This window comes from Christiangramia sp. (assembly GCF_029937855.1).
GTDB lineage: Bacteria > Bacteroidota > Bacteroidia > Flavobacteriales > Flavobacteriaceae > Christiangramia.
Genome location: NZ_JAPYPC010000009.1, coordinates 1 through 57671, shown reverse-complemented (window position 1 = coordinate 57671; position 57671 = coordinate 1). Strand labels below are relative to the sequence as shown.

The window sequence follows — 57671 nt, the reverse complement described above, 5'->3', positions numbered from 1 at the left end:
ACAGTTTTACGCCCAAAGAATAAATGAGGCCGAAGATCCAGAGGAGGAAATGCAGGTGGTTCTCGATGGTCTTAAAGCCAAAAGTGAAGAATACGGTATGGAGAACCTTCTTTTAATGATAGATGGGGAGGGAGATCTGGCCTCTACAGATGCTGTCGCCAGGAATCAGGCGGTAGAGGATCATAAAAAATGGGTAGATGCCGCAAATTATTTAGGCTGCCACTCTATAAGGGTTAACCTTTTTGGCGCTGAAGTTCCCGAAGATTGGAAAAACTCAGCGGCTGATGCCTTAAAAAAATTATCTGAATACGCTAAAGGAAAAAACGTGAATATTCTTGTAGAAAATCACGGCTACCTTTCTTCCAACATAGACCTTTTGGTTGAAGTTATGGAAATGGTAGATATGGAGAATTGCGGGACACTACCGGACTTCGGTAATTTCTGTTTAAAACGAGAAGGTGGTGAAAGATGGGAAGCTGCCTGTATAGAAGAATATCCAAAATACGAAGGTGTGGAGAAAATGATGCCTTATGCAAAAGCCGTAAGTGCTAAATCCTATACTTTTGATGAAGAAGGCCAGGAAGAAATTATCGATTATAAAAAAATGCTGAAAATCGTAAAAGATGCGGGATATACTGGTTATATAGGAGTGGAGTTTGAAGGAAATGAAGTTTCTCCAAAAGAGGGTATACTCGCCACAAAGAATTTACTTGTAAAAGCCGGAAAACAATTATAAACCAAAGCCTCTATTTAAAATGACAAAATTAGTTAGATTTCAACTTTCCCTGATGATGTTTCTGGAATTCTTTATTTGGGGAGGTTGGTTTGTGACCCTGGGAACTTTCCTGGGATACAATCTGGATGCCACAGATGTTCAAATTTCCACTGCCTTTTCTACTCAATCCTGGGGAGCCATTATCGCCCCGTTTATTATAGGATTAATTGCCGATCGCTTTTTTAATGCTGAAAGAATCCTGGGTTTCCTTCATTTATTTGGCGCTGTACTTTTATATATGATGTATCAAAGTACCGATTTCACCACCTTCTACCCTCTTGTTTTGGGCTACATGATCGCATACATGCCTACTCTGGCTCTGGTAAATTCGGTTAGTTTTAACCAGATGAAAGATCCTGCCAAAGAATTTGCGCTAATCAGGGTATTTGGAACTATAGGCTGGATTGTTGCCGGACTGGTAATCAGTTATTTATTCTTCTGGGATGCGCCGGAAGCCAGGCAGGAAGGTATGCTCAAATATACTTTTCTAATGGTAAGTATAGCTTCTGCATTTTTAGGTCTGTTTAGTTTTACTCTTCCTAAGACACCACCAACTGCCGATAAATCTAAAAAAGTAAGCATTGTAGAAACCCTGGGGCTCGACGCCTTGGGATTGCTGAAAGACCGTAATTTTCTCATGTTCTTTCTGGCATCAGTCTTAATCTGCATTCCTTTAGCCTTTTATTATCAGAACACGAACCCATTCCTTTCAGAAATTGGAGTGGATAATCCCACAGGGCTTATGACCATTGGTCAGGCTTCCGAAGTCTTATTTATGCTTTTATTGCCATTTTTCTTTAAGAGGTTTGGCTTTAAACTTACTATTATTGCAGGAATGCTGGCCTGGACGCTAAGATATCTTCTATTTGCTTACGGTGATTCGGGAGAACTTATTTTTATGCTATTAACGGGAATTGCCCTTCATGGGATTTGTTATGATTTCTTCTTTGTTTCAGGACAGATCTATACAGATTTTAAAGCAGGTGCAAAATATAAAAGTTCTGCCCAGGGATTAATTACCCTGGCCACTTATGGGGTGGGAATGCTCATAGGCTTTTATGTCGCGGGCCTTATAACGAATGCTTATCTTACGGGAGAAAAAATGCATGATTGGGAAACCATCTGGATCTATCCGGCAGGATTTGCATTTTTGGTAATGCTTCTTTTTGCATTATTCTTTAAAAACGAAAAGATCGATAAAAAAGATATAGAAATATAAATTATATTTTATGAGTAAAATAAGACTCGGAATTTTAGGTGGCGGAGAAGATTCTTTAATAGGAATCCTTCACCGGGTAGCCGCTAATATGTTTGACCAGTTTGAAATTGTTGGAGGAGTTTTTGACATAGCACATGCTAAAAGTTTAAAATTTGGAGAAAAACTTCAATTAGATAGCACAAGGGTTTATAAAGATCTGGATGAATTGATCGAGAAAGAATCCCAGCTTCCGGAAGATCAAAAGATCCAGGCAGTTTCAGTGCTTACCCCCAATTTTCTTCATTTTCCCATGGCAAAACGATTGCTGGAAAATGGTTTTCATGTGATTTGTGAAAAACCGCTCACTACCACTTATGAAGAGGCTAAAATTCTGAATGAAATTCAGCAGAAAAAAGATACCATATTTGCCGTGACCTATACCTATACAGGTTATCCTATGATTAGGCAAATGAAGACTATGATAGCTAATGGTGAAATAGGGAAAATCCAAAAGGTAGACATACAATATTATCAGGGTTGGATAAATCCGCTTATACACGATAAAGAAAAGCGAGCGGCCACCTGGAGGTTAGATCCTGAAAAATCTGGAATAAGCTGCTGCATTGGCGATATTGGAACCCATGCTTACAATATGGCTGAATATGTAACCGGAATGAAAGTTGATAAAATTTTGGCCGATCTTAACTATCTTTATGAAGATAATCCAATGGATATCGATGGAACTGTGCTGCTAAGGTTTCAGGAAAATATAAAAGGGGTACTAAGAGCCAGCCAGATTGCCACCGGAGAAGAAAATAATTTTACTGTCCAGATTTATGGGGATAATGGCGGATTAAAATGGGAACAGGAAAACCCAAATTATCTTTATTTATTGAAAGAAGGAATGGCGCTACAGGTCTTAAAACCCGGGCATGAATATAACAGTGAATTTTCCCTGGAAGGAACTAAACTTCCTCCGGGACATCCTGAAGGTATTTTTGACTCCATGGGCAATATTTATTACGGTGTTGCTATGGCTATTAAAGATAAAACCAAACACAAAGGAGCCTATCCAAAATTAGATGATGGCCTTAGAGGAATGAATTTTATTGAAAAAACAGTAGATTCCCATAAAAAAGGGAATATCTGGATAAATATAGAAGAATAAAAGAGTAACAAATGAAGACTATTAAAGGACCAGCTGTATTTCTAGCTCAGTTCATGGACGATAAGGAACCATTCAATTCTTTGGATGGATTATGTGAATGGGCTTCAAATTTAGGCTACAAAGGCATACAGATCCCAACCTGGGAGACCAGGCTTATCGATTTGGAAAAAGCTGCAGAAAGCAAAACCTACTGTGAGGAACTTAAAGGAAAGGTTGAATCTTACGGTTTAGAAATTACCGAACTAAGTTCCCATCTTCAGGGGCAATTGGTCGCGGTTCATCCGGCTTATGATATTATGTTCGATAATTTCGCGCCAGACGAATATAAAAACAATCCTGAAAAACGTACCAACTGGGCGATAGACCAACTTAAATTTGCCGCAAAAGCAAGTAGAAACCTGGGATTGGACGTACACGGCACCTTTAGTGGCGCATTATTGTGGCATACTGCACATCCATGGCCTCAACGTCCAGAGGGTCTTCTGGAATTAGGCTTTAGTGAACTTGCTAAACGATGGTTGCCTATCTTAAATGAATTTGACGAGCAGGGTGTGGATGTTTGTTATGAAATTCATCCCGGTGAAGACTTGCATGATGGGGTTACTTTTGAACGGTTTCTAGAAGCCACGAACAATCATAAAAGGGTGAATATACTTTACGATCCCAGTCATTTTGTATTGCAACAGCTAGATTATATTGAGTATATAGACCATTACCATGATTATATCAAAATGTTTCATGTAAAGGACGCTGAATTTAATCCAACTGGAAAAAAAGGAATGTTTGGTGGATATGGTGACTGGAAAGATCGGGCGGGTAGGTATCGCCATCCCGGAGACGGACAGGTAGATTTTAAAACCATATTTTCAAAATTAACGGAATACGGCTGCGATGTCTGGGCGGTTTTGGAATGGGAATGCTGTATTAAATCTCCAGATCAGGGGGCTAAAGAAGGATCTCCATTTATACAGAAACATATTATTGAAGCCACCCAGAAGAGATTTGACGATTTCTCAGGATCTGATATAGACAAAAATAAACTAAAACGAATTTTAGGAATTTAAACCAATCAACAATGAAGAGATTATTATTAATAGGATGTTCTGTACTGGCGCTAACTGCCTGTAAAAATGAAAAAAAGGAATCTGAGGAAACTAAAGTTGCTGAAAATACTGAAATGGAAAATTCAGAAGAAAAACAAGGAGAATGGCAGGAGCTTTTCAATGGTAAAAACCTGGAAGGATGGAAGGCATTTAATAGTGATTCCATTTCTAATCAATGGCAAGTGCAAGATGGAGCCATTGCTTTTAAACCTTCAGAAGGAGAAAGAAAAGGAACAGAGAATTTGATCACTAAAGAAGAATTTGAAAATTTTGAATTATCCCTGGAGTGGAAAATTTCAGAAGGTGGAAATAGCGGAATTATGTGGGCTGTCCAGGAAAGTGAAAAATATAATGAACCTTATTTAACAGGTCCGGAGATTCAGGTACTCGATAACGAGAAACACCCTGATGCGAAAAATGGCCTTAACCGAACTGCAGGAGCTTTATATGATATGGTGCCCCCTTCAGAAGATGCCACCAAACCTGCAGGAGAGTGGAACAAAGAAGTTATTCATATAGATCATCAGGAGAATATTGGTTGGGTAAAACTGAATGGCGTAAAAGTGACAGAATTTCCTGTGCATGGAGACGAATGGAAGAAAATGGTGAGCAAATCAAAATTCAGCGAATGGGAAGGTTTTGGCGCCAGTAGGAAAGGACATATTGCTTTGCAGGATCATAGCGACCCGGTATGGTACAGGAATATAAAAATTAAACAATTATAATTTCAGTTTCCTAAAAGAGGTTTTCTAGAAGTTCTTAGTTCGTCAGGTTGAACTTGTTTCAGCATCAAATTATTTGTGTATATCAATAATTTCAAAAGACGTTTTTAAGCTTTTTAGAAAGCCTCTTTTTATTGACTTATATTAGCCACTATCTGAAACATAAAAATTAATTATATGCAAAAGTTAGAGGTAAGTTTTAAAAACTCCAGTTCCAAAGTGCTCAAAGGAGTACTGGAATTACCCACCAATAAAAAACCCAAAAACTTCGTACTTTTTGCCCATTGTTTTACCTGCAACAAAAATTTTCATGCCCCTTCCAAAATAGGTAAAAGCCTGGCCTCTAAAGGCTACGGACTTTTACGCTTTGATTTTACAGGACTTGGGGATAGCGAAGGTGATTTTGAAGACACCAATTTCTCCAGTAATGTAGAGGATCTAATAGCCGCAGCTGAGTTTTTGAAAAAGGAGTATGTTGCTCCTACAATGATCGTTGGGCATTCTCTTGGTGGAGCCGCTGCCCTATTTGCATCCAAACAAATTGATTCCATCAAATGTATCGTCACCATTAATGCGCCGTCCAATTTGTCCCATGTTCAGAAGCATTTTGAAACCAGTGTAGACGAAATAGAACAGGCAGGATTTGCCAATATTAAAATTGGTGGTCGCAGCTTTAAAATAAAAAAACAATTCATTAAAGACCTCAAGTCTAACGAGGATGCTTCTGCATTAAAAGAGATAAAGAAATCACTTTTGATAATGCATTCTCCGCAAGATAAAATTGTTTCTATAAAACATGCAGAAGATCTATATAGAGCAGCCAGGCATCCTAAAAGTTTTGTTTCTCTGGATGGTTCAGATCATATGTTGAGCACAAAAGAAGATTCTGAATACGTGGGTTCTGTAATTTCAGCCTGGGCAGGAAAATATTTAAAAGAACCCAAAGCTCCGGAATTAGAAACCGATCACGAGGTTATGGCAAACCTGGGAGAAACGGGTTTTACTACTCAGATTATTGCCGGAAACCATCATTTTATTGCTGATGAACCTAAAAAAATGGGAGGAAGTGATCTCGGTCCTAATCCATATGAACTGGTATCCAGTGGACTTGCTGCCTGTACCTCTATGACCATACAAATGTATGCACGTAGAAAAAAATGGACGGTTGAGAATGTAGAAACCCATGTAAGTTATTCCAAAAAACATGCTACAGATTGTGCAGACTGTGAAAACAAAAAAGCTAAAATTGATAATTTCGAAAGGGAGATCTCTATAAAGGGAGATCTTGATAAAAAGCAGCTAAAAAGACTTATGGAAATAGCAGATAAATGTCCTGTTCATAAAACCCTTTCTGCACAGGCACAGATCACCTCCAAATTAACCGATTTATAGAGAAGATGATGCTTAACAATCCTTTGTTAAGCTATCCTTAAATCTTTGGTACTCCCTTTGAATAAATTTAATTTAGTTAATAATTAAATTTTAAACCAATCGAAATTATGAAACGTATCAGTTTATCTCTAATTCTTTGCGCAGGCCTGATTTTTACCGGCTGTAAGAATGAGAAAAAGGAAAATGAGAGGGATAACCAGTCAGAATCTAAAATGAATTCTGATATGGAAAACCAGAAAAAGAAGGAAGAAGCTAAGAAAGTAAAAGTTACGCTTCAATCGGTAAGCGATTCAGATCTAAGCGGAAATGTTGTTTTTACTGAAGAAGATGGAGAAGTATCTATGACCGCGGTTATTTCTGGTCTAGCTGAAGGTACTCATGCTATTCATATACATGAAAAAGGTGACTGCTCTGCACCCGATGGGAAATCTGCCGGCGGACATTGGAACCCTACAAATGAACAACATGGTGAATGGGGAAGCACTGATGGATATCACAAAGGAGACATTGGTAACTTTGAGGTAGATGCTAATGGAAATGGAACTGTTAATCTAAGCACAGATGAATGGTGTATTGGATGTGGTGACGCTAAAAAAGATATTTTAGGAAAAGCCGTGATTGTTCATGATGGAGTAGATGATTATACTTCTCAACCTTCCGGAGCTGCCGGAACACGTGTAGGTTGTGGGGTTATTCAAAAATAAATCAATTTATATTTTTTTATAAGAGCGGCTTTTGGGCCGCTTTTTTTATTTACTATTTAAAGTTATATTTATTTCCTCAAATAACATTTATGCAGCAAGACGGTTTAATCCTCGAATTACAAAATGGTAATCAGAGGGCCTTTGAAAGGATCTATGAATTATATTCTGAAAGTACCTACGGAATAATCTATAGTATTGTACATGATGAAAAAATCGCTGAAGAGATCCTTCAGGATGTTTTTCTGAAAATTTGGAATAATTCTTCCTCCTATAATTCTGACAAAGGAAGGTTTTTTACCTGGGTGCTTAATATTGCGCGAAATGCATCTATAGATCAAATACGATCCAAAAGCCATAAAAACTCGCGTAAAAACCTAACAACAGATAATTTCGTAGATATTTTGGAGAGCGGATCTAATTTCTCGGCGAAAGCAGATGCAATTGGTGTAAAAAAATATATAAATGTATTAAAGCCGATTTGCAAGAAATTAATAGACCTGTTATTCTTCAAAGGATTTACCCAAAAAGAAACTGCCGAAGAGCTTGATATGCCTTTAGGAACTGTAAAAACAAAGAACAGAGCCTGTATCAATAAACTTCGTGAAATGTTAGTAGAATAAAAAAATGGATATACAGGAATACATATCATCTGGAATACTTGAGCTGTACGTTTATGGTGCTTTAACAGAGGCTGAAAGCCGTGAAGTCACTAAAGTACTAAAGGAACATTCTGAAATTCGTAAAGAAGTTGAGGAAATTGAAGTAGCATTACAGAAATTATCTTCTGCTGTGGCTCCTACCTATAATGCTGAAGCCCTACTTGCCAGCATAAAACAAAAATTGAGCAATAAATCTGGATCTGGTGTAGTTCACATAGATCGCAAAAAAAGTACTCCCTGGGTTTCTTATATTGGATGGGCGGCCAGCCTGCTACTTTTAGTAGGGCTGTTTTTTCTATTAAATGATAATAACGAATTAAGGCAACAGCTAAATTCAGAAAAGGCGCGTTCGGCAAAAATGGAACAGCAAATTGCTGATGCAAGAGAAGATGCTGAAAAGACAGAAGAATTATTAGCTGTACTTAGAGATAAAGAAGTAACCAAAATTCCTTTACAGGGTCAAAATGTAGATCCGGGAGCTTTTGCAGCAGTATACTGGAACAAAAAAGAGAATACGGCATATATAGATGCTAAAGACTTACCTGAGCCTCCAAGAGGAAAGGTCTACCAGGTATGGTCATTAAAGCTCGATCCTTTAACTCCTACAAGCATTGGATTACTCGATGGATATACTATGGATGAGAATAAAATTTTCATGTTGGAAAATGCCAACGAATCTGAAGCATTTGGAATCACTTTGGAGCCTCAGGGTGGTAGTGAATCACCAACTATGGATCAATTATATGTACTGGGAGCCGTCGCTGCACCTTAAGAACATAGATTAAAATATTATAAACAATAAGCCCCGGAAATCCGGGGCTTATTTTTGTAAATACTTGAAGAATTCCAGGGGGAATTTGACCTCCAAGCATCTAACCAACCAAAAAAATCAAAAACTCAAATCAATATAATTCGACCAAAAATTATTCAAACAAATTTAGAGTTTATGTATTAAGATATACGGAAGAATATATAAGGTGGTTTTAAAAATGATTAATTTAACATTTAAGTATCAGTTGTTTAACCATGTTTTAAAGCCTTTAACCCTTTCCCTGCTTACAACAAGCTGAAATTCATTAAAATTTTCCAGCTTTATTTCCAACCTGGAATTGGTATAGGAAACAATATCGCTAATGGCACTGATATTCATTATGCATTTACGATTTATTCTATAGAATTTATCAGGATCCAGTTCTTCCTCAAGTTGTTCTAAAGAAACTTCTACCGGATAATTCCTGCCGGAATAGCAGTGCAGAAAAGTTGCCTTATTTTCCGAATAAAAACAGGTGATATCTGAAACGTCTACCAGTTTTAAATGCTGACCTACCTGCGCTGTGAACCGCGTTTTATAAGTTCTTTTTTCCGAAAGATTGAGTAAAGACCGTAGGTTATTAATATTTATATTTTCAGCAGACTGCTGAGTATTTTTAAACTTTTTAATTGCAGCTTTCAGTTCGTCTTCATCTATTGGCTTTAATAAATAATCTATACTGTTCAGCTTAAATGCCCTTAAGGCATATTCATCATAAGCAGTCGTAAAAATAATCGAGGAATCTGTTTTTACATGATCAAATATTTCGAAAGACAAACCATCACTTAACTGGATATCCAGAAATATTAGATCTGGGTGCTCATTATTCTTTAGCCATGCTATAGATTCTGCAACCGAATGTAGCATGGTTTGTACGTCTATATCAATTTTAGACAGCATTCGCTGCAATCTTCTCGCAGCAGGTTTTTCATCTTCAATAATTATAAGCTTTATCACGCCAGATTCTTTATTTTATAAAAATTATTTCCAGAGTTTCTTTTTATCTTTTTCCATCAATTCTTTTATTTTACGCTCCTCCCACTGCTTCCCGAAAATTAAAATTAGGTCCAAATACACTCGCCCAATGGGCGAAAACACCTATACCCCAAAAGAAGATTGTAGAATAGTTCGAGAGACGAGCTAACCCATTTATAAAACCTTCCTCTCGGGTCTGGAGCACAAATATTGCAATGTTGACGAAAAGGTAAACCGCAAAGTGGATGTAAAAACCTTTAATATCCTTTACCCTTTTTTGGGCTGCTTTATAACTGATGTCCTTTTTGTAGTTAGTTTCCATTACCTCCATGATTTTGTTTGTTGCTTATCTTTATCCATGATCTCCTGTATTTTTCGTTCTTCCCAGTCTGACCCATATCCGAATACGGAAAAACCGTGGATAGTGAGGCCTATTCCCCATCCAAAAAGAGGAAACCAAAACCACTGAAACTCCCAGTATGTATAGTAATTAACGAAAATTAGAAAAGGTATGACCACGCAATACGAAATAAGGTTGCCATAAAACTCTTTCATTTCCTTTACCTGTTGTTTTGCTTTGAAATAAGCATTTTCCTGACTATTATCTACTGATTCCATAATTGAAATTTGTTTGGTTAGTACAGGGAGTTTCACCCTGAAAACTTCCTCTGTTTGTTCTATTAACACTTTCCTATCTGTTACAACATGGTAGCGATTTATAATATTTTGAAGCCCCACTCCTTTACGGTCGCCTAATACCTCTTTTTTCTGAAAATCATTTTCGACTACCAGGTATCCTTCAGTTTCATAAATTTTAATCTTCAAGGGTTGAACTTCATTCACTATATTATGTTTGATAGTATTTTCTAGTAATAGCTGAAGGGAAAGCGGCACCACCTTAGCTTCTTCGTTCGAAAGATTTTCAGGTATTTCAAAATAAATACTATTCTCAAACCGCATCTTTAGCAGTTTCATATAAGTGCTGGCAAATTTTAATTCCTCTGTAAGGTTCACCAGATCCTTATCTTTCTGTTCCAAAACATACCGGTAAATTTTTGATAAACCTGTGGTAAATCCCTGTGCCTGTTCAGGATTTTCCTCTATTAGAGACGCCAGTACGTTTAAACTATTGAAAAGAAAATGAGGATCTAATTGATTCTTTAAGGCATCAAATTTGGCCGAGGCCGTTCCTGCAATGATCTTCTGCTCTTTCAGCCTCTTGTCCTGCAGTGCTTTATAGAAATAGACCAAGTGAAAGAACATAGATACTACAGCTGTAAATAGTAAGGGAAAGAAATAGTTCTTTATAGATTCATTACTCAGAAATTCTTTAATGGTTTTATCATTGATGATTGTTTCGTCTATCATTCTTACAAAGAAAAAACCGATTAGAGTTAAAACGATCGATCCGGCAGCCGCTCCAAAAACCCTTTTCAAACTTGCTCCCTCCCAGCCTATTTTCTCACTGAAATAATAAAAATAAAAACCATTAATACAGGTGAGAACAAAGGTGTACATAAAATACATTCCCCAAAGTTCAGGTTCCAAAAGTCTTTTCAAAGGCCTATCTGTGAAGGTGGTATCTATGAATACAACGATCAAACAAATAATCACCGTAATTCTCAATATTTTAAGGAATAATTTCATCAGCTTTGATTAGGCAGCAAAAATGTCATTTTACGGTTTAGAAATAAAATCTAAGATTCTGAATTGTAGAATTTCCATTCCGAATTGTCATTTTGGCAAATTTTGGCCTTTAGTTCTTAAAATTAAATATTCTTTAACATTTAATTGAATAACTTGAAAACAAATTCAAAAAATTAAATAATGACCATATTTGAAGCCTTAAGACAGGAACATGAAATACAGAGACACCTTATTGATAAATTAATTAAGACTGAAGGCAAAAGCGAAGACCGTAAAAAAATCTTTGAAAATTTAAAACATGAATTAAAGATCCATGAAGATGCAGAAGAGCGTCACTTCTATATTCCTTTAATGAAGAAAGACATGACGCAGGAAAAAGCTCGGCATAGTGTAGCCGAGCACCATGAAATGGATGAGCTTGTGGAACAAATGGAGGATACTAAAATGGATGCTTCTAACTGGCTAAAACTGGCAAAAGATCTGGAACATCAGTTAATTCACCATTTAGAGGAAGAAGAACACGAGGTGTTCCAGATGGCAGGGAAAGTCCTTACAGAAAATCAAAAAACAGATCTCGCCGATAGTTATAATAAAGAAATTCGTAAGAATAGATAACACTCATTTCCGGGCAAAGAAATTAGACCGCTTCGCTTTCAGATATAAGAAATTTAGACTTGAGATTAACTAATTGATAGAGAAGGTACTTTTGAAATTATGTTTTTTAAAGGATTCCCACATTCAGAAATTTGCAAAAGCAGGGTATGGATAGTAATAAAAAGCTTTGCCCTGTTGTAAATACTGGGTTCAGGTCTATTTTCTAAAGTTTTTATGGGACAACACTGAATAGATAACTCAAAAGCGGAATTTTAAAGTCTCTACGAACAAAGTGAGCTTACAGAGTGCTTCACTTTGTTCGCTATGGCAAAAAAGTTGCTTTTATAGACAGCTTAGTTTACACTTTATCCCTATCCATGCTCATCACATCCTCATGTCCCTTGTATGGACGAATAATTAATCGCGCTGCCTTATCAAAATTTATATAATTGTAGGTCCAGTTAAAGAAGGTTACGATACGATTTCTAAAACCAATTAAAAACCATAAATGAATAAACATCCATACAAACCAGGCAGAAAATCCTGAAAATTTCCATTTGTGAAGATCTACAACTGCCCTGTTTCTTCCCACAGTGGCCATCGTTCCTTTATCAAAATAGTCAAAAGCTTCCAGTTTCTCTCCTCTAATAAGATGTTTTAGATTTTTTGCTAAATGCTTGCCTTGTTGTATTGCAGGCTGGGCTACCATGGGATGTCCCTTTGGAAATTCTTCTGTTTGCATTAACGCGATATCTCCAATGGCAAAGATATTCTCATATCCGTTCACCTGGTTAAAGGCATTAACTTCATATCTATTTGCTTTTTCCACCATAGCAGAAGCATTCAAACCTTCTACGGGCGCTCCTGTGACTCCGGCAGACCAGATAAAAGTTTCTGTTTTTAGCGCAAGTTCGGTGTTTGTTTTAACCAAATGTCCGTCATAATTTTCCACCATGGTATTGAGGTGAATCTTCACACCAAGCTCTTCCAGCATTTCATGGGCTTTCTTAGAGGCATGTTCACTCATTGGTGGCAAAACCCGGTCTAAACCTTCCAAAAGATGAATATTCATTTCGTTAGGATCCAAATCTGGATAATCTTTGGGAACAATATGGTTTCGCAACTCTGCAATGGCACCACTCAATTCCACTCCTGTTGGCCCCGCACCCACTAAAACAAAGTTCAATAATGCTTTTCTTCGCTCTGGATCTTCGGTAATTGTAGCCTGTTCAAGGTTTTCAAGAATAAGACTCCTAATATTCAATGCCTGCGGAACGGTTTTCATCCACATTCCATGCTCTTCGATACTTTCATTTCCGAAGAAATTAGTTTTAGAGCCTGTCGCTATGACCAGATAATCATAAATAAGATCACCAATGCTGGTATGAACCGTATTCTTTTCTGCAGAAATAGATTTTACTTCAGCAAGGCGAAAAAAACACTTTTTACTGGATCGCGTAATCTTCCGAAGTGGATAGGCAATAGAATCAGGTTCAAGACCAGAAGTTGATACCTGATATAGTAATGGCTGAAAGGTATGATAGTTATGCCTGTCCAGCAGGACCATTTGCATATCTTCTTTTAATATTTTCCTGGCGAGTGCCATACCGGCGAAACCACCTCCTATAATTACTACTCTGGGTAAGTCAGTTTTTGGGATATTCATAAAATCGGCTGGTTTTACTCAAATTTACTATTTATAGAAGAGATGAAAGATGGATTAACTTTAAATTAAAGTTTTTTGTAACATAGCCTGTATTTTTACTACCTATCTATTGCCAACCAATTATTCGTGAACAAAGAATTAGAACATCAGTTTGTAACCAACCTGGAGAAAAACCAGAATATTGCGCACAAGATCTGCCGTATCTATACCAATGATAAAGATTCTCATAATGATCTTTTCCAGGAGATCACGATACAGTTATGGAAGGCCTATCCCAAATTCAGGGGAGATTCCAAATTTAGTACCTGGATGTACAGGGTTGCACTGAATACAGCGATCACCTTATACCGAAAGAAAAAGAGAAGCATTCCTACACAGGATTATGACAGCGTACATTTTAAGATTAAATCTGAAGAATATGATGATGAAGTGGAACAGCACCTTAAACTTATGTATGATGCCGTAAGGCAATTAAACGATATCGACAAAGCCCTTGTCTTTTTATATCTGGAAGATAAAAATTATGCTGAAATTTCCGATACCCTTGGAATCACTGAAGTAAATGCACGGGTAAAAATGAACAGGGTAAAAACCAAATTAAAGAACCTTATTAATCCTTGAGATATTATGGATGATTTAGATCTATTAAAAAAGGATTGGAAAAAGCAGGAGAAGAATCTGCCCCATCTTTCCTACGATGAACTTTATAAAATGATTTGGAAGCGATCTTCCTCGATCGTTAAATGGATTTTTGTAATTAGTATTATTGAATTTTTATTAGGCGTTGTACTAGGCATTTTTGTTATCGACGATGATTACTGGCAACAAATGGAGAAATTTAGCCTCACCGAGTTTACCATTATAACTTATGGGCTTAGCTATTTAATTACATTTTATTTTATATTCAGATTTTATAAGAATTACCAGCGTATTTCAACCACAGATAGTGCGCAGCTATTAATGAAAAATATTTTAAGAACAAGAAAAACGGTAAAGTACTATATATCCTTTATTTTGATTTCCAGTGGATTTTTATTTCTGGTAACTTTCTACATGATGATGCGCAACCATGCATTAACTGCAGAACCAACCACTAAAGACATGTCTTTCGATACTACTCAATGGTTTTTATTTATTGGTGGAACACTTTTGGTTCTTGCTGTTTTATTGGGAGCAATTTGGTTGATCTATAGAGTTGTATACGGAATACTCCTTAGAAGACTTCAAAAGAACTATAAAGAATTGAAAAAAATGGAGATGGAATAAGTGAGTTTATAGTCTAGAGTTTTAAGATGTTTGTTAAAATTCAAAATACCAGATTCGTACTTGAGATTTTATATTTCGTCCCTACTAATATCCAAAGCGGCGTTGTTCGTTTAAATCTTCCATGGCCTTTATTTCGTCGTTAGCGATCACCTTTAAAAAGGTAGGATGTTGCTCAATGGCATATTCCAGCTTTTCCACGATCTCTTCTATAGTCTCATTTTCGTAATCTATATCCAGGGGTTCTTTGATCTGAAAACTTTGCAGGATTCCTCGTTTTTTAATCCGGAGGCCTTTTTTATCAAAAGATCTTCTGAAACCATCAATAACAATGGGAATAACCACTGGCTTATGGTTTTTAATAATATGGGCTGTTCCTTTTCTAATTGGTTTAAAAGGCTTGGTTGTCCCCTGGGGAAATGTTATAACCCAACCATCCTTAAGGGCCATCCCTATATTTTCTGTATCATTGGGGTTTACTTCCCTCTTGACCTCCTGACCTTTTGCACGCCAGGTTCGTTCCACGGTTACTGCTCCGGCATAAGTCATGATCCTCGCCAGCAGGCCGGCTCTCATCGTTTCTTTAGCGGCGACATAATAGATATTCATTTTAGGTTGCCATATATAACCCACATTTTTAATGCTATCTACCCTACCGCTTAGGCTGGCATTAAAAACATGAAACATGGCCGTAACATCGGCAAAATAAGTTTGGTGATTAGATACAAAAAGAACATTGGTATCAGGGAGATTCTTAATGATTTCTGAACCTTCAATTTGAAGTTCATTAAAGCCCCTGTACCTTCTATGTGTAAGTATCCCAAAAATGCGTATCAACCACTTTTTCAAAATCAGATAATGCCCAAATGGATTCTTTTTAAATAATCCCATTGCTGATATACTTTTTAATTATCGGCCCTATACCCCGCTATTATTAAACCAGCGGCAAATATAAGAATTGGCCAAAGATTATATTTTCAATAATAATTCCCTTATTTCACTCAACATCATTCCCGTTGCACCCCAAACCACATGGCCGTTTAATTTATAAGCTGGAACTTCTATATTGTTTGCATAATAAGTACTCAAATTTTCGGTAATCATACTTTGATCATTTAAAAACTCACTCAATTTTACTTCCAGGATCGCTTCAACTTCGGTTTCCTGAGGTATCATTTTTGGCGTTTTATGAAGAATACCAAGATATGGCTGCACCCAAAAATTAGAAGGCGGAATATAGAGTTTGGTCAGTTTCTTTAAAACCTCGATGTCATTTCTATGAATCCCAACTTCCTCTTCAGTTTCCCTTAATGCGGTTTCTTCCAGGTCTTTATCTTCAACTTCTATTCTGCCACCAGGAAAACCAACCTGGTTGGAATGAACTCCCTTATAGGTCTTTCTTAGGATCAACACCAGCCTGGTTTGTTTATCTTCTCCTGGGTAGAAAATGGCCATCACGCCGGCTTGGGAAGGAGTTAGCTTAGACATATCCAGATTGTTCAATTCGTTAATCCGGATAAGCGGAGCTAGTTTTCTATGCGCATCTTCCCCGGGAAGCGCCATTTTTTTTAACTTTGGAATCCTATTTCTAAAAATTTCAAATTCCATGCTTAGAAATCTTTCTTTATTCTCAATTTTTTTAGTTCTCGTTTTCGCAAGTTGTGAAGATAAGGAAACTTCTTCAGAAAAAAATCAATCCAGGTCTGCAGAGCAATTGAAAACAAAGAGAAAAGAAGATTCTATCCAACGGGCAAGGGACAGTATTTTTGAATTGCGTAAGAAAGAACTCGCCCAGGAGGAAAAAAAGACAAAAATTGAAGAAAATCCAATGTTTCCTATTGTTCAGGAGGAGCTCATCCCTACCCTTACCGAATACGGAAAGAAGAACCGGGAAAACAGGATTAGGATCAAAACGAAATTTGGGAATATAGATGTACAGCTTTATATGGATACTCCCCTACATAGGGCAAATTTTATTATGCTGGTTAAAAATGACTATTTCAATAATACCTTTTTTCATCGGGTTGCTCCGGGATTCGTAATTCAGGGAGGAAATGCCGACAACCAGATCACTGCTAGCAGCCGTGGAGATGTTGGGAGTTATTTGATTCCAAGTGAGTTCGATGCAGGTCATAGCCATACTTACGGAGCTTTTTCAGCAGCAAAATATGCCGAACAAAATGTAAGCAAGGCTTCTTCTCCCTTTGAATTTTTTATCGTGATGGATAAAGGAGGTACACCTCATTTAAACAATGATCACACTGTTTTTGGCCGCGTGATAAGTGGAATGGAAGTGGCTGAAAAAATTGCCAGGGTGCAAACAGGCAATTCAGAATGGCCAATAGATAATGTAGAAATGGATATTGAGATCCTGGACTAATTACTGTCTCGTATAGTAATTATAATCCATGATAACCCGCTGAATAAATTCCATCGGTTTTTCCTCCAGTTTGACATCCATTAAATCTGAAACTTTTTTACTTAAGGCCAGGATAATATGATGTTGCCCCTCTACCCGCGCCTTATTAAACAGGTTCTTGATTTCCTGAATATCATGATCGCTCAAAACACTCACCTGTGAATATCTGGGCTGATAATTTTCAGGAAGATCTACCGCCAGGGTATTATGGATGCTGAGCCTTTCCTTTTCAGAGATAACCGTAGTTCCAGCTGCAAGATCGCCTAACCGCTGTCCTTTTCCATTTAGGAGTATACTTACAACGGCAACACCGCCGCTGGTAAGAGTTATATCAATAAAACGTAACAGCCACCGTACTAAATAATTAGAAAATTCGGGACGCGAACCGTCTTTTTTCACCACTCTTATTTGTAATACTGCCTTTCCCGGTGACCTGCCGTTCCAAAAAGTTTCCCATAGTAGAAAATATAAAAAAGGCGGCAACCCCAGTACCATATAGTACATTATTTCACTACCGCGATCCCCGCTTGTCCCGGTCATGATTAAGCCTGAAAATATCATATACATCACTATAATTGCCATATCTACAATGAATGCCAGTATCCTGTCCCCTATTCCCGCCACATTCTGTTCGATGCTGATATTTTGAGCGGTTTCAATTTGAAAATTATCCATTAAATATGTTACTTTGGGTTTTATTCAATAAAGATGCGCGAGGCTGCTTTTATCAGGCAAAATAAAGATAAATGGGTAAAGTACGAAAGCCTCCTGCGAAATAAAAGGAGCCTTTCTCCCGAACAACTTTCAGATATTTATATAGAACTAAGTGACGATCTTAGTTATTCCAAAACATTTTATCCTAAAAGCAATACCACCAGATATCTAAACGGATTAGCATCCGGGATACATCAAACGATCTATGGTTCCAAAAAAGAATCCGGTAACAGGTTTCTTACTTTTTTCACGAGAGAATTTCCGGCACAGTTTCATGAACATCAAAAGCTGCTTTTATTAAGTTTCCTGGTATTCGCTGTATTCAGCATCATCGGGGCATATAGTGCTGCGACAGATGCTGCTTTTGTTAGGTCTATCCTGGGAGACGCATATGTAAATATGACTTTGGAGAACATTGAAAACAGCGATCCTATGGCTGTCTATAAAAAAGCTTCTGAAACCGATATGTTCCTGGGGATCACCATCAATAACATAAGGGTGTCTCTTATGGCATTCTCCTTTGGAGTGCTCGCGGGTTTGGGAACTGTATTTCTCTTAATGCAGAATGCGGTCATGCTGGGAAGCTTTCAATATTTTTTCTATGATAAAGGATTGCTTTGGGAATCTGCCAGAACTATATGGATACATGGAACTATCGAAATTTCGGTTATTATTGTTGCAGGTTGTGCCGGGCTGGTGGTTGGAAAAAGCATTCTTTTTCCAGGTACTTTTTCCAGGCTGAAATCTTTTACCAGGGGAATTAAAGACGGATTAAAAATCGTGATTAGTACGATTCCGTTCTTTATAATTGCCGGTTTCCTGGAAGGTTTTGTAACCAGGATCACCAGCATGCCAGATTGGTTGGCTGTCATAATTATATCTACCTCTCTAGCATTAATTTTATTTTACTACGTTTACTACCCTTTACACCTATTAAAAAAATTAGATAAATGAACAAGGAATATATTGAATTTAAAAAGCAGCGCGAGCTGGGAGAAATCTTAAGTGTTATCTTTAAATTTATCAGGGAGAATTACAAACCGGCAGGAAAAATATTCCTTAAACTTGTGGGACCGGCTTTCATTCTTTTAATTGCTGCAGTATCTTATTATACATGGTCTACCCTGGGAGTTAGCTTTATCTCCAGCGGTGGTTTAAATACTTCAAATTTTCTAATTTCCGGCGGACTCCTTTTTCTCGCATATTTGCTTTATGTCACTTCTATGACGGGAACGGTATATCATATAATTCTTTCGTATATAAATAATAATGGGAAGATCATTGGTTCTGAAGTTTCTGCAGGGATGAAAAATGATTTTGGTAAAATCTTATTAACTACAGTGATTTCTTATATCCTTATTTTAGCCGGAACGATGCTTTTTATCATTCCGGGTATTTATGTAGCAATTCCGGTTAGCCTGGCTACAGCCATAGTTGTTTTCCGAAGGAACAGCGCTCTGGATAGTATCGCAGATTCATTTCAATTAATTAAGGACAATTGGTGGAACACCTTCGCAACACTCTTTTGTATAGGTTTGTTAGTATATTTTATAAGCCTTGTATTTCAATTACCCGCCATATTTTACTTTATGATCAGGACATTTATCTCTGCCAGTGAGGGTTCTGCATCTTCAAACGTCGAGGAAATGTTTGGGCCAGGTTATATTATCATCAATGCTATCACCTCCATTTTTCAATATCTTGTTTATAGCATCACTCCAATTGGAGCTGCCTTTGTTTATTTTAATCTGAACGAAAAACAGCATTTTACAGGCACTTACGAAACAATCCAGAATCTGGGAAATAATAAATAGTCTTGAAAAAGAGGTTTTTACTCATTCTTTTATTTTTTTGCTTCGGAATAGTTTATCCGCAGGAAAACGATTCCTTAAAGGAAGTGAAGCAGCTGAAATATGACGAGACCTCTTCGCTGGTTCCTGTAAAGCTGAATTCTAAAAAAATTGAAAATTATAAGTCTCAGGAAGAGTTCAATTATCTCACTACCGCTGAAAAGGATAACTGGTGGACGCGTTTTAAAAAATGGCTGAATGCAAAATACAATGCATTTATAAACTGGCTTTTTGGAGACTATAAAGCCAATAGTATTCTGGCCGCGATTATTGGGGTGCTCCCAATTTTATTAATCCTGGCTCTATTAGGCCTCATTGCGTGGTTATTTTCAAGGTTGAATCCCGGCGGAAAAATACTTCAAAAACCCAGGAACAGTGAAGTATTCCTTTCTGAAGAGGAAGAATTGATAAAGAACGAAGATCTCGCTTCTCTAATTAAAGAAGCAGTTAAAAATGGCCAATTCAGGCTAGCAATTCGGTATTATTATTTACAGGAATTACGAAAACTCGATGAGTTGGAATTGATAAATTATGAATATCAAAAAACCAATAAGGACTATTCAGAGGAAATAAACAATAGTGAAATAAAACAACAGTTTTCAACTATTTCTAAATTCTATGAATTTATCTGGTATGGAAGTTTCAAGGTAACCGAATCTGATTTCAGATTGGCGGAAAAAGGTTTTATAAGAATGACAGATGCCTTAAAAAAACTAAGCCATGAATAATACGTATAAAATTGCTTTTGGCCTGTTCCTTCTACTGGTAGTTTCCCTGGCCTGGCTGGAAAGTTCTGAACCCGAAAAAATAAACTGGAATTCGAGCTATACTGCCCAGGATAAAATTCCGCTAGGAGCGTATGTTTTCTATGAAACCTGGAATAACAAATCTGATGATAGTATTAAGCAAATCAATATTCCGCCCTACGAATATTTGAATAAGGAACCTGAAAAGGGAACTTATTTCTTTCTTAATAATTATATCGATTTTGATGATAATGAACTGGACGATCTATTGGATTGGGTATCACAAGGAAACGATTTATTCATTTCAGCTTATAGTTTTGGAGAAAAATTGTCAGATACCCTCAATATTGAAATTTCCACTTATATCGCTTCTGAAAACTTCCACTCCCGGCCTTCCCTAAATTTTGTAAATCCGGCACTTAAATTTGAGCAGGCTTTAGAATTCGATCAGGATCTACTGGCCACCTATTTTAGTGAAATTGATACTTTAAATGATGTTATTTTAGGAACAGCCAGCTTCGGAACCAAGAAAAAAGAGAAGAAAATTAATTTTATCAAAAGGGACTTTGGGGAAGGTAAAATCTACCTTCATTCTACTCCGCAGGCCTTAAGTAATTATTTTCTTTTAAAGGATAAAAATTACCGCTACAGCGAAGCCTTATTGGCTTACCTGGCCAACGATAACATTCTCTGGGATGCTTATTATAAATCAGGGAAAGGTTTTTTTACCTCTCCTTTATATATTCTTTTGAATAATCGTGCGCTTAAATGGGCGTATTATTTTGTAATCATAGCGGCGATCCTATTTATCCTTTTCGAAGGAAAACGTAAACAAAGAGCAATACCAGTGGTGGAACCTCCACAAAACAGATCCTTTGAATTTTCACAAACGATCTCCCAATTATACCTGGAACAAAAAAAATATCATGAACTGGGACTTAAAAAGATTTCCATGTTCATGGAAAATATTCGTAATAAATACCGGTTGGATCCTTCTAATATCAACGAAAACTTTTACCGGGATCTATCACGAAAAAGTGAAAATAATATAGAGGACACTAAAAGGCTATTCGAAATTATCTTTAATTTTCAGAAGAAACATGAATATGATAAAGATCGATTCTTCGAGTTGAGCAGAAGTATAAATACATTTAAAAAGCAGGATGGAAAATCAGGAAGTGAACCAAAATAAAGAAGAATTAAAGTTCGAAAACAGAATTCCTCTTGAAGGTCTTAAAGAATCTGTAGAAAGTTTAAAATCCCAACTTTCCAGGGTCATAGTTGGACAGCAGGATTTTGTGGAATTATTGATCGTGGGATTGTTGGCCAACGGTCACGTGCTCATAGAAGGTGTTCCAGGGGTGGCAAAAACCATCACTGCAAAACTATTCGCGAAATGTTTAAAGACTAATTTCAGCAGAATCCAGTTTACGCCAGACCTCATGCCCAGTGATGTATTGGGAACTTCTATTTTTAACACTAAAACTTCTGAATTCGAATTTAAAAAAGGTCCGGTATTTTCTAACATTATCCTTATTGATGAGATAAACCGTGCCCCTGCAAAAACACAGGCGGCCCTTTTTGAAGTGATGGAAGAAAGACAGGTCACCATGGATGGAAAATTGTATAAAATGGAGGCTCCTTTTATGGTTCTGGCTACCCAAAACCCTATAGAACAGGAAGGCACCTATGCCCTGCCCGAAGCACAATTAGATAGGTTCTTATTTAAAATTGAAGTTGGTTACCCGGAACTGGAAGACGAAGTAAAAATTCTTCAAACTCATCATGAACGAAAAGGTAAACTTCCAGAAACAGCTGTTGAACCTGTACTGGAACCCAAAAACATCGAAGAATTAAGGAATCAGATTCATGAAATCATCGTTGAAGAAAAATTGCTGAATTATATTGCGGAACTTATAAGCAAAACCAGAAATCATCCACATCTATATCTGGGGGCCAGTCCCAGGGCATCTATTGCAGTGATGAATGCTGCAAAAGCATTTGCAGCCGTAAATGGGCGTGATTTTGTAATTCCTGAAGATGTAAAAAATTCATTAAAACCGGTACTGGCGCATCGCTTAATTCTGTCTCCAGACCGGGAAATGGAAGGTATGACGGCGAGTACTGTGATAGATATGATCACCCAATCTGTAGAAATTCCCCGCTAGTGCTAAAATGCATCAAATCATTATATTTTGGAAAACGGGTATTCTATAGTCTGTTTAGTATTTCCCTGCTTTTCCTGCTTTCATTTTGGTTTGAATGGCTATACAGTATAACCTGGATTTTAGCGTCTATCCTGGTAATTTTAATTTTTACTGATATAGTTACACTCTACAGTAAATCTTCAATATCTGCCGATAGGATTTTAACCGGGAAATTCTCCAATTCAGATGAGAACAAGGTAGAAGTGAATATTCGAAATAATTATGGTTTTAAAGTCTATGCGGAAGTAATTGATGAAATTCCGGTACAGTTTCAAAAAAGAGATTTTCTTAAATCTGTAGTGCTTGAGGCTCATAAAAAAACAGGTTTTAACTATTTACTGAAACCTTTAACTAGAGGAGAATATATCTTCGGAAATCTGAATATCTACATTTCAAGTATTTTAAAACTCGCCAAAAGAAGATATGTTTTCAATAAAGACCAAACGGTTAAAGTCTATCCGTCCTTTATTCAGATGAAAAAATTAGATTTTATGGCGCTGGATCAAAAAATCAATCTTCACGGCATAAAATGTATCCGTAGAATTGGACATACGATGGAATTTGAGCAGATCAAAGAATATGTTCGCGGAGACGATGTAAGAACCATCAACTGGAAAGCGACTGCAAAAACCAGTCAATTGATGGTGAACCAGTTTCAGGATGAAAGATCACAACCCATTTATTCTGTTATAGATTGCGGAAGGGTGATGAAAATGCCATTTGAAGGTTTAAGTTTACTGGATTATGCCATAAATAGCTCTCTCGCCTTTTCTAATGTAGCTTTAAAAAAGAAAGATAAAGTTGGGATGCTGTCTTTCTCCAAAAAGATTGATAAATTACAAAAAGCCAGCTCAAAATTAAGTCAGCTAAACCGAATCATGGAAGCGCTTTATAAAGTAGATACTGGTTTTTATGATAGTGACTTCAGTCTTCTATATTCGCGTGTAAAAAAACATATCACTCACCGAAGTTTGTTAATGCTATATACAAATTTTGAGCATATGTCTGCGCTTCAGCGACAATTGCCATTTTTAAAAGCGATAGCAAAAAAACATCTGTTGGTGGTTATTTTCTTTGAGAATACCGAATTGTCCAAACTTACCAAAGTCACACCCCAAAACCTCAGCGAAAGTGCACATCAAACGGTTGCCGAACAATTTGTTCACGATAAGCTGCTCATGGCTAAAGAATTACAGAGACATGGCATTCAAACTATATTAACTCCGCCTAAAGAATTGAGTATCAACACTATTAATAAATACCTTGAAATAAAGGCCAGGGGACTTCTTTGATACAATTCGGTTTCGATATTCTACAGTTCGGTAAATAGATTTTCTGAAAACTGAACTTTGCGCCTAAGTTTGTTTCATCATCAAAAAATTATAATAATATGAAAACAATCGCTGTTTTAGTCGCCCTGTTCATAGGGTCACTGGTAAATGGACAAACCGAAGAAAAAGGAAGTATAACGGCCACTGTTCCCAATGTGACCGGAACTGAAGGGAATGTGAAATTTGGAATTTACACCGCCGAAACTTTTATGAAAGCCGAACCAGAATTTTCTGCAAAAGCGGAGATCGAAAAAGGAAAGGCTACCGCTACTTTTAAGGATATTCCTGAAGGTGTGTATGCAATTCTGGTAATGCATGATAAGAATGATAATAATCAGATGGATTTCGACACGAATGGTATGCCCCTGGAAAATTATGGATCCAGTGGAAATTCTATGAGCTATGGACCGCCCGTTTGGGAAGAATCAAAATTTACATTTGATGGTTCTATTACAGAAATGGAGATTCGGTTCTAAAAAATCATCCACCATAATTCATCAATCAAAAACCGAATTTTTATTTAAGAGGCTGTCTAAACAGCCTTTTCCTTATAGATAAAACAAAGTTAAATTCTGTTTTAAATAAGAAATACTTATACCTTTGTGGTTATAAAAAATTCTTATATGACCATTACTCAGCTCCATTACGTACTTGCAGTAGCCGAACATAAGAACTTTACCAAGGCCGCTCAAAAAGTATTTGTAACCCAACCTACCTTAAGTATGCAAATTCAAAAACTTGAGGAAGAACTGGAAGTCACAATTTTCGACAGGACAAAAAAACCTATTCAGCTTACAGAAGTTGGCCAGAAAATAGTTCAACAGGCGCGGAATATCGTGAATGAGAGCGATCGAATTCAGGATATAGTAGATCAGCAAAAGGGATTTATAGGAGGTATCTTCAGATTAGGTGTGATTCCCACGATTATGCCGACGCTCCTACCTATGTTTATTGGAAATTTTATAAAGAAATATCCAAAGGTCAAGTTGAAAATAGAAGAATTGCATACCGAGGCTATTATTGAAAAACTAAAAGAAGGTCATTTGGATGCTGCAATTGCGGCAACTCCGCTTGAAGTTGAAGGTATCAAAGAGAATGTATTGTATTATGAACCATTTGTACCTTATATTCCTAATAACGAAGAAAAAGCAAGTTCTGAAAAGATTGATATTGACGACCTGGAGATTAATAATATGTTGCTACTGGAAGATGGCCATTGTTTTAAAGATGGGATTATTAATCTTTGCAAAGCTTCCAGGGATTATGAGGGAGATCAGCTTCAACTTGAAAGCGGTAGTTTTGAAACGCTAATAAAGCTTGCCAACGAGGGAATGGGGATGACGCTGCTCCCCTATTTACATACTCTGGAATTGAAAGAAGCAGAGAAAAAAAATCTGAAGATGTTTAAAGATCCCGTTCCTGCAAGGGAAGTAAGTTTAATTTATAACCGAAGTGAATTAAAGATGCAGATCATTGAGGCTCTTCGTTCAACGATTGCCAGTGTGGTAAAAGGTGCAATTACTTTTCAGAATGTAAAGATTATAAGCCCTTTGAACAAAAAGAAAGAGTATCAGGTAAATAATTAAAAAAGCGGCCTTTTAAGCCGCTTTCTGTTAAGTATTCAAATAAATTAAACATTGATTTAGTTCAGGATTCTGCCTGGTTAAAGCTATGATCCATAATCGCAACTCCTCAATTTCGTGAGGAAGCAATCTCTGAATCGCTTTTTTTACTTCCTTGCAGAATAGACTGGCATCAAAACTCACTTTATCAAGTATAGTCTTGGTGTATTCAAACATCGCTCTCGCCATAATTTGAAATGATTTAAGTTAAAGTTAGGTTGACAAAAAAATGCGTAGAAGTTTACTATAGGTTTTAATTTTATGGTCGATTAAATATAGTAAATCTATTTTATTTTAACAATTGTTTTATCAATTTAATAGTTTAAAACCTGTTATCTCCACTTATAACATCTCCAATTCCGCCTAGAATACTACCTTCTCCCTTGTCTTTACCTCCGCCCTGGGGAGCCGCCTGATGGATTCTGCTGGCAAGTCTGCTAAAGGGTAAAGATTGAATATAAACAGTTCCTGGTCCGGTTAAGGTTGCGAAAAATAAGCCTTCTCCCCCAAAGAGCGTATTTCGAATACCTCCTACGAATTCAATATCATAATCTACGGTTTGCGTGAAACCAATGATACAACCTGTATCTACTTTTAGTTTTTCTCCGGGCTGCAGTTCTTTTTCAGCCATTGTCCCTCCTGAATGTACAAAAGCCATCCCATCACCTTCTACTTTTTGCATAATAAAACCTTCACCACCAAAAAAACCTCTTCCCAGTTTTCGACTGAATTCTATACCAATGGAAACTCCTTTGGCAGCACACAGAAAAGCATCTTTTTGGCAGATAAACTTGCCATTGAATCTTGTTAGATCAATAGGAATAACCTTACCGGGATAAGGAGAAGCAAAACTGATCTTTTTCTTTCCCTGAATTTCATTAGAAAAAATAGTCATAAAAAGACTCTCACCGGTAAGCAAGCGTTTACCTGCTCCAAGTACTTTTCCCAGGAAACCTTCATTTTGCTTAGACCCATCACCAAATATGGTATCCATTTTAATACCGTCATCCATCATCATAAAGTTACCGGCTTCTGCAATTACAGCTTCCTGTGGATCAAGCTCCAGTTCTACATATTGCATTTCCTCTCCGTAAATTCGATAGTCTATTTCGTGTGCATTCATTATTTTGATAGTTTTCGGCTCAAAGCTTTAAGCTCTAAGCAAGGTTAGTTAACTTCTCATGTATAAAAATTTAAGCTTAAAGCTTAGAGCTTTTCATTTTTATCGTCCATTCAAATTCAAAAATAGAGACTTCTATGCCCTCTTCATTTAATCCAACAGATTTCATCCAGAAGGTCTGCCCTTCTCCCGTTTCTATCGTATTCTTCAAAGCCTCGTTTACTTTTTTACCATCATAACAAGAAAATTTTATTTTTCCTGTAGCCTTTTTAGAGAAGCTTGCTTTGTTCTGTGCCACCAGCATGGAGATCTTTGCATTAGATTCCTGAATTTTATTCATTACCAGGGCTCCTGTACTTAACTCTGCCGCCATAGCCTGTACCGCAAAATACATGGAATTAAAAGGATTCTGATTGATCCACCGGTGTTTTACACCCACTTCACATTCAGTTTGATCTATATGTCTAACCCTTACGCCACATAACCAGGCACTTGGTAGTTTCAACATTAAGAAGGAATTCAATTTTGAGGGAGAGAGCTTCATTTAAAAGGCTTTTGATTGGTTTTTTATAAAAGTAGGAAATATGTTCCACTTGCTTATTCTTAAATATTTGTTAAATTTTAGTACTTTGTTTTGCATAATACCTTCTTTTAGACATATATTTGCATAAGAACCTAATAGGTTATATAATCATCAATCTAAATTATCATGAAAAAATCATCTCAAAATCAGGTTGTAGCGGTTCCAAAAAAAGACGCTGCATTAATTACAAGAACTCAAATATATTTGGCAACCGCCTTTATATATATCTACTTTCTAACTACAATATTCTTATAAATAGAATTTAAATCGCATCAATATGACCACTGAAAACGTCGATCAAAATAAAACCCTGGCTACCGTACTTCATCTGTCGGTATTCACAAAATATTTCATTCCACTTGGAAATTTCATATTTCCAATGCTGTTATGGCTCTCGCGCAAGCAGGATCCGTTTGTAGATCATCACGGAAGAAATGCTCTGAACTTTCAGATAAGCACTTTCCTCTACATGATATTCTTACTTGCTATTGGCGCTGCAACCTTTCTTTACTTTGGAATGAAATTTACCATTGGAGAACCCCTATTTTTCGAACAGGATTCATTCGTAATAGATAAGTTTTCTGATGCCTTGCCTTTCATCATTATAATAGCCATTTTAGGAATATTATTATTAGGTCTTTTTGTTCTGGAACTCTTCGCGGTGATTACTGCAAGTATTAAAGCGAACGACGGAGAACTTTACAATTATCCATTAACCATCAATTTTTTGAATTCGGAAAAACCGGATTTAACCAATCATCAAAATCAATCAAAAAATGAACAGTTTAATGACACCCAAAAACAAACACTATGAAGATTGAAAATACCAAAGCCCAAATGCGTAAGGGTGTATTGGAATACTGTATTCTTTCAGTTCTACGGGATGAAGATGCCTATGTAGCAGAGATTCTGGATACCTTAAAAGACGCAAAGTTGTTAGTTGTTGAGGGCACAATTTACCCTCTTCTAACCAGGCTTAAGAACGCAGGACTGCTCAATTATCGTTGGGAAGAGTCAACCAGTGGACCACCAAGAAAATATTATGGTCTTACTGAAACAGGAAAAATATTTCTTAGGGAACTTACCGTAACCTGGGATGAATTGCAAACAGCAGTTAACATCGTAACCAATCAAAAAAAGAAGAACCATGAATAAGACAGTAAATATAAATCTTGCCGGCATTTTCTTTCATATAGATGAGGATGCATATGCCAGACTACAGCGTTATCTGGAGGCTATAAAGCATTCCTTTTCGAATACACAGGGTCGTGATGAGATCATCTCAGATATCGAGGCTCGTATTGCTGAATTATTTAGCGAAAAAAGAAAGGATGACCGTCAGGTAATCAGCATAAAAGAAGTTGAAGAAGTTATCACCATTATGGGGCAACCTGAAGATTATATGGTAGATGAAGAGATCTTCGACGATGAACCTAGTAGAACAAAATCTACAAAAACGGTTGGAAAGCAATTATTTCGTGACACCGAAAACGGATTTGTAGGTGGTGTTTCTTCAGGACTTGGGCATTACCTGGGAATTGAAGCAATATGGGTACGATTACTATGGATCTTACTTACCATCTTTTCAAGTGGAGCGTTTGTACTAATCTATATCGCTTTCTGGATTTTCGTTCCGGAAGCAAAGACAACAGCCGATAAACTGGCTATGCGCGGAGAGGAGGTAACCGTCAGCAATATAGAAAGAAAGATACGTGAGGGTTTTCATGATGTTTCAGAGAGTGTAAAAAGTGTAGACTACGGTAAATATGGTAAGAAGGCAAGCGCCGGAGCCACCTCAGCCGCTACAACCCTTGGTGATATTATCAAGTTCTGTCTGAAACTATTCGTAAAATTCATAGGTATTCTATTATTGCTAATTGCGGGAACTACTTTGATAGGCCTTTTTGTAGGTCTCTTTGCGGTAGGAACTTTTGGAATCATTGACGCACCATGGACAGATTATATAGACATGGTAAATAGCGGAGCTCCAATATGGTTAATCTCTTTACTTGCATTTTTTGCTGTAGGAATTCCGTTCTTTTTCCTTTTTGTGTTAGGATTGAAGATCCTGGTTAAAAACCTGAAATCTATAGGTAGAGTTGCTTTATTAACTTTACTGGGAGTTTGGTTAATTTCCGTCATCGGGTTAACAGTAATAGGAATAGGTCAGGCTACTAACAGAGCATTTGACGGAGAAACGGCTACTACAGAAAAACTGAATATAAGCGCGAAGGATACGCTGTTTTTAAGGATGAGAAGTAATCCTGAATATTCCAGCAATTTATATAGAAGTTCAGATTTCAGAGTAGAATATGATGAAAATGATAATCGCATTGTCTACGGAAGAGATATTAGGTTGGTCGTAAAATCTACTAAAGATTCCGTAGCTTCTTTAAAAATCGAGAAGTTTGCTGAAGGTAAAAACTTTAAAGATGCTAAAGAAAGAGCTGAAAACATCAATTACTCTACTAGTTTAATAGGTAATGAACTATTACTGGATGGCTATCTCACATCAGACTCTAAATATGGTTATCGTGACCAGGAAGTACAGGTAACGCTATTTCTTCCTGAAGGTACGACACTCTATGCAGATGATAATACATATTCATTTCACAGCAACCAGGATTATTACGGAGACATTCTGAAAAACGGCCAGGAAGGTCATTTTTTACGAATCATAGATGGGGAAACCATCTGTGAAGACTGTCCTACAGATAGCTGGGATAGCGATGACGACACCTGGGATGAGGAAGAAGAAGACTGGGATACCTCTGATGACTTTAACGGAAGAATAAACGTGAATGGTGAAGAAATGAACATTCGAATAGATGATCAAGGTATAGAAGTGAACGATCAAAAAGTGAGGCGTGTTAAAATTGATAGCAACGGAATTGAAATAAACAACTAATCATGAGCACACTAATCAACCTTGTAATAAGTTTTATCATAGGCGTCTTATTTGGCCATCAGCTGGAAAATCCCAAAACAGCTCATACCGAATTTAAAAAACAGTCTATTGAGATTTTTCAACATCTCGAAGTAAGGCAAAAAATACTCGATAGCTAATCTACTTATAATTAGAGCCTCCAATCGGAGGCTTTTTCTATCTTTGGTAAAATTAAAATTTATAAATGATCAAGAAACTACCATTAATTTTGTTGGTTGTACTATTCTCCAGTAATGCACAGGATAAAGTAAAAGGCAGCAGAAACGTAAAAACCGAACAATATAATCTTACCTCATTCCATTCCATCCAGGCAAAGGGAGAATTTGAAATTGGTATTTTAAAGGGTTCCAGGCCTATGCTGGAGATCGAAGCAGATGACAATTTGCACGATCTTATTCAAACTGAGGTTATAGACGGCGTACTCCATATTAAACCAATAAAGGAATTTAGCAGAACAAAAAAGCAGGAATTAAGGATCACTTTCTCTGATACCTTAAAAAATATTAACGTGGCAGGAAAGGTAGAAATTTCTTCTCTTCAGGATCTTTATTTAGGTGATTTTCAATTAGAAACCAGGAAAGACGCCAAAGCATTTTTAACTTTAACTGCGAAGACTTTTACCCTTATCCAGGGTGATGATGCGGAATCTAAATTAAATGTCACTGCCTCGGAAGTTTCCTGCCAGTTAAACCAGTCTTCTAAAACTGAAGCACTGATAAACTCCCCTGTTTTCAATGTGGATATCTATGAAAAGGCTTCCGCCAGGATAGATGGGGATATTCAAGATTTTATAATTCGAGCAGATCAATCCTCAAAATTTGATGGTGAAAACCTTACTTCGATCAAAGCTAATGTTCTGGCACAGGGAGATTCAGAAGTAAAGATAAACACCACAGATTCTCTTGAAATCAGGGCTAACGGAAGTTCTGAAGTCCATATTTTTAATAATCCCCAAATCAACCTTATAGAACTGAAAGATGAGGCGGTTATTGCAAAAAAGGAATTCAGTAAAAGTATTTTTAAATAGTCTATTTCCCAAAATTTTCAAAATAAAGTCAGGATGATAAACCTATTGTATAGTTTTACTGCTGAATTTTAAATATTAGAAATTATGAAATATTTATTTAAAAGCAGTTTTCTTATACTTGTTTTGAGTCTCGTTTTTACTTCATGCAGAAATACCGACAATGAAGATGATAAAAAAACCGAAGTGGAAAGACTGATGGAAGATCCTAATAATAAAGTGGAAGTAAAAGACGGAGGAGATAAGGTGAAAATAGAAACTCCTGAAGGCGATGAGATCAAGATTAAAAAAGATGATGGGGAATATAAAAAGAAAATAGACAGAGCTGATGGCACCGAATCTAAAGTGAAAATTGATGATGGCGAGGTCAAAGTAAAAACCGATAATTAAAAATTCCTTTCATCCTATAAACATAAAATCCCGCAAGAGCGGGATTTTAGTTTTTTGTATACCAACACACTTACACCGTTTCCGGTCTGGTCTGTGGCTTTTGAATATCCTCTTCAGTTTCAATTTCAGCAAGGTAACGTTCAGCATCTAGTGCCGCCATACAACCTGTACCTGCAGCGGTCACGGCCTGGCGATAGATCTTATCCTGGACATCTCCTGAAGCAAATACTCCCGGAATATTGGTTTTGGTAGATTTTGGCTGAGTGATAACATAACCAGTTCCATCCATGTCTAACCAATCTTTGAAAATATCTGTATTTGGCTTGTGACCAATAGCAACAAAAAATCCGGTAATTGGAATTTCTTCTTTTTCTCCGGTTTGGTTATTCACCATACGCAAACCTTCCACAACCTGCTCACCTAGGATCTCGTCTACTTCAGTATTATATCTAAGATCGATATTCTTGGTATTTTCAACCCTATGCTGCATCGCTTTTGAGGCTTTCATATAATCCTTACGAACCAGCATAGTTACTTTATTACAGATATTGGCGAGATAAGTCGCTTCTTCTGCAGCAGTATCTCCACCACCCACAATAGCAACATCCTGACCTTTATAGAAGAAACCATCACAAACAGCGCAGGCGGAAACTCCTCCCCCTCTTAACCTTTGTTCACTAGGTAATCCAAGATATTTGGCAGTAGCTCCAGTAGAAATAATAACTGACTCTGCTTCTATCCATTTGGAATTATCTACACAGGCTTTATGAATTCCACCAACCTGTTTAGAGAAATCAACTTCGGTGATCATCCCTATCCTTACTTCAGTTCCAAACCTTTCAGCCTGTTCCTGAAGGTCCATCATCATCTTAGGACCATCGATCCCCTGAGGGTAACCAGGAAAATTATCAACTTCTGTAGTGGTAGTCAGTTGTCCTCCGGGTTCCATTCCGGTATACATCACCGGCTTAAGATCTGCCCGCGAAGCGTAAATTGCTGCAGTATATCCTGCAGGCCCTGAACCAATAATTAAACACTTTACTCTTTCTATAGTATCACTCATTGTACTTATTTTATACTGTATAAAAGTAGGTAGTTTGAAGCAAACCTTACAGCTATTGTTATTAAGATCGTTTATTTGTTGATAAACCTAAAAAAATAAAGACAGAAACCTGCCCGCCTTTAAACAAATTTAAAAGATAAAATTACCTTTGCCAAGTATGGAATTGAGTTTGTTTATTATTCTTGATATTCTGGGAACCATAGCATTCGCTATTTCCGGGGCACTCTCAGCGATGAACCGAAGGTTGGATCTTTTCGGTATTTTCATCATTGCTTTTGTGACAGCCATTGGCGGGGGAACCTTACGTGATATTTTAATAGGAAGCACTCCGGTTATGTGGATGGAAAATATTGTTTATATCTATCTCATTGGTGTGGTTACAGTTTTAGCAATTATCTTCAGAAATAAACTAAATTATCTCAAAAAATCCCTTTTCCTGTTTGATACCATCGGCCTTGGGGTATTCACCATTACCGGCGTGGAAACAGGAATTCAAAATAACCTGGATCCTATTGTTTCTGTTGCCCTTGGTGCTATGACGGGAACATTTGGCGGAGTTATTCGTGATATACTCTGTAATGAAATTCCTGTTATCTTTAGAAAAGAAATCTATGCGACGGCCTGTTTAATTGGTGCTTTCGCCTATGTCACTTTGTATGATATGGGTGTTAATGCCGATATAATTTATGTGGTGACCTCATCAATCGTAATTAGTATTAGGATAATTGTGGTTAAATATCATATTTCACTTCCTTCATTTTATCCAACTTCTCCAGGAAGTTCAAAATTGAGATAATATCATTTTTATTTACCTGATTATCAATACTTTCTGTATATTTATATAAAATAAATTGGATTACCGGAATTGTTGAGAATTATTCTTCAAAATTGTCAAGATCAATTATCTCCAGTCCTGTGACTTCACCTTATCTAAGTGAACCCCACCTACAATGCATATTTGGTTCAACTAAATTCTAATTTTTTAAAAACTATTATTATGCAAATCACTAAGAAAATTATCGGTATGCTGTTCTGTTTATGTCTTGCCTTGAGCATGTACGCACAGGAAGGAAAGAATCAGGCATTTTGGGTTCATGAAGATCAGGTAAAACCATCGATGAGGGCAGAATATGAAAAAGCTTCAAAGGATCTTGTTACGGCATGCAAACAAAATAATGTAAAAAACATGCAATGGTCTGTGGCCTCCATGAATGACGGGACTTATTTAGCGATCACTCCTATAGAGAGCCTGGCGGATATTCAGGATATGAATTTTGAAGATCTTAAAGAAAAAGTTGGTGAAGATTCATTCAATAAAATGTTTGAAAATTTTGATAAATGTTACAGTAAACACGGAGATTATGTTACAATATTAAACCCTTCGCTATCTTATATGCCAAATGGATTGAGCACCGATACTCCAGGGCAGGATTACCGAGTTTGGCATAGAATGGAAGTAGCACCGAGTAATATGGGTAAATTACAGACAAAGATGAGAGAACTAAAAGATCTTTTTGCAACCAAAAACTCCAAAATGCAATATCGCATTTATCAAAGTGGCTTCGGCAATGTAGGCAATTCTTTTGTGGCAGTAATTTCAGCAAAAGATGCTATGGATTACGATCGCATTTCTAGTGAAAATGATAAAGTTCTGGGAGAAGAGGGACAGAAATTATTCGATGAGATGTTTGAATATGTGGATGCCTACAAAGTGGTACGAGGTAGTATGAGACCAGATCTTGCTTACCAGGGAGCACAGGAAGAAACTAAGATTGTTAAAGAATAAAAAATATGAAAAAGCTACTTCTAATTTTATCTGTTTCTGTAATAGTAATATCCTGTAATAATGGAAACAAAGAGAAAGAAAACATAAGATACTCTCAGGATTCTAAGGAAATAAGCTCTTTAAAAGCTGTTATTCAAACTTATGAAGATGGCGATTGGCAGGCCTACGAAAAATATTATGCCGATACGGCTCAAATCTTCCACAATACTACAGAAGGTCTAAGCTATAAACAGGCCGCAGAAACCCATAAAAATAATGTTGCCGATCTATCTTCTTATGGCTTCGAAGATGAAGAAGATGATTTTGAGATGGTGGTTACAGATGATAACGAAACCTGGGTGAATTATTGGGGTACATGGAAGGGTACTATTGAAAGCAATGAGAAAGAAATTATCATTCCTGTTCATCTAACGGCACGTTTTATCGATGGTAAAATTGTTCGGGAATATGGTTACTGGGATAATTCTGAAATGATGATGGCGATGCAGGAAATGGATTCCATCATGGTAGACCAGGATTCTTTAAACAAACCAAAGAATTAAGAACAGGAATAACTTCTTTTGAACAATTTTAAAAATTTTAAAAATGAAAATATCAAAAATAACATTTTGTATCACTCTATCATTTCTGATATGGATACCAATTATATCTGCCCAGGATGCGGTAAAAATAGATCCTAAACATTATAAGGTGGAATTCGAAAATGAAAAAGTAAGGGTACTCCGCATTAATTATGCTCCTGGAGAAGAATCAATGATGCATAGCCACCCGGAAGGAGTTGCCATATTTATGACAGATTCCAAAGGAAAAATGAAAATGAAAGATGGAAACGATTTTGTAATGGATGAAAAAGCCGGAACTGTAATGTGGACCGATTATACAGAGCACCATCCCAGTAATGCAAGTGAAAAACCTTTTGAGGTGATCCAGGTGGAATTAAAGAACAACTCAAATTCGGCCAGCAAAAAAAGCCTTCATCTTTTTAAACTTCCAGAAGGTGTAAGTGAAATGCAACTAAACGACTTCCTTAAAAGTATGAATAAGGCTATTAGTACTGAAGGCTATCCCAATGCCGGTTATCATCTTTATAAGATCACTGATGATAATAATGAGTATTCATATTTTATGGAAGGTGTGTGGCCAGATTCAGCTACTTATGATAAGATCCATAAATCTGAAAAATGGAAAGCTGCGGCAGAAAAAGGCAAGGAAATGTTCGAAAAAATACAGGCACAGGAACTATACCTAAAGGCTGAAAAAGTAAACTGAAATTGGCGGATCAACTTACAAAATAAGAGGCTGCCTGAAAAGTCATTATTTCGTCAAGCTGAACTTGAATCAGCTTCTAACCGATTTTGATTTTCAATTAGTTAAGATCCTGAAATAAATTCAGGATGACGTCTTCTCGACTTTTTAGACAGCCTCTTTTTTATATTTCATATTAGTGAGGTAATTTCTCTCAATACTCCATAAATAAAAGTCCTCAGTAAAGCTGCCAGAAAAAGAATAATCACAGAAACATAACCGGCACCAATTAAAGTGTATATTGGGCCCGGGCATGCACCCGCGAGCGCCCAGCCCAGTCCAAAAATGATTCCGCCATACATATACCTGCTGAAGCTTTTATTTTTGGGCTCAAATTTAATCTCTTCACCGTGGATGTCTTTTGTTTTATTCTTTTTAATGAGCTGAATACCCAGAACTCCAATCACCAATGCTGAACCTATAATTCCGTACATATGAAAAGCCTGGAATTGAAACATCTCGTAAATTCTAAACCAGGAAGCTGCTTCAGATTTAAACATTATGATCCCGAAAAATATACCTATAACTAAATATCCTATTACTCTCATTTTTTAAAATATTAATGGAAAGATTAAATGGATCATTACCAAACCACCAATAAAAAATCCAATTACTGCGATTAACGACGGTATTTGTAAATTACTTAAGCCTGAAATTGCATGACCCTACGTACAACCTCCTGCCCATCTAGCTCCAAAGCCAAGTAGGAATCCACCAATAATGAGGATAGGTAAAGCCTTCCAATCTGTTAATGCTTCCAGACAGAATAATTCATCTGGAAGATAAGCTTCCCCAGCGCTTTGAAATCCAAGTCCTTGTAATATAGATACGGTCTCCGGATTAATAGCCACGGCAGGATCTTCAGTTAGAAAATTCATGGCGATAAAGCCACCAATAGCTGCACCTACGATGACCGTTAAATTCCATTTTTGTGCGCGCCAGTTAAAATCAAAAAAATTAGCTTTTTCATCAGCTCCGCACATGGTACAAATGGTTCTTAAGTTGGAGGACATTCCAAATTGCTTCCCCAGGAAAATGAGCAGAAACATATTAAAGCAATTAATGGTCCTGCAACATACCAGGGCAACGGCTGCAAAATTAAATCATATTTTCTGATTAAGCTGCAAAGTAAAGATAAGAAGAGTCGTCTAACACTAACAAAAGTTACATTCTATGCAGAAGTGACAAAATCCTGAATATTCTCAAGAACTTTTTTAGAAAGCCTTTCCAGGGTTTTCGTTGACCAGCCTGCACTGGTTTTCTGAGCGATAAGGTTCTCAATTTCCAATGTTTCTGAAGAAAGCTCCTTCTTTCCGTCTCCATCGAAAATGGCAAAATTATCTCCGTTTTGCATCCATTTCTGAAAAGCTTTTTTAGAAAAAGGTAAACCCAAAGAAGTGTTTACCAGGATTTTTCCGTTTCCTGTTCTATTAAAAAGCTTCTCCCCTATCAGTTCTGTATTTTTTGGAAGATGAAACGATATAACCTCGCATTTGCTCATCAATTCCTCAAGCTCGAGATAGGTTACACCCTTATCCTCATATTCAGGTTTTCTTGTTCTGCTGAAATAATAAAGATCGGTCCCAAAAGGTATAAGACAGTCGGCAAGTAATTGTCCGGTAACTCCCAGACCCACAATCCCGATCTTCAAATCTGTTAGTTCACGTCGCATTTTCTTCCATTGCTTCCCTTTGAAGCCGTTAAGTAATTGAATGAGTTCAGAAATAATAAATTCTGCTACTCCAGGATCTCCATAATCTCTAATTCCTTTTACCGTAATTCCTTTTTCTCTGGCAAATTTCACAGCTACATTGGCAGATTCATCATCATATAAACTACAGGCCATCCCGATATATTTCAGGCTTGAACAGGCCTCGATAATTTCTTCGCTAAGCTCAGTATGCCACGAAACGATCACTCCTTCTGCATCTCCAATCCTTTGGATTATCTCGTCACAAGATTCAGGATAATCTGTATGTACCTCAACTTCATCTACGCTCAGCTTCCGTAATTCAGAAATGGCTTCGTCATTCAGCTTAGTGTTATCTACACAGACTATTTTGTTGAATTTCATAGTATTAATAAATTTGATATGTCACTGCGAGAGAGTGTAACGATCGAAGCCGTCTCATGAAATTGATTGCAATTATCATGAGATTGCTTCGCCTTTTGGGCTCGCAATGACCGGAATTAAGGCACGAGTAGAACCACGTCACTGCGAGAGAGCTTGCGACCGACGTCTCCGCTAATTTACGACCTCAGTTGAGATCGCTTCATTTCATTCGCGATGACTTAATAAATTTACTGCGAAGAAGGAACGACTGAAGCAGTCCCATCATACTACAACGGAATATTCCCGTGTTTTCTATTAGGTCGCAGAACGTGTTTGTTTTCCAGTGCGCTAAAAGCTCTAATTAATTTTCTTCGGGTATCTTTTGGCATGATCACTTCATCAATAAAACCACGTTGCGCAGCTTCAAATGGAGTTGCAAATTTTTCAGCATACTCAGCTTCTTTCTCGGCTAATTTCTTTTCCGGATCTTCAGATTGAGCAATTTCTTTCCTAAAAATAATTTCAGAAGCTCCCTTCGCTCCCATAACAGCAATCTCTGCCGTTGGCCAGGCAAAATTAAAGTCGGCACCAATATGCTTAGAATTCATCACATCATAAGCACCACCGTAAGCTTTTCTGGTAATTACAGTCACTTTTGGTACTGTTGCTTCACTAAGTGCGTAAAGCAGCTTAGCACCATGTAAAATGATCCCGTTCCATTCCTGATCTGTCCCTGGAAGGAATCCCGGAACATCTACCAGTACTAAAAGCGGAATATTAAAGCAATCACAGAATCTGGTAAATCTTGCGGCTTTTTTAGAGGAATCTACATCCAGCACTCCGGCAAGGCTCATCGGCTGGTTAGCGATTACCCCAACGCTTCTTCCTCCAATTCTGGAAAAACCTACGATGATGTTATCTGCATAGTTCTTATGAACTTCAAAAAAAGAATCATCATCTATAATCCCTTTGATCACCTCGTGCATATCGTAAGGCTTGTTGGAACTATCGGGAACGATATTCTCCAGTACTTCACGATGCTCATCGCCAAGCTCATATTCCAGTTTTTCCGGAGCTTTTTGATTGTTCTGAGGCATATAACTTATTAACTGCTTGATATTCTCAAGACAGATAATATCATTTGCCGCTGTAAAATGAGTCACCCCAGATTTAGTAGAGTGTGTGCTCGCTCCACCGAGTTCTTCTGAAGTTACATTTTCATTAGTAACTGTTTTCACCACGTTTGGTCCCGTAACGAACATATAAGAAGTATCCTCCACCATCAAGGTAAAATCTGTCATTGCGGGAGAATACACGGCACCACCGGCACAAGGCCCCATAATTGCCGAAATTTGTGGAATTACCCCCGAAGCTTTTACATTTCTATGGAAGATATCTGCATATCCTCCAAGCGACTTTACACCTTCCTGGATACGTGCGCCACCAGAGTCGTTTAGACCAATCATTGGCGCACCAACCTTTACGGCCATATCCATTACTTTACAGATCTTTTCAGCATGAGTTTCTGAAAGCGACCCTCCAAAAACGGTGAAATCCTGGGCAAAAACATAGACCAGGCGACCATGAATAGTTCCATAGCCGGTAATCACTCCGTCACCATAGAATTTTTGCTTCTCCATCCCAAAATCTGTGGTACGGTGTGTTACTAAAATTCCTATTTCTTCAAATGAATTTTCATCCAGTAAATATTCTACTCTTTCACGAGCAGTTAATTTTTTCTTTTCGTGCTGTTTAGCTATTCGTTTTTCACCTCCACCTTTATGGGCTTCAGCGATCTTTTCTTTTAACTTATCGAGGTTCTGACTCATCTCTAAATTCTCAATTTTAGTTGTGTGGTAATCTAAGTTGCTCCTTGTCTATCATATATTGTTTCAATGCCATAAGAGCAGCCAGTTTTGCTTCTTCTTCGGTTTCTTCTTTTAATGCTTCCGGAGAATAATATTTTTTGACGAAATGTGTATCAAAATTTCCGCTTCTGAAAGCGCCATGCTGAAAGACAAATTTCCCGAAAGGAAGCGTAGTACTTACTCCTTCCACAATATATTTATCAATGGCCTTGATCATAACCTGGATTGCTTCTTCCCTCGTTTTTCCGTAAGTCACAAGCTTGGCAAGCATAGGATCGTAATAAATAGGTACTTCCATACCTTCTTCAAATCCGTTATCCAGTCTTATTCCTTCACCTAACGGCACTTCATATTTCTCCAGAGTTCCCGTGCTAGGCATAAAATCTTCTAATGGATCTTCAGCATATACCCGAAGTTCCATGGCGTGACCTTTGATCTTCAAATCATCCTGAGAAAACTGAAGCTTTTCCCCTCTCGCTACCAATATTTGTTGTTCTACAAGATCCACTCCGGTGATATATTCTGTAACCGGATGTTCTACCTGTAGTCTTGTATTCATTTCCAGGAAATAGAAATTCCGATTTTCGTCAAATAGAAATTCCACCGTTCCGGCACCAACATAGTCACAGGCTTTGGCAACTTTAACAGCAGCCTCACCCATTTCTTTTCTTAATGCTTCATCTAATACCATAGATGGAGCCTCTTCAACTACCTTTTGATGTCTACGCTGAATACTGCATTCCCTTTCAAACAGGTGAACGTAATTACCGTGTGTATCAGCCAATACCTGAATTTCAATATGTCGTGGTGAGGAAACATATTTTTCAATAAAAACAGATCCGTCACCAAAAGCAGATTCAGCTTCACTAATAGCACGCTTCATCTGGTCTTCCAGCTCTTTCTCTTTTTCCACCACACGCATTCCTTTACCTCCACCACCGGCAGAAGCTTTAATTAAAATAGGGAAGCCTATTTCTCTGGCAATTTTCTTAGCTTTTTCAGTATCGGTGATTGCTTCATCAATTCCTGGAACCATGGGGATATCGTACGCTTTTACCGCATCTTTAGCAGCAAGTTTACTTCCCATCACTTTTATCGCCTTAGAACCAGGTCCAATCCAGGTAATGCCATTTTTTTCTACAGATTCTGCAAAAGAAGCATTTTCACTTAGAAATCCGTATCCAGGATGAATCCCGTCTACATTTAATTTTTTCGCTACTTCTATAATTTTATCGCCTTTCAGGTAAGATTCGCTGGATGGTGCTTCTCCAATACAAACTGCTTCATCTGCAAACTTTACATGGGGTGCATTCCTGTCGGCTATAGAATATACCGCCACCGTATCAATTCCCATACGTTTGATGGTTTTCATCACTCTTAAAGCGATCTCTCCCCTGTTGGCTACTAATATTTTTTTCATGTTAATTTCTGCTAATTTCGTACTTCTAAATTCTGACTTCGAATTATTCCATTTCTATCAACAACTGATTCTTTTCCACCGTATCGCTTTTGGAAACAGTAACAGATTTTACCACCCCATCTCTTGGTGCAGTTAAGGTGTTTTCCATTTTCATCGCTTCCAAAACCAGAAGATAATCTCCCTCTTTTACTTCGTCTCCCTCCTTTACATTCACTTCCAGAATTAGGCCTGGCATAGGAGCTTTAATATCATTGACCTGTTGGGAAGTTCCCAAAGAAAGGCCCATATCTTCTATTAACTGATCCAGATCATTATTGATCTTGACTGAATAAATATTGGAATTGATCTTTATATCATAAGTCCTGTTTAAAAAATTAGACTTAAGGACCTCAGCCGAGTAAGAGCGGTTATCTTTTAAAAGATGATAATGTTTGTCTGAAGTTTTTTGTGTGTCCAGTGCTTTGACCTCTTCCTTTGAAAATTCAAATTCCAGAGTGTCGTTCACCTTAACCTTGTAATTCTTATCCATAAAAAGCTTTATGTATTATTATTTTTGACCATTGAGCGTAAATATAGAAAAATTAAGATGTTTGAAGTGTTGAAGAAATCTCAAAATATGGATAATTTCATTGTATTTAAGTTAAAAACGAGTTATGAATCCCGGACTGAATTTGGAATAACTAAAATTTGAGGATAAAGACTGAGATCGCTTCGTTTCTCTCGCGATGACTATTGAAAACTCAACAAGCTGAATTACTCTGTGGATTGTCACTGCGAAGGAGGTACGACTGAAGCAGTCTCAACTTTATGACGAAATCCAATAATTGAGATTGCTTCGCTTTGCTCGCAATGACGTACACTGAAGATCGTTTCGTTTCTCTCGCGATGACAACGCTCAAAATCAAAAAACCCGGAACAATATTCCGGGCTTTTTAAAAATAACTTCTATGCCGACTAGCTTAATTAAAATTCTTTATAGCCTCACTAAGATCATAAACTTTGGAATTCTTTAGTTTCATATCAAGAATACTACTCCCGGCCGCAGATCTATATCCTCCGGCGCAGTGCACTACTACCGGTTTGTCTGTTGGGATTTCATCAGATTTTTCTCTTAATTCATTCAACGGCACTGCGATGGCATCTTCAAATATTTTCCCTTCTGCAACCTCACTATTATTTCTAATATCCACAATAGTATAATTCTCTTTATTCCTTTTGAAATCTTCTACATCAAAATCATCAGACTTTTTCGCAGGCTTTGAGTCCAGCGTAATTAATCCCTTAATTTGTTTCTCGTAGCCTATCTTAGCTGTTCTTTCCAGTATTTCTTCCAAATTATCAACGGAATCGATCACAAGGTAAAATTCTTCCTCGGGCTGAATGATAGCGCCAAGCCAGGTTTCATATTTATCTTTTTCAGAGCGGGCCATGATATTGATACTTTTAGGGAGATGGCCTTTTTTGAATATTTCCTCATCCCTAGTATCTACAATGACCGCATCATTTTCAACCTCCTCTACATTTAAACGAAGTTTATTTGCCCATTTTGTTCTTTGAACATTCTCGGCACCAGATTTATTAATATCCACATTAAAGCCAAAATAATGCGGAATAAATGGCTGATCTTTTAAGATCTCTTCGACAAACTCATCTTCAGTCTGCTCCTTAAACGCCCAATTTCCCTGTCGCTCATTTCCCAAAGTGCTGGAAGAAGCATCGCTCATATTTTTTCCGCAGAGGGAACCGGCGCCATGTGCTGGATAGACCAAAGCATCATCAGGTAAACCTGTAAATTTATTTTTTATGGTATTAAACATTTGTTTAGCAAGATCTATCCTTTTTGCCTTCATGTTTCCCGCTTTCTCACGAAGATCTGGCCTCCCCACATTTCCTATAAAAAGCGTATCTCCCGTGAACAAAGCTGTTTCATCATTCTGTTTTGCTACAATCGTAATACTGTCTGGAGAATGTCCAGGTGTATTAATTGCTTTAAATTCTATATCTCCAAGGCTCAGGGAATCACCCTCATCAAAAGTAGTATGTGGATAATCGGCACCTACTTTTTCGCTTACATAAATTGTTGCACCTGTTTCTTTGTGAATTTGTAAATGACTGCTTACAAAATCTGCATGTGGATGTGTCTCAAAAACCGCCATTATTTTTGCGTTTTGCTCTTCAGCATATGAATAATAATCCATAGGATTACGCGACGGGTCTATTAAAGCCATTTTTCCCTTGCTCACTATCGCATAAGAAAAATGTGCCAGTGGACTATCTTTGAATTGTTTTATGGTCATTTTATTCGATTTTTAAATGTGGTTTGGTTTTACTTTTTCTTTCTTTCGAAAAGGATATAAAGTTTGATTTTTGAAATCTTCAGGGAAATCACTATCGCCGCTGAAGCCTAATTCTATTTTTTCACCATTCTTCGGAATATATGCTGTTCCGAAGAGATAATCCCAGATACTAAGACTCAATCCATAATTCATTCCGTAGGGTCTATCAACCGGCAATTCTTTTGAATGATGCCAGATATGCATCTTTGGGTTGTTGAAAATATATCCAAAAGGCCCATAACTCCAGCCAAGATTCGCATGATTTAAATGGCCTACAAACACTGCAAACATATGAACCAGAAAAAACTCCTGGATACCAAAGCCAATCATCGCCAATGGAATATACTGCACGGTCTTGTAAATAATGGTTTCCATAAAGTGAAATCTGAACTGCGCTGCAAAACCCATTTCCTTCACACTATGATGAATTTTATGAAATTCCCAAAGTAAGGGTCTTCTATGAAGTTGCCTATGAACATTCCATTGCACGAAATCAGCAATTACAAACATGATCAATAACTGAAACCAGGCGGGCAGGGTTTCTATTTGTATGGCAACAATATTCTCAATCCCAAAAATGCCAAGAAAATCATTGAATAACTCCACGCCCACATTGCTTATGGCATTGTAACCTATGAGTGAAAAAAGGAAAAAATTAAAGATTATATAAAAACTATCCAGCCAGAATCCTTTTCTGAAAACCTTTTGATCTTTTCTCCATGGAATAACGATCTCCAGAATCCATACCAGGAGAGACAGACCAATAAGCCAGTAGAAATAACTGGTCCAGGTTGGATTGGTTATCTCACTTACCAGATAATTAAAATACCCGATAAAGGATTCCTGAATAATGTTGATATACTTTTCCAAGATCTTTAAATTCTGAAACAAAAATATAAATATAGAAGCGTTATAGAAGTAACTTTTGTTACAGTTATGAAATTTCATTCAGCCTCAAGTACTGGTTACGTCCAAACGTGAGGAAATAAAATAGATATCCAAGAAAAATCATTAGCAGCGTAGCAAGAAAAATACTATTGTTATTGTATCTGAAATAGATTCCGAAATAAAGCAATGCGGCTACTAAAGCTACCGGTAAAAAATATGTAGAAAGAATAAAACCATTTATCTCAATCCTTTTAATCTCACCTTCCTTTATTTCTAATTTCAAAGGTTTACTCCCGCACCAATCTATTTTTGCTATTAATTGATATCTACCTTCGGGAATTTCAAAAGATAACACCTGTTTATCTTTAATTTCGGCAAATTTTATCCCATTTAAAAAAAGATCGAAAGATCTCATTTTATTGGCCCATTCCGAATTTCTCCTGATAATGAGTTTTGGCATTTTAAACTAATAACTGTCTATGTAACAAATGTTACTAAAATTATTTTATGAAAATAATATCTTGCAAATATGTGAAAACAACTTTTTTGCCCCCAATTCACTGTTTTTTCATAATTATTAACGCCGATCTTCCCTACAGGGATCGGCGTTTTATACATAAAAGTCACTAATTTGTGATAGTTCTTTTCTGCTAATATCTGGCACTAAAGCGTCTTCGGCAGCATAGCCCACCGGAAGCAACAGATAAGCTCTTTCATTTTTAGGTCTTTTTAGTAATGTTGCCAGGAAGTTCATTGGGCTTGGGGTATGGGTTAAAGTTACTAATCCGGCATTATGAATAGCAGAAATCAACATTCCGCAGGCAATTCCCACTGATTCATTTACGTAATAATTATTATGTTTTTCCCCTTTCGCATTCAATTCAAATACCTCTTTAAAAACCATAATTAACCAGGGGGCGATCTCCAGAAATTCCTTATTGGTATCTGTTCCCAGAGGTGCCAGGTCTTTTAACCAGCGTTCGCTCATTCTATTGTTATAATTTTCTTTCTCTTCTTTTTCTGCTGCTTCCCTTATTTTAGATTTTAATTCAGCATTAGATATTGCACAAAATTTCCAGGGTTGCTTATGTGCTCCTGAAGGGGCTGTTCCGGCAGATTTTATAATATTTTCAATAACTGCTTTAGGCACCGGTTTATCTGAAAAATGCCTAACGGATCGTCTATCATTTAAAGAATTATAAAACTCTTTGGTCTTTTCCAGCATTTCCTCTCCTGAAAAACTTTTAGGTTTATATGGAATGTGTTTAAAACCATTGATCATCTTTCCACTTTCGGTCATATCAAATTTGTTAGTATTTATGTCAGATTTATCAAAAAACTACTAAGGCTTTTGAGAGGAATATTAAACTTTAGTAATTTTCCCCATAAACCTAATAAGTTTTTTCTTTAGATCGGTAAAAGGAGGGTGAAGAAAATCTGAAACTGCAAAATTCTTCTGATGCATTACTGCCCGTTTTTTTGAAAAGGTTTTAAAACCATCAAATCCATGATAATGGCCTATTCCACTATCGCCAACACCACCAAAAGGTAAATTATGCTGGGCCAGATGATAGATGGTATCATTGATAGTCACCCCGCCAGATAAAGTATTTTTAAGTAGTCTATTGATCCTGCTTTTTTTATTATCAAAATAATATAATGCCAGGGGTTTTGGCTTATCATTTATATATTCTATGGCTTCTTCAACGCTTTCAAGATTTAAAACCGGTAAAATAGGCCCAAAGATCTCCTCCTGCATCAATTCCATCTCCATAGAAGCATTAAAAACCAGTTTTGGCGCCATGAAATCCGGCTTATTTACCTCAGCATTGCTCAGTTCAATAATCTTCGCACCTTTATTTTCGGCGTCTTTAAGCAGTCCCCTGAGTCTCTCCAGATGATCTGAATTTATGATCCTGCTATATTGCTTATTTTCAGAAATATCGGGATAAAATTTCTCCACAGCTTTTTGCACCTCTTCTTCAAATTCAGCATTCAATTCTGAAGACATGATGACGTAATCCGGGGCTACACAGGTTTGTCCGCAATTAAAGAGTTTACCAGCCATTATCCGTTTGGCGGCACGCTTTACAGAATAGGAATTATGAATAATCGCCGGTGACTTTCCTCCCAATTCCAGCGTGACCGGAGTTAGTTTCGGCGCTGCTGCAGCCATGATCTTCTTTCCAATTCGGGTAGAACCCGTAAAAAAAAGATGATCAAATGGAAGAGATGAAAAGTCCTGAGCTAATTCTGAATCACCTGTTACGCAATGAATATATTCTTCCGGAAAATTTGAATTGATCATTTTTTGAATTACTTCGGCCGAAGCAGGCGCGATTTCAGAAGGTTTTAAAATAGCGTGATTTCCTGCTGCCAGGGCATCTACCAAAGGACTAAGAGTTAATAAAACCTGATAATTCCAGGCGCCCATGATGCCTACAGAACCTAATGCCTGATATTGATAATATGCAGAACTAGGCAGCAAAAACCAGGCACCCTGTACGTATCTTCTCTTTGTCCAGGTACGAAGGTTTTTCATGGCGTGTCTAATCTCATCCTGTAGCGGAAATATCTCCAGGAACAAGGTTTCTTCCTTTGCACGTAGACCAAAATCATTGTTCACAGCTTCCATAAGCTCCTCTTTATATTGATCTACGAGATCTGAAAGTTTTTTTAAACTATCCAGCCGCATTTTAATATTTGGAGGATTCTTTTTAAAGGCAGATTTTTGCTTATGCAGCAGGGCAGTTAATTCCATTTTATTCAAGGTTGAACGAATTTGCATTATTTCTTCCTGAATAACCCAAAGGTGAAGTTTTGAACGGAATTCCAGGGGGTAGTATGATCCAGATTTTCCAGGCGGACTATATCAAAATCCTTTTCAAAAAGCTGTTGCATCTTTTTAGACGAATATTTTTTAATTTTTATTCCGCTGCATTTATCCGGTCCGTTTTCAGAAAAGGTACCGAGAATAAAATATCCGCCAGATTTTAATACATCCTTCAAATTGGAAATATAATCTTCTATCTGTGAACTTTCCGTAAGGAAATGAAAAGCAGCGCGATCGTGCCATACTTCAAATTCCCCTCTAAAATCGAATTTAGTGACATCACCTACCAGCCAATTCACTTTCTCAGCTTTTTCACCAAGCCGATTTTTTGCTTTTTCTATAGCTGTTCCTGAAATATCCAGTAGGCTTATATTTTCATATCCAAGCTCTAAAAGATGATCTATTAAATAACTATCTCCTCCACCGATATCTATCACCGGAGCATTTTTGGAAAGTCCCAGTGACTGGATAATATTTATAGAAACTTCAGGCTTTTCCTGAAACCAACTGGTCTCTTCGAACTTTTTATCCTTATAAATTTTCTCCCAGTGGGATTTAAGATCTTTCATGAAACTTTAATTAAATTCCGCACAATCACCGGACGGAACATTTACGCCTGCTGCCTGTTGGTAAACAAGTTCAGCACCGAGATGGCCAACATAAGCTAAGGTAGCTGAACCTGCCATCATAAGCAAGACCAGAATTATAGAAGTACTTTTAGTTTTTATAAGATCCACATACCTGCTTAGAAGCTCAAATAATAAAGCAATGGTAAATATCCAGGCAGTGGTATAAGCTAAATTCTCATGATCTTTGAGAATAGTGGGGTCACACAATTGGCGGGAAACGATACCATCTGCCAAATTTCCGGTATAAATGGAGATCCAAATCCCTATAACCCCTAGTAATAATAAAACCCTTCCTCCGTGATCCCAGGTAATTTTTGAAGACCCAAGAGTAATCAATTTAAAAAGCGTTGCCATGAGCAACAAAACGATTGGAAAATGAACGGACAGAGGATGAAACACCTCTGTCCGCCAAAATTCTGGTAATTCAACCATATTTATTCCATTATTTTAACCGAAAGTGGATCCAGTCTTTTCCCTTTTTTCTCAACTTCCACTTCTACTTTCTGGCCTTCTTTCAGTTCTGAAAATTCTACTTCAGAACCATTTCTGGTAAGGCTGGTATTTTCAGTAAAATAAAGTTCCAGGGTTTTATTATCGTCGGTAGAAACATAGATTTCAGTTTTATCAGCTTCTACTTCTTTGATGGTTCCCTGATAGGTTCCAGATTCTACCACATCGGTGCTTTCTCCACAGGCAATAAAAAGAAGTATAGCACTAAGAAAAAATCCTTTTTTAATAAATGATCTCATGATTTTCTAAATTTAAGTTAGTTTTGAATTTTGAAATTACCCAAAAATACAGGTATACCAAAGTTTAAGACCGGTTTTTATGTATTTTTTATTAAAGATAATTGATTTTCCTCTTATTAAATCTTCTGAGAATTCTTAAACATTATTGTTTTTCAGTAGAATTAGACGGATTAATCATATTAAAAGATTTCATTAAGTGGAATAAGCCAGGTAGAATAAATCCTCCTCCTATGATCAGCGAAATTGCCAAAACCTTTATAACTTCATCGGGTGCTACACCTTCCAGCATATTCACTTCAGAAGTTTGAGTAATGATAATATTTGGGAAATGAGTATTCACAGCGGCAAATATTACCAGTAAAATTTGTATTCCGGCAAAGATCCTGGTAAAGATGCTATGTTGTTTTCTAATCGCTCGCCAAAGTGGAATAAGTAATATTCCCGATAAGGCAATGGCGATGAGAGATAAACTATTCCGAAGAAAATCTTTTACAAAAACCATATCTGTAAGATATCCATATAGAAGTACCAGTGCGCCAATAATCACCAAAACAACGGTAAATACCGCCGATTTTCTACTATACATTCTTCTAACATCGCCGGTGGTCTCCCCTATTAATAAGGTGGAAGCCAGAAAGGCACATAGAGACGCATAAAATAAACCGGTTAAAAAGGTGAAAACATTCAACCATGGATGCATGAAAATCTCTGAAAAAGTAGTTTCAGAAAAATCATCAGTGATCATAATCTCTCCGCTTATTAATGCTCCAAATGACATTCCCAGAAATACAGGCGTTATTAAACTTGAAATTCTGAACATCCTGTTATACCAGTCCTGTGATTTATCTACAATCGCATCATAATGCCTGAAAATAAAAGCCACGCCACGCATGGTAATTCCCAGGAGCACGAGCGTTAAGGGAATATGCAGGTAAATTATAATGATGTTGAAATATTCAGGAAAAGCTATCCAAAGAATCACGATAAGAATGATCAACCAGATATGATTTGCTTCCCATACCGGCCCCATCACTTTATAAATGGTATCCCTATTCAGTTTTTTATTTTCCCTGGAAGAAAACAATTCCACAATACCGGCTCCAAAATCGGCACCGCCAAGCAGCACATATAAAAACAGGGAGAAGAAAGTAAAAAATAAAACTACATATAACATACTCAATCATTTGGATTATTAAGCACCTTAATTTGTCTTCTCATAAGCCAGGTAACCGTAATTGCGAGACTAATATATACCCCGAGATAAAGGAAAAAACTATATTTTAATCCAGGCATTGGCGTAACGGCTTCAGAAGTTCTCATAATATTATACACTATCCAGGGTTGTCGGCCAACTTCGGTTACCACCCACCCGGCTTCAACAGCTATAAAGCCTAACGGACTTAACAGCGCAAAAAGCCACCAATATTTTCGTTTTTCCATCCAGCTCTTTTTCTTCAGGCTAATAAAATAAACAACTGCGGCAAGCATCATTAATGAACCTATTCCCACCATGGTTTGGAAAGCATAATGTACAATCGAAACCGGCGGAAGGTTTTCTTCAGGAAAATCATTCAGGCCTTTTACTTCAGCATCAAAATCTCCAAAGGCCAGAAAGGAAAGCGCTTTTGGAATTTCAATTCTATTGGTCACTTCTTTATTTTCCTCGTCTACGATACCCCCAATAAATAGGGGCGCTCCGCGTTCTGTTTCATAATGAGCTTCCATTGCGGCTAGTTTTATGGGTTGACGTTCTGCCACATCTTTTGCTGAAATATCTCCGCTAATAGGTTGCAATAAAGCCGCTATTCCGCCAAAAAGAATAGCAATTTTAAATGCCGCTTTATGTAGTTCTGGTCTTTTATTTCTTAATATTTGAAAGGCATGAATCCCTGCCACGGCAAAGCCGGTTGCAGCAAAAGCAGCGAGGGTCATGTGCAGGGCTTGTGTAAACCAGGCCTCATTTAAGAATGCTTTTACAGGATCTATATTTACAAATTCCCCATTAATCACATCAAAACCTGTAGGAGCGTTCATCCAGGCATTTGCCGATACGACTAAAATTCCCGAAAGAACTCCTGACACACCAATTATAATACCGGTGATCCAGTGAAAAGTTTCGGGAAGTTTCTTCCAACCATATAAATAAAAACCTAATGCAATAGCTTCAACAAAAAAGGCAGCTCCTTCCAGGGAAAAGGGCATTCCAATCACGGGGCCGGCGTGTTTCATAAATTCGGGCCAAAGCATTCCAAGTTCAAAAGAAAGCGCAGTACCCGAAACCGCTCCAGTCACAAAAAAGATGGCTACTCCCTTGAGCCATGCTTTAGTGAGATCCAGATAAACAAGATTTCTGGTATTCAACCATTTTTTATGAGCCACCACCATAAAAAAAGGCATTACCATACCAATACAAGCAAAAATAATATGAAAGCCGAGGGTAAAAGCCATCTGAAGTCTGGCGTAGTCAAGGTTCTCCATCAAGGGAATTTTTAAGTGATTTTCAGAATATATAAGCCTAAAACCACCATATTTTCTGGCTCATAAATTTACAGAAAAATAGGAGTATGACCTCATAGTAAAAAGGCTAATTTCAACTTTTTTGAATAATCCGGAAGAGAAAGTTTGATTATTAAGTAAAGTAAAAATATCCGGATATCTAAGCAGTATAACCATTCTAAACAGAGCTGTAACCTAAAACTATTCTCAGCTCTAAGTTGAAGACAAAGTTTATAATTTGGATGCAAAATGGGGTTTGCATGTTTTTGTTCTCCCAAACCATAACTCCTGAAAAAAATTGCTCAGAAATCCGGATAAATTTTAATAAAAAATTTCAATTAAAAACACGACTTAAGAAACTTTCTGAAATTAGGATCAGAAAATGCAGTTTCATAAATCTTCAGGGGGGAGTATTGAAATAAAATTTTCGGCAACCACTAAAATAGCATAAAAACCTGAAATACAATCAATAAAGATAAAATATCTTGGATTAAGGATTTATATTTTTTTATGACTCATGTCCGGTTAAAGAAACTAGACCGCTTCGCTTTTAGATATAAGAAGTTAAACCTGGACTTAATTAACGATAAAGAAAGTAAGTTTAAAATGTGTTTTCAAAGAATGTCAAAATTCATTATTTGTAAAAACAGGATAGAGATCGTAGTAAAAGCTTTGATCTAATGAAAATACTGATTTCAGGTTCGCTCTTTAAAAATTTTTATCGCACACCGCTGATTTTTTTAGATTAAAATAGCTCATTCCAAATAATATAAATTCCCATTAGCAGCACAAACCAGCCAAATCCTTTCTTTAGTTTCTTTCCATTTATAAAATTATTCAGATATACTCCGAGCCAGATCCCACCTATAGATATACCGGTGAAGATTAAAAGAAAAGTCCAGTCAATATTCATATTCTCCACATCTCCAATAAAACCAATCAGGGATTTCACCGCAATAATAAGAAGAGAGGTCGCTACTGCTTTTTTCATAGGCAGTTTTGCAAAGATTACCAAAGCGGGGATAATAAGAAAGCCCCCTCCTGCACCCACAATACCTGTAAGAAGACCTACTACCAGACCTTCGACAATAATTAATATATAATTATATTGTACTTTTTCTTCATTAGTATTCCTTCCATTATTTTTCTCCTTAATCATAGAGATCGAAGCAATTATCATAATAATTGCAAAAAAGAGCATAATCCCGATATTCCTGGTGATCGTGAAATCAAAAACGGTGAATATCTCTTCTGGAATTGCCGGAACCAAAAACTTTCTTGTAAGATAAACAGCGATAAACGCCGGAACAGCAAATACGAAAGCAGTTCTAAAATCTATTAGATTTTTGGGAATATTTCTAACAGCTCCCACCAACGAAGAAGCCCCCACCACAAATAAAGAATAGGCTGTGGCTGTAACGGGATTGATTGCCATTAGATATACTAAGACCGGAACAGTTAATATAGAACCGCCACCTCCTATTAACCCTAAAACAACTCCTATTAATAATGCTCCTAAATACCCGAGAACTTCTAATATATCCATATCTAAATTTTCCTGGGACAAAAGTATCGAGTTGCTACAATGTCCGCAGTTACAAGTGTTACAAAGATTTTAAAGGTTCTTAAGTTTTATTTGATTTCGCTGAAGGGAGATCTTACCTTCATTTTCAAGCTTTTTCAGCAATCGTGATATTACCACCCGGGAAGTATGAAGATCGTACGCAATTTGCTGATGGGTGCTCTGAATAAAATCGTTAGCATTAACCATAGCCTTTTCCTGTAAATATCTCATCAACCTCTCATCCATTTTTAAAAATGCAATAGTATCTATAGTATCTAACATTTCAGAGAGCCGATTGTGGTAAGATTCAAAAACGAAATTTCGCCAGGACTTATACTTTCCTGTCCACTCTTCCATTTTAGCAATGGGAATCATGATAAAGGTAGTATCGTTCTCTGCTACTGCGCGAATTTCGCTTTTGGTTTGCCCTAAACAGCAATTAAGTGTCATGGCACAGGTATCACCACGTTCTAAAAAATAAAGAAGAAGTTCATCACCATCATTATCTTCTCGTAAAATTTTAATGGCACCCTCTAGCAGTAAAGGCATTCCGGTCACGTATTCACCAATTTCAATAATTCTGTTTCCGGCTGAAACTTTTTTAATGCTTCCGGTTTCTAATATTTCAGCTAAGAGTTCTTTTTCAAATTGAAATCCGTAGGCCTCTTCAAGTTCCTTCCACATAATTTATTTTTAGATAAATTAAAATTAGGAAGAATTATTCAGAATAAAACCTAGCGGAATTATAGGTTTATCGGAAATATTCTTTTAAAGTTTCAGATCAGATTTTATTAAAACTTTAATCGTAATCACCTGTTTTCAAACTTTGTTTAACATGCCATTATCAATAGGAAGCGTCTATTCTAATTATCTTTAATGGATTAAAAATTACAAAAAAAAAATTATGTCTGAAGAAAAATTATTGAAAACCATTAACCCTACAAACGGCAAAAACCTCAAGGAATATAAAATGATGACAGCGCAAGAAATGAATGATGCTGTAAAATCATGTCATGAAGCTTTTTTAAAATGGAAATCAAAATCTGCTGAAAAACGCGCCCAGATAATTGCCAATATTGGTAAAAAGCTGGACGAGCATAAAGATGAACTTGTAAAATTGATGACCGAAGAAATGGGAAAACTGCTAAAGCAGGGTGAGCAGGAAGTGGAACTATGTTCAGCAATATGCGATTATACCGCTAAGAATGGGCCAGATAGCCTTAAAGATGAAGAGCGTGATCTGCCTGAAGGCGGGAAAGGTTATATAACCTACTCCCCTATTGGAGTTATCTACGGAATTCAGCCATGGAATTTCCCAACATATCAAGTTGTTCGTTATTCTATTGCCAACCTTATGGCTGGAAACGGAGTTTTACTGAAACATGCTGAAAGTGTTACGGGAAGTGCCCTTTTACTTGAAAAAATCTATCAGGAAGCTGGATTGCCCGAAAATTTATTTAAGGTATTACTCATCTCCCATGATCAGAGTGATAAGGTGATAGAGCATGAATTGGTGCGGGGAGTTACTCTTACCGGCAGTCCTGACGCTGGAAAAATAATTGGAAAAAAAGCAGGTGAAAATCTTAAAAAGTCTGTTCTGGAACTTGGAAGTAATGATGCTTATATCGTTTTGGAAGATGCTGATATAGATCTGGCTGTAAAAACCTGTGTGCAGGGAAGAATTTATAATAATGGGGAAACCTGTGTAGCCGCAAAAAGATTTATCGTAGTAGATAAAGTTTATGATCAATTCAAGGATGCCTTTGTGGAACAGATGTCTAATATAAAAGCTGGAGATCCAACGAGTGAAGAAAGCGATATGGGCCCTATGGCCCGCAAAGATTTAAGAGAGCAATTACACGAACAGGTAGAAAAGAGTGTAGAGAAAGGAGCTGAAATTCTTTGTGGAGGAAAATTACCGGAGGGAGACGGATACTTTTATCCCGCGACCGTTTTGGATAATCTAAAACCCGGTATGCCCGCTTATGATGACGAGCTTTTTGGCCCCGTGGCTTCTTTAATTAAAGCTAAAGACGCAGATGATGCTATGAAAATTGCCAACAGCAGTAGATTTGGACTTGGTGGCGGTATTTTTTCTAAAGATGAAGAAAAAGCACGTGAACTAGCACAAAATCATTTTGATACGGGTATGGTTTTTATTAATTCCTTTGGATTGGCAAAACCAAATATGCCTTTTGGAGGAGTAAAAGATTCTGGCTATGGTAGAGAGCATGGCACTTTTGGTCTGCATGAATTTGTAAACGTCAAAGCGGTTATGTTAGCTTAATTTGAAATAAAAAATGTGCCTAAGAGGCTGTCTAGAAAGTTGTGAAAAACGTCATCCTGAATTTATAATTAGAAGCTGAATCAATACTGAAAGCTTTCGGGACAGCTTCACGAAATAAGAACTTTCTAGACAGTCTCTTTTTATTGATTAAAAATTTTCTAAAACCGACTATCCCCGAGATAAACCGCAGTAATTATTTATAAGATTTTATTCATTCTTTTAATAACTAAAAACAAATACCAGGTTTTTATTTTGTTGATTTTCAGTAACTTTAGGTTCCCTACTCGCTAACGGATTGATTTTTTAATTAATAATAGCAGTATCAATGGAATTTAATCTTGCTGAAAAACTTGCCATCGTAAAAGATATTGATAGGCTCATACTGGCCGATCATAAGGTTGCCAAGGGAGAACTGATCTATTTAGGCCAATTGATGAAACTGTTAAAGTTTAATTCTGATTTTGTTGAGGAAGCGCGTAAATTTAATATTCAGCAGGCAAATGGAATTTTAGAGAACATGAGTGAGGCCAAAAAACATTCACTCGCCATAATGCTGCATGAAATGGCGTATGCTGATGGAGACATGAGCCGAGAAGAAATTAAAATCTTATTTAGTGTCTTTAAAAATGTAGGTATTAAGATTGAAGATTCAGGCAAACCACCAGTTGTTTTTGATATTTCAGATATTTACTTTAAATCAAAAAAGTATATTATCCATGATAAAGAGCTGGACACTTCAATGTGCAAACTCGGTGAACCAAAAGCTATCAAGATAGAACCACAGATTGACGGTAAAAATGGTTTTACTGTGACTATTTTTAAGGTTACTGGGTTTACTCCTTTCTGGGGAAATAAAGTTGAATTAGCTCTAAGACATATGGATATAGTAGAGTTAAGCTTAGAGAAAAGTTTTCTGAGAGCTTGCAATCATAGCTTAGGAAAAGATTCCAGACCCTCAAAAAAATCTGATTACGGCCTGAGCATTTATCATCCAAACAACCAAATTGAAAGGATTATTCTACACAAATATCACAAAAATAAAGAGTTAGAATTCGTTAGCTAATTGCCTTCATCTAATCTATCACCATTCTTTCTTTTAAATATTTTAAACCACTCATGTCCGGGCAAAGAAACTAGACCGCTTCGATTTTAGATATAAGAAATTAGACTTGAGCTTACCTAATTGATAGACAAGGTACTTTTGAAATTATTTTTTTAAAGGATTCCCCCATTCGAAAATTTGCAAAAGCAGGGTATGGATAATAGGAAAAAGCTTTGTACTGTTGTAAATATTGGGTTCAGGTCTATTCTTTAAAGTTTTAATCGGACACCACTGATATTTAAACATTGATTTTCAAAGTCTTATGAAATTAATAATAACCTGAATTTATTTCTTAGCTGCACATTACCTATTGAATTTTGAGCTATATTTAATCCTTATTTTCTGAAAATGAAACAGATAAAATTATATGAATTCCATCATCATAATGTAGTTCAAATTGGAATAAATTTTCGGTATGATCGTAAACTGATTGAAGCTTTGAAAAATCTGGACGGTGTACAATGGACCAACACCTTCAGATGTTTTTATTTAAAAGCCACCAAGGAAAATTTAAATCGCGTGGTTAAGTATTTAAATGATTCAAATTACTATGTTGATTATTCGGCATTAAATATTTCTGAAATTCCTTATATAAAAAATATTGCAATTGAAACCGAAAGGATTGAAATAATAAGATTCAAAAACTATTTGGAAGGCCGCCGCTACAGCGTAAGCACCATTGATTCTTATACGAGCTTTGTTACAAAATTTCTTAAGTTTCATCTGTTTAAAGAATATTTTAATTTTAGTGACGTAGATAGATTTGTCGAAAAAGAGATTGCGGCGAAAAATTATTCCGTCAGTTCACACCGGCAGTGTATTAGTGCTTTAAAGCATTATTTTGAACTAACTGAGCAGGAGGAAATAGATCCTTCAAAACTCCAACGACCACACAAAAGCAAATTTTTGCCAGGCGTGTTGAGCAAAGAAGAGGTTATAGATCTACTTCGTGCTACACGAAATTTAAAACACCGGTGCATTCTGGCATTAATATATGCTTCGGGACTGCGAATTGGAGAATTAATAAATTTAAAACTGAACGATATTGATATAGATCGCAGGCAGATCCTGATAAGACAGGCGAAAGGCAGAAAAGACAGGTATGTTATGTTAGCCGAAAGTTTTCTTCCTATATTTTATAATTACCTCCAAACTTATGAGCCACAAATTTATTTTGCTGAAGGCTTTAATGCGGGGCAGTATACTGCGTCGGCTATTAGAAGTTTTTTAAAGGAATCCTGCCGAAGAGCGAGGATTAGAAAGCGGGTGACTCCGCATACTTTAAGGCATAGTTACGCAACTCATATGCTTGAGAATGGAATTGATTTAAGATATATTCAGGAATTGTTAGGACACTCCAGGCCAGAGACTACGATGATCTACACGCATGTAACTCAAAAAGATCTTTCAAAGATCCGCAGTCCGCTAGATGAGAGTATTAAGGAGATCATGGAGCGCAGTAAAGGCGACTCAAAACTACGTTTATCCCGGAACTTACTCGAATAAAACTGTATATTTGGTGGGATATAACACGTTGGCATTCATTGCTAAACAAGATTGTGGTTCTAATTTAAAAAAAATGAAAATCGATTTTCAGTCTATATAATAATTGCCATGTTCAAGTGATAAATGCAACTGGCCAAGTTGATTTTAATTTTTCTA

The 57671-nt window shown here is 36.9% G+C and carries 62 protein-coding genes and 1 pseudogene (1 of these 63 running past the window's edge); 34 read left to right on the top strand and 29 right to left on the bottom strand.

Annotated features, from left to right (window positions below; translation table 11 throughout):
* The 9 genes from Q1K34_RS07030 to Q1K34_RS06990 form a co-directional block, all read left to right on the top strand.
* Positions 1 to 736, top strand: partial view of a sugar phosphate isomerase/epimerase family protein gene (locus Q1K34_RS07030; protein ID WP_300436376.1) — the 3' portion only. 263 nt of this gene lie to the left of the window's left edge; only the last 736 of its 999 coding nucleotides appear in the window; the start codon falls outside the window, past its left edge; its stop codon occupies positions 734 to 736.
* Positions 737 to 755: 19 nt separating this feature from the next.
* On the top strand, positions 756 to 1994 hold the full coding sequence (locus Q1K34_RS07025) for a nucleoside permease (RefSeq protein WP_300436373.1): 1239 nt from the start codon (positions 756 to 758) through the stop codon (positions 1992 to 1994).
* A gap of 10 nt (positions 1995 to 2004) precedes the next feature.
* Positions 2005 to 3141, top strand: a complete 1137-nt coding sequence (locus tag Q1K34_RS07020; protein WP_300436370.1) for a Gfo/Idh/MocA family oxidoreductase — start codon at positions 2005 to 2007, stop codon at positions 3139 to 3141.
* An 11-nt stretch (positions 3142 to 3152) separates the two neighbouring features.
* Positions 3153 to 4205, top strand: a complete 1053-nt coding sequence (locus Q1K34_RS07015; protein WP_300436368.1) for a sugar phosphate isomerase/epimerase — start codon at positions 3153 to 3155, stop codon at positions 4203 to 4205.
* 11 nt (positions 4206 to 4216) lie between these two features.
* The gene (locus Q1K34_RS07010) at positions 4217 to 4969 is read left to right on the top strand and encodes a DUF1080 domain-containing protein (protein WP_300436365.1); all 753 of its coding nucleotides are present in this window, start codon (positions 4217 to 4219) and stop codon (positions 4967 to 4969) included.
* A gap of 174 nt (positions 4970 to 5143) precedes the next feature.
* Positions 5144 to 6358, top strand: coding sequence for a bifunctional alpha/beta hydrolase/OsmC family protein (locus tag Q1K34_RS07005; protein WP_300436362.1), 1215 nt, complete (start codon positions 5144 to 5146; stop codon positions 6356 to 6358).
* A gap of 107 nt (positions 6359 to 6465) precedes the next feature.
* Positions 6466 to 7062, top strand: a complete 597-nt coding sequence (locus Q1K34_RS07000) for a superoxide dismutase family protein (RefSeq protein ID WP_300436359.1) — start codon at positions 6466 to 6468, stop codon at positions 7060 to 7062.
* An 89-nt stretch (positions 7063 to 7151) separates the two neighbouring features.
* Positions 7152 to 7682, top strand: a complete 531-nt coding sequence (locus tag Q1K34_RS06995) for a sigma-70 family RNA polymerase sigma factor (RefSeq protein ID WP_300436356.1) — start codon at positions 7152 to 7154, stop codon at positions 7680 to 7682.
* A gap of 4 nt (positions 7683 to 7686) precedes the next feature.
* Positions 7687 to 8493 (top strand): anti-sigma factor, encoded by an 807-nt coding sequence (locus Q1K34_RS06990; protein ID WP_300436353.1) that lies wholly within the window; start codon positions 7687 to 7689, stop codon positions 8491 to 8493.
* 240 nt (positions 8494 to 8733) lie between these two features.
* On the opposite strand, the gene Q1K34_RS06985 is transcribed toward Q1K34_RS06990, so the two are convergent.
* From Q1K34_RS06985 to Q1K34_RS06975, 3 genes are all read right to left on the bottom strand, one after another.
* Complete coding sequence (locus tag Q1K34_RS06985; protein WP_300436504.1) at positions 8734 to 9486, bottom strand: LytTR family DNA-binding domain-containing protein; 753 nt, start codon at positions 9484 to 9486, stop codon at positions 8734 to 8736.
* A gap of 73 nt (positions 9487 to 9559) precedes the next feature.
* Positions 9560 to 9829, bottom strand: a complete 270-nt coding sequence (locus Q1K34_RS06980; RefSeq protein WP_300436350.1) for a 2TM domain-containing protein — start codon at positions 9827 to 9829, stop codon at positions 9560 to 9562.
* A complete protein-coding gene (locus tag Q1K34_RS06975; protein WP_300436347.1) occupies positions 9829 to 11154 on the bottom strand; it encodes a 2TM domain-containing protein in 1326 nt (441 codons plus the stop codon). Before Q1K34_RS06975 ends, Q1K34_RS06980 begins: the two co-directional genes overlap by 1 nt.
* 180 nt (positions 11155 to 11334) lie before the next feature.
* Between Q1K34_RS06975 and Q1K34_RS06970 the strand changes: the two genes are divergently transcribed.
* Entirely contained in the window at positions 11335 to 11769 is a 435-nt protein-coding gene (locus tag Q1K34_RS06970) for a hemerythrin domain-containing protein (RefSeq protein WP_300436344.1), read from the top strand.
* Positions 11770 to 12106: 337 nt separating this feature from the next.
* Here the strand turns inward: Q1K34_RS06970 and Q1K34_RS06965 are convergent, their stop codons facing one another.
* Positions 12107 to 13414, bottom strand: coding sequence for an NAD(P)/FAD-dependent oxidoreductase (locus Q1K34_RS06965; RefSeq protein ID WP_300436342.1), 1308 nt, complete (start codon positions 13412 to 13414; stop codon positions 12107 to 12109).
* Positions 13415 to 13540: 126 nt separating this feature from the next.
* Here Q1K34_RS06965 and Q1K34_RS06960 point away from each other — a divergent pair, with 126 nt between their 5' ends.
* Both Q1K34_RS06960 and Q1K34_RS06955 read left to right on the top strand, forming a co-directional pair.
* Positions 13541 to 14035, top strand: a complete 495-nt coding sequence (locus Q1K34_RS06960) for a sigma-70 family RNA polymerase sigma factor (RefSeq protein WP_300436339.1) — start codon at positions 13541 to 13543, stop codon at positions 14033 to 14035.
* 6 nt (positions 14036 to 14041) lie between these two features.
* A complete protein-coding gene (locus tag Q1K34_RS06955) occupies positions 14042 to 14680 on the top strand; it encodes a hypothetical protein (protein ID WP_300436337.1) in 639 nt (212 codons plus the stop codon).
* An 84-nt stretch (positions 14681 to 14764) separates the two neighbouring features.
* On the opposite strand, the gene Q1K34_RS06950 is transcribed toward Q1K34_RS06955, so the two are convergent.
* The gene (locus tag Q1K34_RS06950; protein WP_300436336.1) at positions 14765 to 15568 is read right to left on the bottom strand and encodes a lysophospholipid acyltransferase family protein; all 804 of its coding nucleotides are present in this window, start codon (positions 15566 to 15568) and stop codon (positions 14765 to 14767) included.
* A gap of 78 nt (positions 15569 to 15646) precedes the next feature.
* Positions 15647 to 16285, bottom strand: a complete 639-nt coding sequence (locus Q1K34_RS06945) for a CoA pyrophosphatase (RefSeq protein WP_300436333.1) — start codon at positions 16283 to 16285, stop codon at positions 15647 to 15649.
* Here Q1K34_RS06945 and Q1K34_RS06940 point away from each other — a divergent pair.
* Positions 16284 to 17057, top strand: coding sequence for a peptidylprolyl isomerase (locus Q1K34_RS06940; protein WP_300436330.1), 774 nt, complete (start codon positions 16284 to 16286; stop codon positions 17055 to 17057). The genes Q1K34_RS06945 and Q1K34_RS06940 overlap by 2 nt on opposite strands.
* Here the strand turns inward: Q1K34_RS06940 and Q1K34_RS06935 are convergent, their stop codons facing one another.
* Positions 17058 to 17771 carry an RDD family protein gene (locus tag Q1K34_RS06935; RefSeq protein WP_300436327.1) on the bottom strand — a complete coding sequence of 238 codons (714 nt, stop codon included), beginning with the start codon at positions 17769 to 17771 and terminating at the stop codon, positions 17058 to 17060. It lies immediately after the preceding gene.
* 33 nt (positions 17772 to 17804) lie between these two features.
* Here Q1K34_RS06935 and Q1K34_RS06930 point away from each other — a divergent pair, with 33 nt between their 5' ends.
* The 8 genes from Q1K34_RS06930 (at position 17805) to Q1K34_RS06895 (ending at position 25530) form a co-directional block, all read left to right on the top strand.
* Positions 17805 to 18764 (top strand): stage II sporulation protein M, encoded by a 960-nt coding sequence (locus tag Q1K34_RS06930; protein ID WP_300436324.1) that lies wholly within the window; start codon positions 17805 to 17807, stop codon positions 18762 to 18764.
* Positions 18761 to 19624 carry a hypothetical protein gene (locus Q1K34_RS06925; protein ID WP_300436321.1) on the top strand — a complete coding sequence of 288 codons (864 nt, stop codon included), beginning with the start codon at positions 18761 to 18763 and terminating at the stop codon, positions 19622 to 19624. Before Q1K34_RS06930 ends, Q1K34_RS06925 begins: the two co-directional genes overlap by 4 nt.
* A 2-nt stretch (positions 19625 to 19626) precedes the next feature.
* Complete coding sequence (locus Q1K34_RS06920) at positions 19627 to 20388, top strand: DUF4129 domain-containing protein (RefSeq protein WP_300436318.1); 762 nt, start codon at positions 19627 to 19629, stop codon at positions 20386 to 20388.
* Positions 20381 to 21598, top strand: a complete 1218-nt coding sequence (locus tag Q1K34_RS06915) for a DUF4350 domain-containing protein (RefSeq protein WP_300436314.1) — start codon at positions 20381 to 20383, stop codon at positions 21596 to 21598. The genes Q1K34_RS06920 and Q1K34_RS06915 overlap by 8 nt, the downstream gene beginning before the upstream one ends.
* Positions 21570 to 22574, top strand: coding sequence for a MoxR family ATPase (locus Q1K34_RS06910; RefSeq protein WP_300436311.1), 1005 nt, complete (start codon positions 21570 to 21572; stop codon positions 22572 to 22574). Before Q1K34_RS06915 ends, Q1K34_RS06910 begins: the two co-directional genes overlap by 29 nt.
* A complete protein-coding gene (locus Q1K34_RS06905) occupies positions 22574 to 23905 on the top strand; it encodes a DUF58 domain-containing protein (RefSeq protein WP_300436308.1) in 1332 nt (443 codons plus the stop codon). Before Q1K34_RS06910 ends, Q1K34_RS06905 begins: the two co-directional genes overlap by 1 nt.
* 98 nt (positions 23906 to 24003) lie before the next feature.
* Positions 24004 to 24420, top strand: a complete 417-nt coding sequence (locus Q1K34_RS06900) for a DUF2141 domain-containing protein (protein ID WP_300436306.1) — start codon at positions 24004 to 24006, stop codon at positions 24418 to 24420.
* Between the two features lie 147 nt (positions 24421 to 24567).
* Positions 24568 to 25530 carry a hydrogen peroxide-inducible genes activator gene (locus Q1K34_RS06895; protein ID WP_300436304.1) on the top strand — a complete coding sequence of 321 codons (963 nt, stop codon included), beginning with the start codon at positions 24568 to 24570 and terminating at the stop codon, positions 25528 to 25530.
* A 27-nt stretch (positions 25531 to 25557) separates the two neighbouring features.
* On the opposite strand, the gene Q1K34_RS06890 is transcribed toward Q1K34_RS06895, so the two are convergent.
* The 3 genes from Q1K34_RS06890 to Q1K34_RS06880 all read right to left on the bottom strand — a co-directional run bounded on the left by Q1K34_RS06890 (position 25558) and on the right by Q1K34_RS06880 (position 27230).
* Positions 25558 to 25755: a hypothetical protein gene (locus Q1K34_RS06890; RefSeq protein WP_300436301.1), complete on the bottom strand. Its 198-nt coding sequence runs from the start codon at positions 25753 to 25755 to the stop codon at positions 25558 to 25560.
* Between the two features lie 133 nt (positions 25756 to 25888).
* Positions 25889 to 26689, bottom strand: a complete 801-nt coding sequence (locus Q1K34_RS06885) for a TIGR00266 family protein (protein WP_300436298.1) — start codon at positions 26687 to 26689, stop codon at positions 25889 to 25891.
* A gap of 76 nt (positions 26690 to 26765) precedes the next feature.
* Positions 26766 to 27230 (bottom strand): DUF4442 domain-containing protein, encoded by a 465-nt coding sequence (locus tag Q1K34_RS06880; protein ID WP_300436295.1) that lies wholly within the window; start codon positions 27228 to 27230, stop codon positions 26766 to 26768.
* Positions 27231 to 27546: 316 nt separating this feature from the next.
* On the opposite strand from Q1K34_RS06880, the gene Q1K34_RS06875 reads away from it, so the two are divergent.
* From Q1K34_RS06875 to Q1K34_RS06850, 6 genes are all read left to right on the top strand, one after another.
* Positions 27547 to 28083, top strand: coding sequence for a DUF4870 domain-containing protein (locus Q1K34_RS06875; RefSeq protein ID WP_300436292.1), 537 nt, complete (start codon positions 27547 to 27549; stop codon positions 28081 to 28083).
* On the top strand, positions 28080 to 28424 hold the full coding sequence (locus tag Q1K34_RS06870) for a PadR family transcriptional regulator (RefSeq protein ID WP_300436289.1): 345 nt from the start codon (positions 28080 to 28082) through the stop codon (positions 28422 to 28424). Before Q1K34_RS06875 ends, Q1K34_RS06870 begins: the two co-directional genes overlap by 4 nt.
* On the top strand, positions 28417 to 30177 hold the full coding sequence (locus Q1K34_RS06865) for a PspC domain-containing protein (protein WP_300436287.1): 1761 nt from the start codon (positions 28417 to 28419) through the stop codon (positions 30175 to 30177). The genes Q1K34_RS06870 and Q1K34_RS06865 overlap by 8 nt, the downstream gene beginning before the upstream one ends.
* A gap of 2 nt (positions 30178 to 30179) precedes the next feature.
* Positions 30180 to 30335, top strand: a complete 156-nt coding sequence (locus Q1K34_RS06860; protein ID WP_300436285.1) for a hypothetical protein — start codon at positions 30180 to 30182, stop codon at positions 30333 to 30335.
* A 65-nt stretch (positions 30336 to 30400) separates the two neighbouring features.
* A complete protein-coding gene (locus Q1K34_RS06855; protein WP_300436283.1) occupies positions 30401 to 31243 on the top strand; it encodes a DUF2807 domain-containing protein in 843 nt (280 codons plus the stop codon).
* 84 nt (positions 31244 to 31327) lie between these two features.
* A complete protein-coding gene (locus Q1K34_RS06850; protein ID WP_300436281.1) occupies positions 31328 to 31630 on the top strand; it encodes a hypothetical protein in 303 nt (100 codons plus the stop codon).
* Between the two features lie 70 nt (positions 31631 to 31700).
* Here Q1K34_RS06850 and trxB read toward each other — a convergent pair whose 3' ends face one another.
* Positions 31701 to 32693, bottom strand: a complete 993-nt coding sequence (gene trxB, locus Q1K34_RS06845; RefSeq protein WP_300436279.1) for a thioredoxin-disulfide reductase — start codon at positions 32691 to 32693, stop codon at positions 31701 to 31703.
* Positions 32694 to 32850: 157 nt separating this feature from the next.
* On the opposite strand from trxB, the gene Q1K34_RS06840 reads away from it, so the two are divergent.
* The 4 genes from Q1K34_RS06840 (at position 32851) to Q1K34_RS06825 (ending at position 35748) form a co-directional block, all read left to right on the top strand.
* Positions 32851 to 33489, top strand: coding sequence for a trimeric intracellular cation channel family protein (locus Q1K34_RS06840; protein ID WP_300436277.1), 639 nt, complete (start codon positions 32851 to 32853; stop codon positions 33487 to 33489).
* Between the two features lie 201 nt (positions 33490 to 33690).
* Positions 33691 to 34479, top strand: a complete 789-nt coding sequence (locus Q1K34_RS06835; RefSeq protein WP_300436275.1) for a hypothetical protein — start codon at positions 33691 to 33693, stop codon at positions 34477 to 34479.
* Positions 34480 to 34484: 5 nt separating this feature from the next.
* Positions 34485 to 35021: a nuclear transport factor 2 family protein gene (locus Q1K34_RS06830; protein WP_300436272.1), complete on the top strand. Its 537-nt coding sequence runs from the start codon at positions 34485 to 34487 to the stop codon at positions 35019 to 35021.
* Between the two features lie 43 nt (positions 35022 to 35064).
* A complete protein-coding gene (locus Q1K34_RS06825) occupies positions 35065 to 35748 on the top strand; it encodes a hypothetical protein (protein WP_300436270.1) in 684 nt (227 codons plus the stop codon).
* A 167-nt stretch (positions 35749 to 35915) separates the two neighbouring features.
* On the opposite strand, the gene Q1K34_RS06820 is transcribed toward Q1K34_RS06825, so the two are convergent.
* The 18 genes and pseudogenes from Q1K34_RS06820 to Q1K34_RS06735 all read right to left on the bottom strand — a co-directional run bounded on the left by Q1K34_RS06820 (position 35916) and on the right by Q1K34_RS06735 (position 53304).
* Entirely contained in the window at positions 35916 to 36332 is a 417-nt protein-coding gene (locus Q1K34_RS06820) for a DUF6691 family protein (RefSeq protein WP_300436268.1), read from the bottom strand.
* 3 nt (positions 36333 to 36335) lie between these two features.
* Positions 36336 to 36901, bottom strand: a pseudogene (locus tag Q1K34_RS06815) (YeeE/YedE family protein).
* Between the two features lie 54 nt (positions 36902 to 36955).
* Positions 36956 to 37858: an NAD(P)-dependent oxidoreductase gene (locus Q1K34_RS06810; protein ID WP_300436266.1), complete on the bottom strand. Its 903-nt coding sequence runs from the start codon at positions 37856 to 37858 to the stop codon at positions 36956 to 36958.
* 266 nt (positions 37859 to 38124) lie between these two features.
* A complete protein-coding gene (locus Q1K34_RS06805; protein WP_300436264.1) occupies positions 38125 to 39666 on the bottom strand; it encodes an acyl-CoA carboxylase subunit beta in 1542 nt (513 codons plus the stop codon).
* 16 nt (positions 39667 to 39682) lie between these two features.
* On the bottom strand, positions 39683 to 41125 hold the full coding sequence (accC, locus tag Q1K34_RS06800; RefSeq protein ID WP_300436261.1) for an acetyl-CoA carboxylase biotin carboxylase subunit: 1443 nt from the start codon (positions 41123 to 41125) through the stop codon (positions 39683 to 39685).
* Between the two features lie 43 nt (positions 41126 to 41168).
* On the bottom strand, positions 41169 to 41654 hold the full coding sequence (locus Q1K34_RS06795) for an acetyl-CoA carboxylase biotin carboxyl carrier protein subunit (protein WP_300436258.1): 486 nt from the start codon (positions 41652 to 41654) through the stop codon (positions 41169 to 41171).
* 430 nt (positions 41655 to 42084) lie between these two features.
* On the bottom strand, positions 42085 to 43422 hold the full coding sequence (locus tag Q1K34_RS06790; protein ID WP_300436255.1) for a rhodanese-like domain-containing protein: 1338 nt from the start codon (positions 43420 to 43422) through the stop codon (positions 42085 to 42087).
* A 12-nt stretch (positions 43423 to 43434) separates the two neighbouring features.
* Positions 43435 to 44331: a sterol desaturase family protein gene (locus Q1K34_RS06785; protein ID WP_300436252.1), complete on the bottom strand. Its 897-nt coding sequence runs from the start codon at positions 44329 to 44331 to the stop codon at positions 43435 to 43437.
* A 64-nt stretch (positions 44332 to 44395) separates the two neighbouring features.
* Positions 44396 to 44809 carry a hypothetical protein gene (locus Q1K34_RS06780; RefSeq protein WP_300436250.1) on the bottom strand — a complete coding sequence of 138 codons (414 nt, stop codon included), beginning with the start codon at positions 44807 to 44809 and terminating at the stop codon, positions 44396 to 44398.
* Between the two features lie 150 nt (positions 44810 to 44959).
* A complete protein-coding gene (locus tag Q1K34_RS06775; RefSeq protein WP_300436247.1) occupies positions 44960 to 45649 on the bottom strand; it encodes a nitroreductase family protein in 690 nt (229 codons plus the stop codon).
* Positions 45650 to 45712: 63 nt separating this feature from the next.
* Positions 45713 to 47137, bottom strand: a complete 1425-nt coding sequence (locus Q1K34_RS06770) for a coniferyl aldehyde dehydrogenase (protein ID WP_300436244.1) — start codon at positions 47135 to 47137, stop codon at positions 45713 to 45715.
* Positions 47137 to 47751 (bottom strand): class I SAM-dependent methyltransferase, encoded by a 615-nt coding sequence (locus Q1K34_RS06765; protein WP_300436241.1) that lies wholly within the window; start codon positions 47749 to 47751, stop codon positions 47137 to 47139. The genes Q1K34_RS06770 and Q1K34_RS06765 overlap by 1 nt, the downstream gene beginning before the upstream one ends.
* A 6-nt stretch (positions 47752 to 47757) precedes the next feature.
* A complete protein-coding gene (locus tag Q1K34_RS06760) occupies positions 47758 to 48243 on the bottom strand; it encodes a DUF2231 domain-containing protein (protein ID WP_367183307.1) in 486 nt (161 codons plus the stop codon).
* A gap of 2 nt (positions 48244 to 48245) precedes the next feature.
* On the bottom strand, positions 48246 to 48560 hold the full coding sequence (locus Q1K34_RS06755; RefSeq protein ID WP_300436236.1) for a hypothetical protein: 315 nt from the start codon (positions 48558 to 48560) through the stop codon (positions 48246 to 48248).
* A 142-nt stretch (positions 48561 to 48702) separates the two neighbouring features.
* Positions 48703 to 49734, bottom strand: a complete 1032-nt coding sequence (locus tag Q1K34_RS06750; protein WP_300436234.1) for a cytochrome d ubiquinol oxidase subunit II — start codon at positions 49732 to 49734, stop codon at positions 48703 to 48705.
* A gap of 2 nt (positions 49735 to 49736) precedes the next feature.
* A complete protein-coding gene (locus Q1K34_RS06745) occupies positions 49737 to 51038 on the bottom strand; it encodes a cytochrome ubiquinol oxidase subunit I (protein ID WP_300436231.1) in 1302 nt (433 codons plus the stop codon).
* Between the two features lie 763 nt (positions 51039 to 51801).
* A complete protein-coding gene (locus Q1K34_RS06740; RefSeq protein ID WP_300436229.1) occupies positions 51802 to 52602 on the bottom strand; it encodes a sulfite exporter TauE/SafE family protein in 801 nt (266 codons plus the stop codon).
* A 69-nt stretch (positions 52603 to 52671) separates the two neighbouring features.
* Complete coding sequence (locus Q1K34_RS06735; RefSeq protein ID WP_300436227.1) at positions 52672 to 53304, bottom strand: Crp/Fnr family transcriptional regulator; 633 nt, start codon at positions 53302 to 53304, stop codon at positions 52672 to 52674.
* A gap of 220 nt (positions 53305 to 53524) precedes the next feature.
* Here Q1K34_RS06735 and Q1K34_RS06730 point away from each other — a divergent pair, with 220 nt between their 5' ends.
* From Q1K34_RS06730 to Q1K34_RS06720, 3 genes are all read left to right on the top strand, one after another.
* The gene (locus Q1K34_RS06730) at positions 53525 to 54907 is read left to right on the top strand and encodes an NAD-dependent succinate-semialdehyde dehydrogenase (RefSeq protein ID WP_300436224.1); all 1383 of its coding nucleotides are present in this window, start codon (positions 53525 to 53527) and stop codon (positions 54905 to 54907) included.
* Positions 54908 to 55232: 325 nt separating this feature from the next.
* Complete coding sequence (locus tag Q1K34_RS06725) at positions 55233 to 55970, top strand: hypothetical protein (protein ID WP_300436221.1); 738 nt, start codon at positions 55233 to 55235, stop codon at positions 55968 to 55970.
* A gap of 387 nt (positions 55971 to 56357) precedes the next feature.
* Positions 56358 to 57515, top strand: coding sequence for a tyrosine-type recombinase/integrase (locus tag Q1K34_RS06720; RefSeq protein WP_300436218.1), 1158 nt, complete (start codon positions 56358 to 56360; stop codon positions 57513 to 57515).
* Positions 57516 to 57671 lie beyond the last annotated feature (156 nt).

Coding starts and splice junctions, on each gene's coding strand:
- Q1K34_RS06840 (WP_300436277.1), top strand. CDS start 32,851: ATGGAATTGAGTTTGTTTATTATTCTTGATATTCTGGGAACCATAGCA.
- Q1K34_RS06950 (WP_300436336.1), bottom strand. CDS start 15,568: ATGGGATTATTTAAAAAGAATCCATTTGGGCATTATCTGATTTTGAAA.
- Q1K34_RS06725 (WP_300436221.1), top strand. CDS start 55,233: ATGGAATTTAATCTTGCTGAAAAACTTGCCATCGTAAAAGATATTGAT.
- Q1K34_RS06945 (WP_300436333.1), bottom strand. CDS start 16,285: ATGGAATTTGAAATTTTTAGAAATAGGATTCCAAAGTTAAAAAAAATG.
- trxB (WP_300436279.1), bottom strand. CDS start 32,693: ATGAGTGATACTATAGAAAGAGTAAAGTGTTTAATTATTGGTTCAGGG.
- Q1K34_RS06910 (WP_300436311.1), top strand. CDS start 21,570: ATGGAAAATCAGGAAGTGAACCAAAATAAAGAAGAATTAAAGTTCGAA.
- Q1K34_RS07015 (WP_300436368.1), top strand. CDS start 3,153: ATGAAGACTATTAAAGGACCAGCTGTATTTCTAGCTCAGTTCATGGAC.
- Q1K34_RS06850 (WP_300436281.1), top strand. CDS start 31,328: ATGAAATATTTATTTAAAAGCAGTTTTCTTATACTTGTTTTGAGTCTC.
- Q1K34_RS06875 (WP_300436292.1), top strand. CDS start 27,547: ATGACCACTGAAAACGTCGATCAAAATAAAACCCTGGCTACCGTACTT.
- Q1K34_RS06835 (WP_300436275.1), top strand. CDS start 33,691: ATGCAAATCACTAAGAAAATTATCGGTATGCTGTTCTGTTTATGTCTT.
- Q1K34_RS06805 (WP_300436264.1), bottom strand. CDS start 39,666: ATGAGTCAGAACCTCGATAAGTTAAAAGAAAAGATCGCTGAAGCCCAT.
- Q1K34_RS06880 (WP_300436295.1), bottom strand. CDS start 27,230: ATGAAGCTCTCTCCCTCAAAATTGAATTCCTTCTTAATGTTGAAACTA.
- Q1K34_RS06890 (WP_300436301.1), bottom strand. CDS start 25,755: ATGGCGAGAGCGATGTTTGAATACACCAAGACTATACTTGATAAAGTG.
- Q1K34_RS06745 (WP_300436231.1), bottom strand. CDS start 51,038: ATGGAGAACCTTGACTACGCCAGACTTCAGATGGCTTTTACCCTCGGC.
- Q1K34_RS06930 (WP_300436324.1), top strand. CDS start 17,805: ATGCGCGAGGCTGCTTTTATCAGGCAAAATAAAGATAAATGGGTAAAG.
- Q1K34_RS06825 (WP_300436270.1), top strand. CDS start 35,065: ATGAAAATATCAAAAATAACATTTTGTATCACTCTATCATTTCTGATA.
- Q1K34_RS06735 (WP_300436227.1), bottom strand. CDS start 53,304: ATGTGGAAGGAACTTGAAGAGGCCTACGGATTTCAATTTGAAAAAGAA.
- accC (WP_300436261.1), bottom strand. CDS start 41,125: ATGAAAAAAATATTAGTAGCCAACAGGGGAGAGATCGCTTTAAGAGTG.
- Q1K34_RS06855 (WP_300436283.1), top strand. CDS start 30,401: ATGATCAAGAAACTACCATTAATTTTGTTGGTTGTACTATTCTCCAGT.
- Q1K34_RS06790 (WP_300436255.1), bottom strand. CDS start 43,422: ATGACCATAAAACAATTCAAAGATAGTCCACTGGCACATTTTTCTTAT.
- Q1K34_RS06720 (WP_300436218.1), top strand. CDS start 56,358: ATGAAACAGATAAAATTATATGAATTCCATCATCATAATGTAGTTCAA.
- Q1K34_RS07000 (WP_300436359.1), top strand. CDS start 6,466: ATGAAACGTATCAGTTTATCTCTAATTCTTTGCGCAGGCCTGATTTTT.
- Q1K34_RS06750 (WP_300436234.1), bottom strand. CDS start 49,734: ATGTTATATGTAGTTTTATTTTTTACTTTCTTCTCCCTGTTTTTATAT.
- Q1K34_RS06975 (WP_300436347.1), bottom strand. CDS start 11,154: ATGAAATTATTCCTTAAAATATTGAGAATTACGGTGATTATTTGTTTG.
- Q1K34_RS06810 (WP_300436266.1), bottom strand. CDS start 37,858: ATGAAATTCAACAAAATAGTCTGTGTAGATAACACTAAGCTGAATGAC.
- Q1K34_RS06830 (WP_300436272.1), top strand. CDS start 34,485: ATGAAAAAGCTACTTCTAATTTTATCTGTTTCTGTAATAGTAATATCC.
- Q1K34_RS06865 (WP_300436287.1), top strand. CDS start 28,417: ATGAATAAGACAGTAAATATAAATCTTGCCGGCATTTTCTTTCATATA.
- Q1K34_RS07005 (WP_300436362.1), top strand. CDS start 5,144: ATGCAAAAGTTAGAGGTAAGTTTTAAAAACTCCAGTTCCAAAGTGCTC.
- Q1K34_RS06775 (WP_300436247.1), bottom strand. CDS start 45,649: ATGACCGAAAGTGGAAAGATGATCAATGGTTTTAAACACATTCCATAT.
- Q1K34_RS06860 (WP_300436285.1), top strand. CDS start 30,180: ATGAGCACACTAATCAACCTTGTAATAAGTTTTATCATAGGCGTCTTA.
- Q1K34_RS06730 (WP_300436224.1), top strand. CDS start 53,525: ATGTCTGAAGAAAAATTATTGAAAACCATTAACCCTACAAACGGCAAA.
- Q1K34_RS06870 (WP_300436289.1), top strand. CDS start 28,080: ATGAAGATTGAAAATACCAAAGCCCAAATGCGTAAGGGTGTATTGGAA.
- Q1K34_RS06925 (WP_300436321.1), top strand. CDS start 18,761: ATGAACAAGGAATATATTGAATTTAAAAAGCAGCGCGAGCTGGGAGAA.
- Q1K34_RS06755 (WP_300436236.1), bottom strand. CDS start 48,560: ATGAGATCATTTATTAAAAAAGGATTTTTTCTTAGTGCTATACTTCTT.
- Q1K34_RS06740 (WP_300436229.1), bottom strand. CDS start 52,602: ATGGATATATTAGAAGTTCTCGGGTATTTAGGAGCATTATTAATAGGA.
- Q1K34_RS06765 (WP_300436241.1), bottom strand. CDS start 47,751: ATGAAAGATCTTAAATCCCACTGGGAGAAAATTTATAAGGATAAAAAG.
- Q1K34_RS06955 (WP_300436337.1), top strand. CDS start 14,042: ATGGATGATTTAGATCTATTAAAAAAGGATTGGAAAAAGCAGGAGAAG.
- Q1K34_RS07010 (WP_300436365.1), top strand. CDS start 4,217: ATGAAGAGATTATTATTAATAGGATGTTCTGTACTGGCGCTAACTGCC.
- Q1K34_RS06915 (WP_300436314.1), top strand. CDS start 20,381: ATGAATAATACGTATAAAATTGCTTTTGGCCTGTTCCTTCTACTGGTA.
- Q1K34_RS07020 (WP_300436370.1), top strand. CDS start 2,005: ATGAGTAAAATAAGACTCGGAATTTTAGGTGGCGGAGAAGATTCTTTA.
- Q1K34_RS06965 (WP_300436342.1), bottom strand. CDS start 13,414: ATGAATATCCCAAAAACTGACTTACCCAGAGTAGTAATTATAGGAGGT.
- Q1K34_RS06780 (WP_300436250.1), bottom strand. CDS start 44,809: ATGCCAAAACTCATTATCAGGAGAAATTCGGAATGGGCCAATAAAATG.
- Q1K34_RS06995 (WP_300436356.1), top strand. CDS start 7,152: ATGCAGCAAGACGGTTTAATCCTCGAATTACAAAATGGTAATCAGAGG.
- Q1K34_RS06820 (WP_300436268.1), bottom strand. CDS start 36,332: ATGAGAGTAATAGGATATTTAGTTATAGGTATATTTTTCGGGATCATA.
- Q1K34_RS06895 (WP_300436304.1), top strand. CDS start 24,568: ATGACCATTACTCAGCTCCATTACGTACTTGCAGTAGCCGAACATAAG.
- Q1K34_RS06935 (WP_300436327.1), bottom strand. CDS start 17,771: ATGGATAATTTTCAAATTGAAACCGCTCAAAATATCAGCATCGAACAG.
- Q1K34_RS06900 (WP_300436306.1), top strand. CDS start 24,004: ATGAAAACAATCGCTGTTTTAGTCGCCCTGTTCATAGGGTCACTGGTA.
- Q1K34_RS06980 (WP_300436350.1), bottom strand. CDS start 9,829: ATGGAAACTAACTACAAAAAGGACATCAGTTATAAAGCAGCCCAAAAA.
- Q1K34_RS06885 (WP_300436298.1), bottom strand. CDS start 26,689: ATGAATGCACACGAAATAGACTATCGAATTTACGGAGAGGAAATGCAA.
- Q1K34_RS06795 (WP_300436258.1), bottom strand. CDS start 41,654: ATGGATAAGAATTACAAGGTTAAGGTGAACGACACTCTGGAATTTGAA.
- Q1K34_RS07025 (WP_300436373.1), top strand. CDS start 756: ATGACAAAATTAGTTAGATTTCAACTTTCCCTGATGATGTTTCTGGAA.
- Q1K34_RS06940 (WP_300436330.1), top strand. CDS start 16,284: ATGCTTAGAAATCTTTCTTTATTCTCAATTTTTTTAGTTCTCGTTTTC.
- Q1K34_RS06990 (WP_300436353.1), top strand. CDS start 7,687: ATGGATATACAGGAATACATATCATCTGGAATACTTGAGCTGTACGTT.
- Q1K34_RS06970 (WP_300436344.1), top strand. CDS start 11,335: ATGACCATATTTGAAGCCTTAAGACAGGAACATGAAATACAGAGACAC.
- Q1K34_RS06760 (WP_367183307.1), bottom strand. CDS start 48,243: ATGGTTGAATTACCAGAATTTTGGCGGACAGAGGTGTTTCATCCTCTG.
- Q1K34_RS06770 (WP_300436244.1), bottom strand. CDS start 47,137: ATGCAAATTCGTTCAACCTTGAATAAAATGGAATTAACTGCCCTGCTG.